A 57,671-nucleotide genomic window follows, 5' to 3' on the forward strand; every position below is an offset into this window, starting at 1 on the left:
CATCTTCCGTCTATCCGCAGAAAGATCGAGACGCTCTACGACGTCGGACTCTCTTATATCCGGCTCGGGCAGCCATCCACGACGCTGTCAGGCGGCGAGGCACAGCGCATCAAGCTTGCTACTGAGCTTAGCAGACGCAGTACGGGAAGGACGATCTACATTCTTGACGAACCGACTACCGGACTGCACTTTGCCGATGTACACAAGCTGATCGAGATTCTGCAGCGCTTGGCGGACGGCGGCAATACTGTGGTTGTGATTGAGCACAACCTGGATGTTATCAAGACTGCTGATTATATCATCGATATGGGACCGGAGGGCGGCGACGGCGGCGGCACCGTCATCGCGCGCGGCACGCCGGAGGAGGTGGCGCAGGTCGCTGAGTCCTATACCGGGCAGTATGTGAAGAAATATTTATGATGTCAGCTATTTATATGTCAGCGATACGCGTCCGGCATTGACCGGAGCAGCGCGCAGATGCGCAGCACAGAATGATCCGCGGGCATCATCACACTGCGCGTTTCGCGCGCAGTGAAAAGGCTGTGCCTCTCGGCACAGCCTTTTCAGGAAAGAGAAAAAATTAAATATTTTGAGGGAGTACTTCGCAGCGTGTGGGGGCTGCGAAGTGTGAGTTATGAAATATATTAGCTGTTTGCTAATATGCTGATAGTATATCTAATAAATGTGTTCAAAATATGTTCTCCATCTAAAGAAAATGTGAAATTCCTAAAAAGGGCTTTAAAAAATTTTAAGGGTGTTTTATACTTACTTCAGACAGGATAAAGGGGGATAAAAGATGAACATTTCAGATATCGGAATAGATCTTGGAACGGCCAGTATTCTGGTTTATGTAAGGGGAAAAGGCGTTGTTTTAAAAGAACCGTCTGTGGTTGCTTTTGACAGAGATATGAATAAAATAAAAGCGATCGGTGAGGAAGCGCGTATGATGCTGAGCAGGAGCACCGGAAATATTGTAGCGATCCGTCCGCTGAAAAACGGCATCATCTCGGATTATGCTGTGACGGAGCAGGTGCTGAAATATTTTATCCAGAAGGCGAGCGGAAAGCTTTCTTTTAAAAAGCCGCGCATCAGCATCAATTTGCCGGGCACCGTTACTGAGGTCGAGCGCAAAGCAATTGAGGACGCCACCTATCAGGCGGGCGCGCGGGAGGTTGCGCTTGTGCCGGAGCCGATCGCGGCTGCGATCGGTGCGGAGATCGATATTTCCAGACCGTGCGGAAAAATGGTTGTGGATATCGGCGCCGGTACCTGTGATGCAGCAGTTCTCTCACTGGACGGAATCGTGGTAGATACTACGCTGAAGGTGGCAGGAGACGATTTTGACAATGCGATTGTTCACTATGCGCGCACAGCGCATAATCTGATCATCGGAGAGCGGCTTGCAGAAGACATTAAGATCCATGTGGGTACGGCAGTAGAGCGTGCGCAGCAGAAAATAATGGAAGTAAAAGGACGTGATCTGACAACCGGTCTTCCCAAGACCGTACGCGTCAGTTCGGAGGATATCCGCCTGGCACTGCAGGAGCCGCTTGCGCAGATCACAGAGGCGGTACACAGCGTGCTGGAGAAAACGCCGCCGGAGCTTGCGGCGGACATTGTGGAGCGCGGTATTGTGCTGACAGGCGGCGGCTGTCTGCTGGATGGCATGGAGGAGCTGATCGAGGAAAAGACCGGCATCAATACCGTCACAGCGGAAGATCCGATCTCGGCGGTGGCGATCGGGGTTGGACGCTATCCGGAGATCATCTCCGGACGCGCGCGCAGAGAGGATTGAGGAACGCCGGAAGGCGGCATTCAGAATGACGGACAGGACATGCCGGGGAGCGCTCCTCAGACACTGGACAGCAGGTGCGCCGGAAAAAACAGAGGAAGTGAATGGAACAAAGGAATGGAAAAGGTTTCAGGATATGTGGATCATATCATATACCGCAATGAGGACAATGGCTATACGGTGCTGGTCCTGATCTGCGAGGGAGAGGAGATAACCTGTGTCGGGACGCTGCAGTTTGCCAGCGAGGGGGAGCTGATCGAGGCGGAAGGCAGCTATACGGAGCACAGTACCTATGGCAGGCAGTTTCAGATAGCCTCTTATGAATATAAAACGCCGGAGGACGAGCTTTCCATTGAGCGTTACCTTGGCTCGGGAGCGGTGAAGGGTGTCGGGATGGCACTCGCCGCGCGGATCGTGCGCCGTTTTAAGGGCGATACCTTCCGCATCATTGAGGAGGAACCGGAGCGGCTCGCGGAGATCAAGGGCATCAGCGAGCGCAAGGCGCGGGAAATCGCACAGCAGATGGAGGAAAAGCGCGATATGCGTAAGGCGATGCTTTTTCTGCAGCAGTACGGTATTTCCACGACGCTTGCCATGAAAATCTACAATCAGTACGGGGCGTCGCTTTATCAGATCGTGCGGGAAAACCCCTATAAGCTGGCGGATGACATAAACGGCGTCGGCTTTCGGGTTGCCGATGAAATCGCATCCAGAGTGGGTATTCATACCGACTCTGATTTTCGTATAAAAAGCGGGATTTTGTATGTGCTGGCGCAGGCGATGACGGAGGGTCACGTTTATCTGCCGCAGCCGGAGCTGATGCGCCGCGCTTCGGAGCTTCTTGGCGTCTCCCTGGAGACGATGGAGCACTTTCTGCCCGACCTTGCGATCGAGCGGAAGATCATTATAAAAGAGGTACTGACCGGAAATACGGACAGAAGCGGGGAAGAGGAACGGGTTCCGGGAATCTACAGCGCTTCTAATTATTATCTGGAGCTGAATACAGCGAAGATGCTGCATGACCTGAATATTTCTGCGGAAATTTCCGAGGAAGCTGTCCAGCGGCGTCTGGCGCAGATCGAGCAGGAAACCGGAACGAGGCTGGAGGAGCTGCAAAAGGAAGCGGCGGCAGCTGCAGTGAGCCACGGGCTGCTCGTGATCACGGGTGGACCGGGTACCGGAAAAACGACGACGATCAACGCATTGATTCACTATTTTGCCTCCGAGGGACTGCAGATCCTGCTGGCAGCGCCGACCGGAAGAGCGGCAAAGCGCATGACGGAAGCGACCGGCTGCGAAGCGCAGACGATCCACCGGCTGCTGGAGGTTTCGGGCGCGATGGAAGAGTCCTCGGCTCCTATTCATTTTGAGCGGAATATGCAGAATCCGCTGGAGGCGGATGTCATCATCATCGACGAGATGTCGATGGTGGATATTTTTCTGATGCACGCGCTGCTTAGTGCAGTCACGCCGGGTACGCGGCTGATCATGGTGGGTGACGTCAATCAGCTTCCTTCGGTGGGACCAGGTTGTGTTCTGAAGGATATTATCGAATCGGAGCGCTTTCCGGTCGTGCGGCTGACGAAAATCTTCCGCCAGGCGAGCGAGAGCGATATCGTAGTGAACGCGCACAAGATCAACAGCGGAGAGCATGTTGTGCTTGACAATAAAAGCCGGGATTTTTTCTTCTTAAAGCGCGATGAGGCGAATATCATTATCCGTGTGGTACTGGCGCTTGTGCAGCAGAAGCTTCCGAAATACGTGGAGGCGAAGCCTTATGATATCCAGGTGCTCACGCCGATGCGCAAGGGGCTGCTCGGCGTGGAACGGCTGAACACGATCCTGCAGCAGTACCTCAATCCGCCCGCGCCCGATAAGCGGGAGCGGGAGCACGCCGGCGGCATTTTCCGCGAGGGCGACAAGGTGATGCAGATCAAAAACAATTACCAGGCGGAGTGGGAGGTTCGCGGAAAATACGGCATCGCGGTAGAAAAGGGTGTCGGCATTTTTAACGGCGACATGGGCATTGTCCGGGAGATCAATACATACGCGGAGCAGCTGACGGTGGAGTTCGATGAGGGACGTTTTGTGGATTACTCCTTTAAGCAGTTAGAGGAGCTGGAGCTTGCGTATGCTATCACCATCCACAAGTCGCAGGGAAGCGAGTATCCTGCGGTTGTGATCCCGCTGCTCGCCGGACCGCGGATGCTGATGAACCGCAACCTTCTGTATACGGCGGTGACAAGGGCGCGCAAATGCGTGACGCTGGTCGGCTCTGCCGATGTGTTCTATCAGATGATCGACAACCGTTTCGAACAGAAGCGCTATTCGACGCTTAAGGAGCGCATCTGCGAGTGGAACGAAATGTAGCGCCTGAACGCTATACAGATTATTTTCCTGCCGGGAGAGGATCTGTAAACAGGATGATAAATGAAAATACGGAAAACGACAGACATGTTGCTGTGCCGGATAGATGACCGGGAATTTTTCGAGACGTGGAAACGGGCTGGCAGGCGTGCCGGAGCTGCGGCACTCGATCTGCTCCTGCCGCGCCGATGCGCCATCTGCGGGACGCTGTCAGCAGGCATCTGCGGGGAGTGCAGAAAAAAGCTGCCCTATATCCGGGGAGACGTCTGCTTCTGCTGCGGGCGGCCGCTGGCGGATCCGGATGCGGAATATTGTCCGGCGTGCCGCGCCAAGAAGCATGCTTATACGCAGGGGCGTGCGCTTTATCTTTATACCGATGCGGTGAGAGAATCGCTTCATGCGGTGAAATATCATAACAAGCGGGAATATCTGGAATATTACGCCCGGGAAATGGCGGAACATCTGGCGGAAGCATGGAAAACATGGCAGCCTCAGGTGATGATCCCGATTCCCATGCATCCGTCTGCGTGCAGAAAGCGCGGCTACAATCAGGCGGAGATCCTGGCAAAGGAGCTTGGCAGAATTCTGGGGATTCCGGTGCGGTGCGACGTGCTGAAAAAGGTGCGGAAAACCGCCAGCCAGAAGGAACTGGATTACCGTGCGAGGCAAAGTAATCTGAAGGGAGCGTTTGCAGTAGCGGAGAAATATATGCACAGCAGCAGGCGGGAGGGCGGCCTGCAGGAAATCCCGCGCGGGTCGGAGCGTTGCCTTCCCTGGGAGCGAGTCCTTCTTGTGGATGACATCTACACAACAGGCAGCACGGTGCATGAGGCGGCTGTAGTGCTGAAGAATGCCGGTATAAAATGTGTATATTTTGTGACAATCTGTGCAGTCCCGGAAAATTCCTGAAAACAGGTTGCGTTAGGGTGTTTGCAAAGAAGGTTTTTCATGTTATACTAGAAACACACGCAAAAATGAGGGGCTGGTATGATATGCCGGATGAAAAACGGATTTATTTAATGACAAAGCTCGCGCTCTTTGAGGAGCAGCATAAAGAACAGCTGGAAGGCGTGCAGGGGTATTTTCGGGGAGATTATATCGGGCGCCATATGATAAAGAACGGGCTGCGTATTACGCTGGCATTCCTGCTTGGACTGGCGGGATGGGGATTATATAATGCGGAGACTTTGATCGTAGATATCACACAGATCGATGTGAAGGCGCTCGGTGCGCGGATCTTATTCCTTTATGCCGTAGTGCTGAGCGTTTTTCTGGTGCTCACCTATGCGATCCAGACGCTGCGCTATGCGCGGGCCAAACAGGATCTTTATCAGTATCGGGAGCTTCTGAAGCAGCTTGAAAAAGCGTACCGTGAGGATGATGAGGCGAAGAGCGATGCGCGCAGGAGGAGAACAGTATGAGATTTTTGCTTACCGTGCGGGAGGCGCTCGGCAGGTTTTATGGAAAATACGATACGGCGATCCGGCTGCTTTTTAAATTTGCAGCAGCCTTTCTGATTTTTCTGTCGATCCGCAATGTGCTCGGACAGACGGCGGCGATCAATCATCCGCTGATCCTGCTGATCCTGGCGGCAGGCTGTATGCTATTGCCGTCAAATACCATCATTCTGGTGGCTGCGGGACTGATTCTGGTACATTTTTACGGGATTTCCCTGGAGGCAGCGCTTGTCGGAGGAGGTATCCTGATCATTGGGCTGCTTGTTTATTTCAGCCTGGCGCCGCAGTCGGCATGGCCGCTTCTTCTGACGGGGCTTGCGCTTGGGCTGAAAATGGGCTGCGTGCCGGCAGTGCTGTTCGGGCTGCTCGGCGGATCGCTTGGCGCGGTTGGCGCAGCATTTGGGGCGCTCTCTTATTACCTGATACAGATCGTGGAAAAAAACGGGGCAAATCTGCAGTCAACTGCTGCTGAGGCGGCGGAGGCAATGGTACAGAAGGCGGCGCAGTTGATTCAGGCAGTGATCAATGAGCGAGAGATGCTGGTGATGGCGGCGGCTCTGGCGGTGGCGCTCCTGGTGGTATATCTTATCCGTATCCAGGCAATAAAATATGCATGGATGGTGGCGTCAGCGGCAGGATGTGCGGCATATCTGGCAGTGCGTGCCGTTGGGGCGGCGGTTTTTGGCGTGCCGCTGGACGCGCTGCAGATATTTGCGGAGATCCTGGTATCGCTGTTCGCCGGATGGATGGCGCAGATAATGCTGTTTCATCTGGATTACAAAAAGACACAGACCGTTCGTTTTGAGGACGATGAATATTATTACTATGTAAAAGCCGTGCCGAAAAAGAAGCTTCACAGAAAGAAGAGAAAACGCAGGGCAGAAGGGAGATAAACGGTGGATACGATCAAGGTGTGGATCAGCAATCATTTCCCATGGCTGAAGGCGCCTGCTATTACAATAGGGATCATTGATATTATAGAGATCATCATCCTTTCCTTTTTAGTATACAGCGTGCTGGTATGGATTAAGCGGAGCAGAGCATGGACGCTTCTGAAGGGAATGCTTCTGGTCGGTTTCTTTATTGCGCTGGCGTATCTGTTCAATATGGATACGCTCACATTTATCATTGAGAAAGGACTGAACATTATCTTCATGGCGGCGCTTGTCATTTTTCAGCCGGAGCTGCGCAGGGTGCTGGAACAGCTGGGGGAAAAGGAATTTTTTTCCAATATTATTCCGGCGGGCACAGTGAAGGAAGTGGTACAGCGCTGCAGTGACCGCACGGTCAATGAAATTGTGCGGGCGTCGCTGGAGATGGCGAAGGTGAAAACCGGCGCGCTGATGGTGATCGAGGAGAACGAAACGCTTGCAGAGTATGAGCGCACGGGCATTGCGATCGACGCTGTAGTGTCCAGCCAGCTTCTGATTAATATTTTTGAACATAATACGCCGCTGCACGACGGAGCAGTTATCATAAAAGGCGATAAGATCGTTTCCGCGACCTGTTATCTGCCGCTGTCGGACAGCCAGAATCTTGGTAAGGAGCTGGGAACGCGGCACCGCGCCGGCGTTGGCGTCAGCGAAGTGACGGATTCCCTCACGATTATCGTATCAGAGGAGACCGGTAAAATCTCCATCGCAAAGAAGGGTGTGCTTACCAGAAACGTGACCGAAGAGATTCTGCGTGCGCAGCTCATTACGCTGCAGAATAAATCGGTAAATTCCCGGAAGCTGATCAGCGGTGGAAAGTTTATTTTCGGGCGCAGAGAAAAGACGGAAGCGGAGAAAGGAAGCAAATAGCATGAGATATAAACTGACGCATAATCTGGGGCTGAAGCTGCTTTCGGTCCTGGCTGCCTGTCTCATCTGGCTGGTCGTCATGGACAGCAACGATCCGGAAAAGCAGCAGGTGTACCGGAATGTCCCGGTAACGATCAAAAACCAGGACACGATTACAAACGCAAATAAAACCTACACGGTGGTTGGCGGTGCAGATAAAGTGAGTGTTTATGTGACGGCACGGCGGTCGGTGCGCACAAGGCTGAGCGCTTCAAGCTTTACCGTTCGTGCGGATCTTGAGAACTATAATGAAGCAATCGGTTCGGTTCCGCTGGAGGTCACATGCTCTGATCCGTCGGTATCACAGGAGGATATGCGTATCCAGCCGGCTTCCATGAAGATTAAGATGGAGGATAAGATAGAAGAAACCTTTGGAATCGTAGCGACAACTTCGGGCAATGCGGCGAAAGGCTTTGAGGTGGGCAGCACAACGGTGCTGACAGGAGATACCATCAAAATTGCCGGACCGGAGTCTCTGATCAGCATTATCGGAAAGGTGACGGTTCCGGTGGATGTCACTTACATGTCGGAGGACAGTGTTCAGCAGCTCCCCATCCGCATTGAGGATAAAAATGGCGCGGAGCTGACAGACAGTCAGTGGAGTAACCTGGAGCTGAAAAATATGGACGGCATTGTTCTGAAGGATAATCTTGCGGAGGTGGGTGTCGAGATCTGGCGGATTTACGGGGAGATTGCACTGCAGGCGGAGCTGACCGGGGAACCGGCGTCAGGTTATGAGGTGACGGACGTTACGATTTCTCCGCGTACAGTAAATCTGACAGCGTCGGCGGCTGCGATTGAAAAGCTGGGAAACAGTCTGACGTTGCAGGATACCTTTGACATTTCCGGCGTGTCAGAAAATATAGAGTTTACGGCAGATCTGAGCAACACGCTGAGCCAGTATGAGGATGTGCGGCTGGAGGCGGATGCTTCCCCGGCTGTGACGGTAACGGTGACGATTGACGAGGTGGGGAGCAAAACGATCGAATTTCCGGTATCTGAGCTGACGCTGAACAATGCGCCTGCCGGAAAGAGACTGATCTTTTCTCCGACAGATAAGCTTGCGATCAATATCCGCTCTACGGAGGAGCATCTGGGCGAGATTGATGTGGAGGATATTAAGGCCGAGATCGATCTTTCGGGATGTCAGGCGAATGGCAGCTATACTCTGCCGGTAACGGTGGAGGTGCCGGAGGGCTGTGAGCTGGGCGCCGAGGTATCTATTGTGGTAAATGTAGAAGAGGAAGAACAGGAAGCGGAAGTAGAGCTTCAGACGGAGGAATAGCTTATGGTAAGCCAGACGTTTGTGATCAGAAATCATGCAGGACTGCATCTGAAGCCGGCGGCAATGCTGTGTACGGAGGCGATCCGATATAAATCGGCCATCACACTGTCCTTTGCAGACACGCAGGTCAATGCCAAGAGCGTGCTCAGTGTGCTCAGCGCGTGCGTGAAGTGCAACGACAGCATTACGATCTCCTGCGACGGACCGGACGAGGGCGAGGCTCTGGAGAACCTTGGCAGGCTGATCATGGATGGTTTGGGAGAATAGAAGAAGAGCTTCTACAGCTAAAGATGGGAAATAAAAAACGGGAGGAAGAGCGGATGCTCTTCCTCCTTGCTTCATATTTATTCGTATTTATTATGGATTTACCCAGATATCGGTCGGATCCTTTCCGACTGTTCCTGCTTTCATTTTCTGGACAGTGGGTTTTCCGAGCGGCATTGCTTCCTTGTCGGAAATAACTACCTTTGTGCCGATTGGACAATTATAGTAGATCCACCTTGCATCGGCAACGCAAAGCCGGATGCATCCGTGGGAGGCTGCCTGACCGAGCTTGTTGAAATCGCTTGCCGCTACGTTGTACTGGTTGCGGGACGTTCCGTTCATTGGTACCGAGTGGAAGAGGTAGTCGCTGAAGTACGTCCCCGGCGGGCAAATGTGGCTGCAATACTGTCCCATTGACGGTCCGTTCAGCGTCCACCATTTGTAGTGCGTCCGGATATAGAAGGTACCGGTCGGGGTGGCGTTGTTCAGACCAACAGAGCATGCCATAGCCTTTACCGGGGTATTGCCGTCGTAGATGGTGACTACATTATTTTTCCTGTTTACACGGATCGTCATATTTCCGCTTGGCGTGTAGGTGACATAGCCTTTTGTGCCGAAGTTGTAGGACTTGCCGTTGATAGTCTTCTTGCCGAAAACCTGCGCTCCCTTGTTTTTCGGATCGTAGTAGTAGCGCTTTGTGCCGACAACGACCCAGCCGGTCTGCTGCACGCCGGAATAGTTGAAATAATAATATTTTCCGTCGATCTTATATCTGCCGTTCGTGCAGGCGCGCCCTTTATTTTTCTGATTGAAATAGTAGCGCTGCCCCTTGTACGTTCTCCAGCCGTATACCATTTTGGCGGTCTTGATATGGAAGCAGTAGTAATAATCGCCGATCTTCTGTATGCCGGAGACGCGGTGCGCGTTTTTATCGAAATAGTAGGTGGCGCCGTCGATGGTGTATGCAGCGCCGTGATACGCTCTGCCTCTTCCATTAAAATAGTAGTAATATTTGCCAATGTGTTTCCAGGTGCGCTTGACGGCACGGCCGCTCGCGGTACTGACCTGACCTTTGGCATTTACCTTGACAGGGGTAAAATAATAGTATTTTTTGTTGTACTGCTGCAGTCCGGTCCGCAGATAACCTTTGCTGGTGCCGTAATAGGTCTGCCCCTTCCAGGTGCCGAAACCGGTGAGGAGACGACCGTCCGCCTGACTGAGATAAAGCTTCTTCGTGCTTTTCACATAGGTGAGCCGATTCTTTACCAGCCGTCCTTTGGAGTCAAACAGGAACAGACCGGTCTTACCGTCCTTTTTCAAAGAGCGTGGACCGCCCGTTACCTTTACTCCCTTGCTGTTGTAATAATAGGTGTATCCGCCGGTAGTTACCCATTTGTTTTTGGGGGTCGCAGCCGAAGCCGCCGCCGACAGGGCGAACACCATACAAAACAGCAGAAACAGGGATACAAAGAACTGTTTCTTTTTCATGTTGTATTCACTCCCTCATAAATAATTGTAACATTTGTGTTAACTAAATTTTAACATATTCAAGTGTTGTTAGCAAGCGGAAAAACAGGAACAATTCTTAAAAAAATCTTTAGATAAACTCCTGTAAAATTCTTGTGCTTGATAAAATGGGACATTTCCTGTACAATAGGAACAATAAACAGGTAAAGGAAACTATGAATATGAAGATAGAAATCGGTGTCTGCCTGCTGGCAATTCTGCTGCTGCTTTTTCTGTACTGGTGTTTCGGAAGAGTCTTATTTCTTGCCGTGAAGGGAGAGGCAAATGCGGGAATGACCCTGCTGGCGGGGGTTTTTGTTTATCACAGTCTCTTTCAGCTGGAGGCGCTGCCGCTGATCCTTTGCAAGCAGCATTTGTCGCTGCTTTCCCTGCTCTGGGGCATTACAACGGGGGCAGTGCTTGTGTGCTGGCTTCTCCTGGAACGAAAGAGGGGAAGATTTGCACACGGAGATGGCCGGCCGGGCGCGGCATATCAGAGGCGTGAATGTGCGGGCAGGAGGGGTATATATTTTCTGATATACGCCGCGATGATCCTGGCAGTTGCCGTGCAGATGTATTACATTATAACAAATGATTATCTGGGCTGGGATACGGCTGCTTATGTGGGGACGATCGGAAACAGTGTCACCACGGATACTATGTACAGATACGTTGGGGAAAACGGGAAAAAGGCGTATTTTCTGGATTTCCGATATGCGCTGTCGTCTTTTTATATGCATGCAGCGGTATGGTGCAGGCTTCTGCAGGTGCGCGTGATCTATTATGCAAAGATCGTCCAGGGCGGACTGCTGGCAGTGCTGGCTAATATGGTAATTTTTGAGATCGGGCGTTTCTTGTTTTCGGGAGAGCGCTACCGGCAGCGCCTGACCGAAAGACAGGTGCCTGCCTGTGCGGCAGGAATGGTGATCGCGGCGGTGATCTTAAACTTTTTTTATCAGAGCATTTTTACGACGTCGGAATTTTTGCTAAACCGCGCACTGGAGGCGAAGGCGTACTGCGCGAATCTTCTCCTGCCGTTCCTGTTTCTGCTCTGTCTGATGCTCTGGCGGGACAGCGGCAAAAAGGAGACGAAGCTGATGTTGTTTATCACGGCGCTTGGGAGTGTTCCCGTATCCATGAGTGCGCTGGTGACGGCGCCGGCTCTGATCACGGTAATGATGGTTCCGGTGCTGATACGCGAAAAAAAATGGCGGCAGGCGGGCTTTTATCTGTCCTGCATGATCCCGAATGCGGTTTACCTTGTGGTTTATCTGTTATATAATATGAAAATAATCAGAATAGGAATATAATATATGGACGGAGTGACAAATGTTATTGAGGTATTTCGCAGGTACAACGGTGAAACATGGTTTTTCCCGTTATTTCTTGCGGTAATCGCATGGCTGCTTGTGCGGGCGGACAAAAGAAACCGGCGCAGTGCGCTGCTGACGATCGCGGCGGCATGCCTGTTTGTCTTTAATCAGGCAGTCTTTTTGCTGGCGGGAAAGGCGATAGGAACGGAAACCTATTACCGTTTTCTGTGGATGATACCAGTGATACCAATGCTGGGCTATGCGGCCGTAGATATTATTATCATGCAGAAAAACATGATCCGCAAAATTGCGGCGGCAGCAGTTGTGATGGCGGTGATCGCGCTGGCGGGAGTCCCCTATATAGGAAGCGGCAGCTTTGTAAAACTCGGACAGGTGAGCTATATAAACAGGGAATCGGCGGATATCTGTGAGATTATCAGTGAAGATAAAGAGAAAAAGCGGCCGAAGGTAGCGTGTGATTCCGATCTGGTCCGCTCCCTGCGTCTGCAGGATCCGACCATCTGTAATGTAATTTCGCGTACGACTTATCGGTTTGACGGCGAGCTGGAGCTGAACACGAATTCGCGTATCGTACAGCATCGTATGCTGACCCTGGTGGAGGGCGGAAAGCTGAAAATCTCCACACACATCCTGCAGAGGACGCTTGCGCGGTCAAAAGCGGATTATCTCGTTATTAAAACAGAATATAATACGGATGAGCGGCTCCTGGCAGCAGGCTGCTGGATAGTCGGACGGACGGATTCTTTCACGGTTTACAGAGTGAAGTGATTGCCAGTTACTGTTCACGTTGTTCACAGTAACATTCGCAAATCCATTTAAAATTCGCTCCGCGAATGGGATTTGCTCACACCTGTATCACTTTCTTACGGACTTTGCCCACAGGACTAGCTGCGCGTCGCAGTGAATGCAAAGTCCTGACCTGAACAGTAACGATTGCCAGCTGTTTGAAGTTGTATTTTGCAGAAAAATGTTGTAGAATGTGACTTGATGTAAAAATAAGCAGACGAAAAAGGAAAATAGAGGGAGTCGATATGGGAAAAAGAGAACATTATAAGAGAATCATTATGTTTTTAGCCTCCGTATTGATACTTGCGCTGGAAACCGCGATTTTTGCGGTTGTCTGGTTTAAATGCTTCGCGAGAACGGAGACGATCGGCAGGGGGTTTGTGCGCGGCAATTATGTTATCATCGGACAGTATGCGCTGATGCTGTATCTGTTTTTCCGTATTTACGGAGGCTTTAAGGTCGGATATCTGCGTGTGTTTGAGGTTTTGTTTTCACAGATCCTGTCGATTGTGTGCGTAAACATCATCACATACCTGCAGATGGCGCTGATCGGACGCTGGAAATTTGGAACAAATGTGGTTCCGTTCTTCTATATGACCGCGATCGATCTGGTGATCGTCGTCATATGGGTGGTTGGAATGCGCTGGGTGTACGCACGGATCTATCCGCCGCGCAGGATGCTGCTGGTATACGGCAAGCGAAATCCGTGCGATCTGGTAAAGAAGATCTCCTCGCGCGAGGATAAATATAATATCTGCGAGCAGGTTCACCTGTCCCGCGGAGAAGAATATATAAAAAAGAAGATTGATGAATACCCGGCGGTGATCCTGGCGGATATGCCTTCTCATGAACGAAACGTGCTGCTCAAATATTGCTTTGAGAAGGACATTCGCTGCTACAGCATTCCGAAGCTGTCAGATATCCTGCTGAGAAATTCAGACGATATCCATCTGTTTGACACTACCCTGCTGCTGTCCCGCAACCGCAGACTGACGGCGGAGCAGCTTTTTGTAAAGCGCGCCATGGATATTGTATTTTCACTGATCGGACTGGTTCTGGCGTCACCGGTTATGCTGATCATTGCGGCGCTTATCAAGGCTTATGACGGCGGTCCGGTGTTCTATAAGCAGCCGCGGCTGACCAGAGATAAAAAGGTGTTTTATATTCTGAAATTCCGCAGCATGAAGGTGGAGTCGGAGGTATCCGGCGCCCGGCTCGCCTGCAAGGAAGACGATCGTATCACGCCGGTGGGAAGAGTCATCCGCAACATTCATTTTGATGAGCTTCCGCAGATCTTCAATATATTAAAGGGTGATATGTCGCTTGTGGGACCGCGCCCGGAGCGCCCGGAGATCGCGGAGCAGTACCGGAGGGAGATACCGGAATTTGATTATCGTCTGAAGGTGAAGGCTGGTCTTACCGGTTATGCGCAGGTCTATGGAAAATACAATACGACGCCGTATGACAAGCTGAAGCTTGACCTCACCTATATTGAGACGTACTCAGTACTGCAGGATATCAAGCTTCTGATGCTTACCTTCAAGATCCTTTTTCAGAAGGAAAACACGGAGGGGGTAGAGCCGTGGCAGGTGACGGCAGCGACGAAGGAAAATGAAAAGGAAAACGATAACGAAAAATTTTAATTACCAGCAGGACAATGGAGGCGTATTATGGACGGACCGCTTGTTTCTGTCGTGATACCGGCATACAATTGTGCCGGTACGATCCGGCAGGCAGTGGAATCGGCGCTCGCACAGGACGTTGATTTGGAAATCATAGTGATCGATGATTGCTCAAAGGACGGACTGGCGCGTGTGATGGCCGACTACGCGCAAAGTCCTGTGGTTTTTTATGTGAAGAATGAAAAAAACTGCGGGGCAGCGGGGAGCAGAAACCGCGGCGTTTCGCTTGCGCGCGGGAAATATACGGCGTTTCTGGACGCGGATGACTGGTGGGAAGCGGGCAAACTGAAAAAGCAGCTCGCCAGAATGCAGGAGAGCGGCTGCGTGCTGTGCGGGACAGCACGGGAGCTTGTGCGTCCGGACGGCACGCGGACCGGAAAGGTGATCCCGGTAAAAGAGCGCATCAGCTACCGGAATCTTCTTGGGCAAAACAGTATTAACTGCTCCTCCGTGCTGGCGCTTACGGAGGTCCTGCGCGAATTTCCGATGGAGCATGAGGAAGCGCATGAGGATTATCTGACATGGCTGCGCATCCTGCAGAAGTATCAGACGGCGTGCGCGGTAAACGAGCCGCTGCTGAAATACCGTCTCAGTAATACAGGAAAATCCGGCAGCAAGGCGAAATCGGCAAGGATGACCTTCCAGGTGTACCGCCTTCTGGGGTTCGGATTTTTAAAATCCGCAGCGTGCTTTGTCAGCTACGCGCTGCACGGGATTTTGAAATATGCGGGTTTCTGGGTAGATTCTTTGCGGCGGATGTGATAATATGATACCAGGAGAAAATCGGATGAAGGATTTTTTGAAAATTGTCTATTCTTATGCGCTGATGGTGTTTCTTTTTCCGCTGCGGCTGTTTCCTGTGAAAAAAGACAGGCTTGTGTTTGCGGGGCTGACCGGCGGGGATGCTTACGAATATAGCTGCAATCCGAAGTATATCTGCGAGCACATCCGCAGGGAATACCCGGGAAGGTTTGCGCTTTACTGGGTTGTGGCGGATCCGAAGCGCTATCAGGGAAAAGAGGGTGCGGACATCACATTTCTGAAGCATTACAGTCTGCGTTCCTTCTATTATTTAATGACGGCGAAGGTGATCGTGACGAGCGGATCCTACGCGCCGTGGTTTCCGTTTCGGAAACAGCAGTATCTGATCAACACCTGGCACGGCGGCGGCGCTTATAAGCGTCTGAAGGATAACTACGAGGATGCAAACAGGCTGCAGCGTAAAAAGCTGGCATTCTGCGCGGAGAATATCAGTTTGTTTCTGTCCACCTGCAAACGGGCGACGGACTATCTTTTTCGCGGGGCGTTTCATTACCAGGGCGAGATCCTGGAGTGCGGGATGCCGCGCAACGATAGTCTGGTGACGGGAGATACAGAAGGGCCTGCAGCAAGGGTGCGGGCATATTACGGTATTCCGCAGGAAGATAAGCTGGTGCTCTATGCGCCTACCTACCGCACGCCCTCGCAGAGGATCGTGCTGGACGGAGACGCTCTTCTGAAAACACTGGAGCGGGACGGCACGAAATGGCACATATTGTTCCGCGCTCATCGCTATCAGAACGGCGGGGCGTCCATCTGCGTGACAGGAAGCGGCATTCTGCAGGCGGGCGATTACCCGGATATGCAGGAACTTTTGTGTGCGTCGGATATGATGATCACAGATTACTCTTCAGCCGTATGGGATTATTCTTTCCTATACCGGCCCTGTTTTTTGTTTGTGCCGGATCTGAAAGAGTATCTGGAAAAAACGGGATTCTATACGGATATTCATCAGTGGCCGTTCGCGAGGGCGAAGAATCAGAAGGAACTGGAGAGCGAGATTATAAATTATGATGCGGAGGCCGCCAGAGAAGATATCCGGCGGCATCACCGCGAGATGGGAAGCTGCGAGAGCGGACATGCATGTGAGTGTGTGACGGAGCGCATACTGGAAGTATGTAAATGAAAAAGGAGACAAAACGGACGATGGGAAGCAATGTATATGGCGTAGTGCTTGCGGGCGGGATCGGCAGCCGCATGGGCAATATTGAAAAGCCGAAGCAGTTTATGGAGATCGGCGGAAAGCCGATTATCGTTCATACGATCGAGAAATTTGTGGTAAATCCTACCTTTGAGCGGATTATTGTGCTTTCACCGCGGCAGTGGATGAATTACACGCAGGACGTCATTCGCAGGTATATCCCGATGAGCAGCCGGATAGATGTGATCCAGGGCGGGGAGACGCGCAATGAGACGATCATGAACTCTATCCGTCATATTGAGAAAAATTATGGGCTGGATGAGGATACGGTGATCGTTACGCACGATTCCGTGCGGCCGTTTGTCACGCACCGGATCCTGGAAGATAATATCCGCTATGCAAAGGAGATGGGCGCCTGCGATACAGTGATCCCGGCGACGGATACGATCGTGGAAAGTGCGGATAATAAACAGATCACCAGTATCCCGAACCGCTCGAAAATGTATCAGGGGCAGACGCCGCAGAGCTTTCGCGCGAAAAAGCTGCGGGATGTTTATATGGCGCTGACGGAGGAGGAAAAGGCAATTCTTACGGACGCCTGCAAGATCCTGGTCCTGAAGGGAGAGCCGGTGTACCTGGTAGAGGGGGAAGTATTCAACATCAAGATCACGTATCCGCATGATCTGCGCGTGGCGGAGTCTTTGTTAGGAGGAAACTGATATGCTAAATACTGTTTATCAGCTAAAGGCTGCCAGACAGTTTGAGGTCGTATTTAAAAATATTGAGCTGGACGACCGGCATGTGCTGGTGCGCCCGACGCATCTGTCCATCTGTCACGCCGACCAGCGCTACTATCAGGGAACGCGCCCGGAGGCGGTGCTGCGCGCAAAGCTGCCGATGGCGCTGATCCACGAGGGGATCGGAAGGGTGGTCTACGACCCGACCGGCAGCTTTCGGATCGGGGATGAGGTGGTCATGATCCCGAACCATCCGTGTGAGACAGATCCGGTGATCGCGGAGAATTATCTGCGGTCGACGAAATTCTGCGGAAGCAGTAAGGACGGCTTTATGCAGGAGTATGTCTCTCTGCTGCCGGACCGAGTGGTATTGCTCCCGGAGGGGATCGACAAGATCACCGCGGCATTCACGGAGATCGTGACGGTGAGCTATCATGCCGTCCGGCGCTTTCTGCGCTTTTCGCATGAGAGACGCGATACGATCGGCGTCTGGGGGGATGGCAATCTTGGCTACATCACATCACTTCTGCTGAAAAAAATGCTGCCGGGATCAAAGGTGTATATTTTCGGCGTCAATCGCAATAAACTGAGCGATTTTTCCTTTGCGGACGACACCTTTCTTGTCTCACAGATACCGGAAGGACTGCAGGTAGATCATGCATTTGAGTGTGTGGGAAGCAGCGCCTCCGCGAAGGCGATCGACCAGATCATCGACCGCATCCGTCCGGAGGGGACGGTCAGCCTGCTGGGAGTCAGCGAGGATCCGGTGCCGATTAACACCAGAATGGTTCTGGAGAAGGGGCTGCGTTTCTTTGGGAACAGCCGCAGCGGCAGAGCGGATTATGAGGGGCTGATGAAGCTCTATGAAGAGAATCCGGACATTCCGTTTTATCTGGAGAACATCGTCGGCACACAGATGAAGGTGAACAGCATTCAGGATATTGTGAAAGCATTTGAGGCGGACATCCACAAGATGATCGGAAAAACGATTATGATCTGGAACGAATAGAGGACTTTCTATGAAGAAAATACTGATCCGGGCGCATATGTCGCCCTTTGATAACTGGGACGCGCAAAGCGTGCTGCGGGATGATAAGATCGGCACAAATGCCGGTAATATGATTTTTATTAACAGTATTATGCGTGCACTGATGACGGAGGATGTGCAGATCGACGTTTTTAATACCAGACGCGATCTGACGGATGAAAATGTCAGGCGCATCAATGCGGAGTACAGCTGTGTAATATTTCCGTTTGCAAATGCCTTTCGGCCTTCCTTTCAGTGGGAGCTCCAGACCATCACGAAGTTTATCAAAAAACTGAAGGTTCCCTGTATTGTGATCGGCGTGGGCATTTCGGCGACCTTTGCAAATCCGTTAAAAGAAAAAAATTCCTTTGATGAGACGGTGAAGGAATTTGTCAAAGCGATTCTCGATAAATCGGCGGTGGTTGGAACGCGCGGGGAGGAAACCTCGGCATATCTGACACGTCTTGGTTTTCGGGAGGGGAAGCATCACCGGGTGATCGGCTGTCCGTCGATGTTCTGGAACGGTGATAAGCTGCCGGAAATCAGGAAGAAGGAGCTTAACGGAAAATCGTCGGTGAGCGTAAACTGGAAGATCGACCTTCCGGAGCCGATTCACGCATTTATGCGCAGCAATGTAAAGCAGTTTGAGGATTTCACTTATGTGCCTCAGATCACGGACGAGATCAGACTGATGTATTACGGAACGCCGTTCCCGGAAGGAAAATATAAAAAGATCACTGAAGGGTACCCGGCGCAGTCGTGTCATCCCTGGTACATGCAGGACAAGGCGCGCGCCTTTGTGAACGTCCAGTCGTGGGTCGGATATCTGCGCGAAAAGGATTTTTCGTTCGGCAGCCGTATTCACGGAAACATTGCGGCGCTGCTTGCCGGAACGCCGGCTTATGTGATCGTGTCGGATTACCGTATCTCGGAGCTGGTGCGCTATCACAATATCCCGCATATCAATTATCAGGATTTAAAAGAAGAGGACAATATATTTACGCTTTATGACAAAGCGGATTATACGCGCCTGTATGACGGTCACAGGGAGCGTTTTGAGAATTACAGGGGCTTTTTGGAGGAAAACGGACTTGCACATACGTTTGACATGGGAGCGGACGAGACACGCCCCTACGACAGAAAGTTGCAGGAGCTGTCTCTGCAGCCGGCGCTGCAGCCCTTTTTCTCTGTCCCTGCACAGGAGCAGGCGCGCAGGCTTTCGGAGGCGTGGCAGGACAGAGAAATGCTAAGAAAGCAGTATGAAGAGGTGAAATCACTGGAAATGCTGCTGAAGCTCCGGCGGATGGATACGTATGTGAAATGGATTTTAAAGAAACTAGGCAGAAATAAGTAGAGGAATCGTTATGAAGTTGGTAAAGAAGGTTGTGCATGGCATTAGCTGGCGGGTGGCTGTGTTTTTCAGAAGATTGCTGGCGCGTTGCTATAATACTGCGACACAGAAGATATTGTACCCGCTCAGTTACCGGAAGTACAGCAGGGAAGCGGTGCAGAAAGATAAGATCGTGTTCCTGGAAATCCGTATGATGGAGCTGACAGACAATTTTCAGCGTATTTACGACGCGCTCCAGAGAGAGGGAAAGTATCGGTTTACGGTGTGCTGCATAGGCAGTGAGCTGGCGTCCCGCGGCCAGCAATGTAAAAACAGTCTTGCAGCGCTGAAGGAGATCGCCACCGCCAGATATGTATTCATTAATGACTCATCCTCTCTGATCAGCTGCATTCCGCTGCGGCCGGAGACAAAGGTCATCCAGACCTGGCATGCCTGCGGGGCATTCAAACGCTTTGGATTCAGCACGGCGCAGAAGCAGTTCGGCGGCTCCTATAAGCAGCTGATGCGCTTCCCTCTTCACAAAAATTTTTCGCTGGTGACGGTCAGCAGCCCGGAGGTGATCTGGGCGTATGCCGAGGCCTTTCACATGGAAGACCGCAAGGAGGATATTGTGGCGACAGGTATTAGCCGCACCGATGTGTTTTACGATCAGGCGGCGATCGCAGCGGCTTACGAAAAAATTCATCGTCTGGTTCCTGCGAGCAGGGATAAAAAAGTCATTCTCTATGCGCCGACCTACCGCGGGCGTGTGGCAAAGGCGTATTCCCCGGAAGAAATGGATCTGGAGCAGATGCATGAGGCACTTGGGGAGGAATATGTGCTGGTATTCAAGCATCACCCATTTGTGAAGAACCGTCCGGTTGTGCCGGAGAGCTTAAAGGACTTTGCAATCGATCTGACTGCGGATATGACGATCGAGGAGCTGCTGATGGTGAGCGACGTATGCATATCCGACTATTCCTCGCTGGTGTTTGAGTACTCTCTTTTTGAGCGCCCGATGCTGTTCTTCGCATATGATCTGGAGGAATATTACGATTGGCGCGGGTTCTACTACGATTACGCAGAGATGACGCCCGGTCCGACTTGCAAAACGACAGAAGAAATGATAGACTATATAAAAAATCTGGATACCAGATTTGACAGGCAGAAAGTGGTTGACTTTAAAAATAAATTTATGAGCGCGTGTGACGGACATGCGACAGAGCGGATCTTGGAATTACTATAGATGAAAATGGGAAGAAGCTTCCGGTTAGTATACAAAAATAAAAATGGAGAGAAAGAATATGGGTTTGGACAAAAAATTAACAGTTGTTATCAGCTTGATATCGGAAGGTTCGTTGCAGAACACGTTGGAAAGCATTTTTCGGAAGAATCCGGAAATTGCCAGTCAAACAGAAGCGATAATCTTGGATTTTGTTAATTCTGAAGAAAGCAGATGTGAGTGCCGTAAAGCTTTAGAAAACTTTTCAGATTGCGAAGTTATTTTAAAGGAGGCAAATAGACATCGGGCAGTACATTATAATGAGGAAGCACTGTCTGCGAAAGGAAAAAATATTGCGTTTATTAGTGCAGGAGAAATGTATACGGATGGGGCTGTTCAAAAAGCAGTAAAAATGTTTGAAGAAAAACAGGTGGATGTTGTCAGCGTGCGTCCGGTTTTTATCGATATGCAAGGCAATACCATAAATTATGCGATTGCTCCGCAAAAAACAAAACGAATGAATGTTTTTAATGAAACGAAAAATATGCAGTTTCAGTTGAAGGGTTATTTTTTTAAGAGGGATATCTTTCAGACGATTCAGTTTCAAGAGGATATGGGGATAGAATTTCCATATATTTTTTTGATGAAGCTGTTTTTGAAAAAACCAGAGTATTTTTTCCTGGCAAATGATTGTTTGAAATATTATATTGGTGAGGAAGATGACTTCTCAACAAATCTTTATCAGTATCAGATGGAATGGTATAGCTGGTCTGTGAGACATGTGCTGACTCCTTTTGTGCGGGATTACGGTGGAGAAACATATGAACAGAGACGTTTTGTGATGGCATGTGTGTTGTATTTGATGTATGCAAAATTTCATTGCAATTCAAACGACAGAAACAAGAATATGCTTGATCGGGAACAGCTCTCAGAGTTTTTAAAAAACTGTCAAGAGCTGTTAATGTATATTGATGAAGACATTATTTTACAGAAAATAACAATTGGAACCTATAACATTCCAAGATCCCTAAAGTTCTTCTTTATAAGGCTGAAAACAGAAAAACTTGGCGTACCATATCGTATCATTGATATGGGGTCGGACTTTGCCGTTAAAATCAACAGACCTGAAAAATTGGGTGGGGTTATAAACGAGTTTGAAAAACTTAGTACGATAAAAAAGATTAGTAGAGAGACAGTTTTAGTACATGCGATCAATCTGAGAAACTCCTGTTTAGAAATAGATGCGGTAACAACGCTTTCTGATTTCTTAGATGCAGATCAGATTCAGATTTTTGCTGAAATTGATGGGCAAAGAATTGACATTACACCGACGCAGGCTTACCCTCTGCTAAAATGCTTTGGTGTAACATATGCACGTAAATTCCCTTTCCATATCAGCATACCATTAGATAAGGAAAAGCGGAAACAACAGATTACATTTTATCTGATAGTAAATGGCAGAAAATGCAAACTGGGTCTTTCCTTTCCAAAGGCGGCAGGGAGACTGTCAAACGCTATCCCGGGACATGGTTATTGGGAATATGCGCCAAACTGTATTTTATACAGGTATCAAGGCTCTTTATGGACTTTGAAAACCACTGCGTTACGGAAGCTGGTGCGTGAGCTGAAGCTTTGCCGGGAAATTATGAAAAAATGTGTTGATAAGAAGACAGCACATGATGCGGTAAAACTGAGAGTTTTGTACCATTTGGCAAAACCATTTTATAAAAACAAAAGAATTTGGCTGACATTTGATAAGATTTATAAGGCAGGAGATAATGGAGAATATATGTACCATTATCTGCATGAACACCAGAAAAACATCAAAATCTTTTATGTTATTCAAAAAGACAGCCCGGATTATGAAAGGATGAAAGCAAACGGAGAAAATATACTGATTCATGAATCACTGAAGTGTCAATTAATGGCGCTTTTGTCAGAAACTGTTTTGGCCACGCATGCTACTATTATTTCGTATTGTGGGCTGCCTAAGAAAATACAGCCTTATATAAGAGATCTTTTCAATGCAGAGCTGGTATGTATTCAGCATGGACTGACTATTCAGAAGATTGCTCAATATCAGGGAAGAACATTTGACAACACAAACTTTTATTGCTGCGCTTCAAAATATGAAGTTCAGAATATTATGCACCCGATATATGATTATCGCAAAAGTGATATTTCGCTTGTGGGAATGGCAAGGTATGACGGTCTGAAAAATAATGACCAGAAGCAGATTCTGATAACACCAACGTGGCGGCGAGACGTTGTAAACAGCGGAATTGCGTATGTAAAAAAGACCCATAATACGCACTTTAAAGATAGCGAGTATTATCGCATTTACAATGGCTTAATTAATGACGCAAAGCTGATTTCCTGCGCAAAAGAGTGTGGGTATCGGATTATTTATCTTCTGCATCCGGCAATGAGCGCGCAATCGGTAGATTATGAACGAAATGATTATGTTCAGATCGTGGAGGCAACCGGGAATATGAGCTATGAAAAAATACTAACAGAATCCAGTCTCATGGTTACAGATTATTCGGGTGTACAGTTTGATTTTGCGTATATGAGAAAGCCGATTCTTTATTATCATCCAGATACGCTTCCGCCGCATTATGAAGCAGGGGGATTGATTTATGAGACAATGGGGTTTGGCCCTATATGTCAAAATCATGAGGAAATCGTGGAGAATCTTTGCGAATACATGAAAAATCAATGTAAGATGAAGGAAATGTATGTAAAACGTGCGGACGACTTTTTTGCATATGATGATTTTGAAAATTGTCATAGAATATATGAGGCAGTAGAAAACTATATGGATGAAACTAAAAGGGGAAAAATGAATGGATACTGCTAAGAAAAGAGATTATTTTTTTGATAATGCCAAGTTTTTGCTGATAATGTTGGTAGTGCTGGCACATGGTATTTCTCAATTAAAAAGCTACTCAAGAATAGCAACTATGCTATGGTATATAATAAACACCTTTCATATGCCAACCTTTATTTTTATATCGGGGTATTTTGCAAAAAGCTACGTGAAAGATGACAGATTTAATATACAAAAGCCTTTTACGTATTTGATGTTATATGTTTTTTCGCAGATAGCAGTGACGGCTTTTGAAGTCCTGGTATTGAAAGAGAAGATAGACTACAGTTTTTTTAAAGCAAGAAGTTCACTTTGGTTTTTACAAGGTCTTGTAGCGTGGCATATTTTGTTGCCGTATTATGCAAAATTGAAAAGAGGGTTTGTAATTCCTTTTGCATTTTTGTGCGGTCTGTTGGTGGGATACGATAGAGCGGCAGACGGGACATTTGCGCTGCAGCGTGTAATGGTTCATTTTCCGTTTTTCCTATTGGGTTATTACAGCACAAAAGAGAATATTGAAAAGTTATTGAATAAAAAAGGAATCAAGCTTGCGGCAGCATTGGTGTTTATTGGATTCGCAATGATTGCGTACAAGTACGCAAAAATGATTCCGGGCAGGATTCTTGAATGCAGCTATAATTATTTTGCGATTGATAACATTGGAATTTCTTCCGTTTATTTATACTGGATCGCAAGGGCGCTGTTTTACGTGTCTGCTATATTGCTTGGAGGAGCATTTCTTGTATGGGTGCCCAGAAAACAAACATTTTTTACAAAATTTGGAAGCAGAACACTTCAGGTATATATTCTGCATCGCTTCTGGTATTTGGCCTGGCTGAAATATGAGTGGTGGAGAATGTTTACTTCTGATATAGGAAAAATTGTGCTGGTGATATTGCTCGTTGCATTTACATTTTTGCTGTCTTTAAAAATCTTTGAATATCCGTTTAAGTGGGTGATGGGAATAAAAATTGCTCCTATTTTGAAGAAAGAAAAATAAAAAACAGGGTAAGGCTTTTCGAAGACCTTACCCTGTATATTATGATGAAACCTTTCGAAGTTGGAAACTGTCAACCATACGTTTGAACATTTCACTCAAATCTACAGTCGCGTTCCAGCCGAGACTGCGGAGTTTTGAACTGTCCAATGCGATGATCATTTCTGGATTGTAGCCATATGAGGATATTTCGCTCGGAGTATCAAAGCACACAGAAATTCCGCTGTCTGGGAAAATATCACATACCAACTGAGCCATTTCACGAATGGAGCACTTTGTATTTTCGTTTGTCACATTATAAGCCTGTCCGGGAATTCCGCGTAAAAGGATATAAAACAGAGCAGCAATAGCGTCTTTGGTATAGCAATAGGTACGTACCGTGTTGCCTGCCGTATGAAGCGTGATATTTTTGTGCTCTATCGCACAGCGTGCAAATTCCGCAAATACTCTTCCGTCGTTGTAGTCGACTCCTGCACCAAAGGTTTGAGAAAGCCGTGCAATTTTAACAGGAATGTCATATTCAGAGGCGTATGAAACACAAAGACATTCCACCATACGTTTTCCCTCGGAATAACTGCTTCTTACTTGAAGAGGATCAATATACCCATAGGAATCTTCTTTAATGGAACCGGCATCTTTGTCAGGGATGCCATATACCTCCAGTGAGGAAAGATAAAGAAAACCTTTTACATGTTTATTTCTTGCAAAGTCGAGGATGTTTTTGGTACCGTCGATAGCTGTTGTAATGGTTTCCACGGGCCTTTCAACAAAAAATTTAGAACTGGTAGCACTGGCGCCGTGTATAATGTAATCGACTTCTTTGTCATAGCGGATGGTATCGTTAACGTCGCCGATAACTAACTGGAAATTACGATGTTCAAGTAAATTGCCAAAAAGCTTTTCTGCTTTTTTTATATCGCGTGCGAAAGCTAAAATTGTTATATTTGTGCCGACAAGCCGATTCGCACAGGCAAGCATTTTAACGATCTGCGAACCTATCAGACCTGTAGAACCTGTGATAAAAACAGTGGAATTTTTCAAATCATCTAATGGCAGAATCCGAACCAGTTCTTCAAGATCCTGCTGCAAAACAGAATCAACCGGGCTTTCTAAGACAGAAGTAGTCATGATATAATCTCCTTATTTTAATTTTGACTGTTTTTTCAGAGCTTCATTAATGCGGGCTTTGTTTCTTCCGGTCAGACCGAGTCCAAAAGCCTGTTCATTTTCCTGGTATTGTAAAAGCGCACGGAACATATATACATCTTCTGGAGTAGTAACCTTAATATTTCCCCGATTTCCAGAAATCATATGTGCCTCAATACCCTGACTTTTAATGATGGTGCATGCGTCTACCATATTTTCATAGCGTGTCGGTCGTGCGCGTACAGTGTCATGTGCTGCAATGATATCCTTTAAATAAAAGCTTTGCGGAGCCTGCGCTGCATACGTACTTTTGCGGTAGGGTACAGAATCAACGGATGTACCGTCTTCACTGATTAAAATGGTTTCAAAACAGGGAGTGGAAGTAATTGCATTTCCAAATTCTTTCACGCCGCTGATGTTGGCAGAAATAGTATCATAGGAGACAAAAGGACGCACACCATCGTGAATTAGTACGATGGAGTCGGGAGCATTTTCTGATTCGGCTTTTTTTAACGCGTTGTAAATGGTATCCTGTGCGGTTTCGCCGCCCGGAAGAATACAACGTACCTTGCTGATGTGATATTCTTCAACAAGCTCTTCCATATAATCGATATAGTCCTCTAATACGGCAAGATAAATTCGGTCAATGTCTTCATGATATTCGAAAAGCTGTAGTGTGTGTATAATGACAGGCTTTCCGTTTATTTCCAAAAATTGTTTCGGGACACCGGTACCCATACGGATGCCGCTTCCGCCTGCAAATATGATGGCAATATTCATAAGTAGCCCTCCTGAAGTATTGTGTGAATAACTTTAGTTTATTCTAGCATAATGCGCAGAAAAATACAATTTTAAACAAAGGTAAAAATCTTACGAGTGTAAATTCTTTTTTGCATTTCAGAGTATCCTTCCGTCTTTCTTTGTTCAGTCCAGCCCGTATTCTTTCAAAAGTTCTTGATAATAAACTGGATCGGAGGCAATACGTTCCAGATCAGCGATACGTCCATCCTGCACCAGGAGAAGAGCAAGCTGGGTAGCAACTTTTTGTGCATCAGCAGAGCCTTTGGAATAGCCTTCAGCGGAGCCTTTGGAATAGCCTTCAGCAGAACCTCTGGAATAGCCTTCAGCAGAGCCTTTGCTGTAACCCTCCGCAATACCTTCATTTCTGGAGCAGCTCATATCCATAAAATAGCGTTCTCTGCTTTCTGCCTGCTGTTGGATTTTTTCTTTTTCGGAAAGTATCTTAAGATGACTGGCAGCTTCCCGGATAGCGTTGTTGTTTTCAGCGATCATGCGGATATCCTCCCATGTTTTTGCTCTGAAGAGGCATGCCCAGTGATAAAGCTCTGAGACACGCTCATTTTCCGTTGCGTTTTCTAACTGATTTAAGTTTAACATGCGCAGAAAAAATATTTACTGAAAATATGATGATGGCGTGTGGTTGTGATGTTCAGTCCAGCCCATATTCTTTCAAAAGTTCCTGATAATAAACTGGATCGGAGGCAATACGTTCCAGATCAGCGATACGTCCATCCTGTACCAGGCACAGAGAAAGCTGGGTGGCAGCTTTTTGTGCATCTGCAGAGCCTTTGGAATAGCCTTCAGCAGAGCCTTTGCTGTAACCCTCCGCAATACCTTCATTTCTGGAGCAGCTCATATCCATAAAATAGCGTTCTCTGCTTTCTGCCTGCTGTTGGATTTTTTCTTTTTCGGAAAGTATCTTAAGATGACTGGCAGCTTCCCGGATAGCGTTGTTGTTTTCAGCGATCATGCGGATATCCTCCCATGTTTTTGCTCTGAAGAGGCATGCCCAGTGATAAAGCTCTGAGACACGCTCATTTTCCGTTGCGTTTTCTAACTGATTTAAGTTTAACATACGCAGAGAAAAATTTCTACTGAAAATATGGGGATGGCGTGTGTTTGTGAGCAGGTATTCACTGTAAAAATCGTCCATATCAGAGAAGGGCGGATCGGACAGGATACCGATATGGATGGCAGGAAGAAGCTGGCTGTAATCCTGTCCGCTCTTTATGTTGCAGAAAAGGCGGCAGAGATAGAAAAGCGCGCGGTTGCACCAGTTATCGAGATGCCCCATCTGCATCTCCAGGTTGATCAAACGGTTGTTGTTCAGTTTTACACGCACATCCATGATACAGGTCTTATCGTCAATGGATTCTCCGAGTATGATCGGATTTGTGATGACACATTCTATAATTTCTTCATAGGGAATCGGAAGCAGGGCGGACAGCAGAAGTTTGAGCGTTTCATTACTCTCCTGCAGCACTGCGCGGAACATATAATCGTTGGTCAGGCCGTATCGGATCGGACCGGATGCATGATTTAGATAGTCGAATTTATTTGTCATAGGGATACTCCTTTATGCAGATGAAAAGTAACAGGAAACTGTGGTTGAAGCGTATTAAAAATCTTAGTACGAAAATAGTATCATAAAAATAATAAAAAGTCAATATATAAAAAATAATTATCATAAGATATATAGAAATATGGGAGAACATGAAAAATGAAGATATAGGGACAGTGCGTGCCTGTAAGCGGCCGAAATTAGGAATTGCCGGATAAGGTACATAGACATCGAAATAATTTTCTGAAAATTCTATCCACTTGCGCTTGCAATGAGTAAAATTCAATTAAATAGTTAATCTTCTTTTGGCTGAAAAGCTGAATGATGACTTGTTGACGGTTTCGGTGGTCCGGGAGGGAAAGCCGGAAGGACTGTTTCGGAGCCTGGTGCAATACGGATTTATTTACGGTTGAAAAGAGGTTTGAAGGCGTATATTATGTGAATGGACTTCATCTCCCGGCACAGATCGTTGTGACAAAGGAGCTTGACCATAAAAGGCACAGGAGTTTAAGGGTTCTTTCAGAGGATGCGCTGGAAGAAGACGCCAGGGTGTTTATATAGGATGCCCGTAAGCTTACCGATCAGGGCGATTTTATTAATGTGGATGCGATCCTGCAGGTGAGTGTGTCGGTAAATTATGATCTGTATAATGAATTGAAAAGGAGTTTCCAGAGATGTGTGAAACGATGAAAACATTAATGAAAGATGAAATGATGGAAGTACAGAGAGAGGGAGAAGTGGTAGGAGAAGCAAGAGGCGAGATGAAAAAGGCGAAGGAAACCGCCTACAAGCTTGCTATCATGAACTTTCCGGTAGAAAAGATAGCAAAGGTTGTAAAAGGCGCTTCGGAGATGGTGAGAAGAGGGCTCTCCGAGAAACCGTCTGCGGCAAGGTAAGAAATAAATGGTAGAAATGTAGATGCCCCCTGTGGTTTGGATCACTGAGAGACTGACGATTTGGCCACAGGAGGTATTTTTATGTTCATAGGTTAGCATTAACTATTTGATAGTATCCACACGAATCGGCATTCTTTGCGAGGTAAGTAGGTAATCATCAGGCAAATTGGCGGATCAGGGAAGAAATTCCAGCATTATGACATTTGATAGTTAGTCCAGCCCATATTCTTTCAAAAGTCTCTGATAATAAACTGGATCAGAGGCAATACGTTCCAGATCAGCGATACGTCTATCCTGCACCAGGAGAAGAGCAAGCTGGGTAGCAGCTTTTTGCGCATCTGCAGAGCCTTTGGAATAGCCTTCAGCGGAACCTTTGGAATAGCCTTCAGCGGAACCTTTGGAATAGCCTTCAGCAGAACCTCTGGAATAGCCTTCAGCAGAGCCTTTGCTGTAACCCTCCGCAATACCTTCATTTCTGGAGCAGCTCATATCCATAAAATAGCGTTCTCTGCTTTCTGCCTGCTGTTGGATTTTTTCTTTTTCGGAAAGTATCTTAAGATGACTGGCAGCTTCCCGGATAGCGTTGTTGTTTTCAGCGATCATGCGGATATCCTCCCATGTTTTTGCTCTGAAGAGGCATGCCCAGTGATAAAGCTCTGAGACACGCTCATTTTCCGTTGCGTTTTCTAACTGATTTAAGTTTAACATACGCAGAGAAAAATTTCTACTGAAAATATGGGGATGGCGTGTGTTTGTGAGCAGGTATTCACTGTAAAAATCGTCCATATCAGAGAAGGGCGGATCGGACAGGATACCGATATGGATGGCAGGAAGAAGCTGGCTGTAATCCTGTCCGCTCTTTATGTTGCAGAAAAGGCGGCAGAGATAGAAAAGCGCGCGGTTGCACCAGTTATCGAGATGCCCCATCTGCATCTCCAGGTTGATCAAACGGTTGTTGTTCAGTTTTACACGCACATCCATGATACAGGTCTTATCGTCAATGGATTCTCCGAGTATGATCGGATTTGTGATGACACATTCTATAATTTCTTCATAGGGAATCGGAAGCAGGGCGGACAGCAGAAGTTTGAGCGTTTCATTACTCTCCTGCAGCACTGCGCGGAACATATAATCGTTGGTCAGGCCGTATCGGATCGGACCGGATGCATGATTTAGATAGTCGAATTTATTTGTCATAGGGATACTCCTTTATGCAGATGAAAAGTAACAGGAAACTGTGGTTGAAGCGTATTAAAAATCTTAGTACGAAAATAGTATCATAAAAATAATAAAAAGTCAATATATAAAAAATAATTATCATAAGATATATAGAAACATGGGAGAACATGAAAAATGAAGATATAGGGGACAGTGCGTGCCTGTAAGCGGCCGAAATTGGGAATTGCCAGACGGCCGAAATTGGGAATTGCCAGACGTTGACATCTTATTTGATTAATATTATAATACGCGTATGACCGTTTTCCGGGACAAACGCCCGGAATATGATGAATAGGCGGAGGAACTCTGGTTATGAAAAAAGTAATTGCAGGATTTTTGAAATACCGTTTCCTGCTCATGGAATTAGTAAAAAAGGGGATTAAATTAAAATACAGGCGTTCCTATCTTGGAATTATATGGACGCTGATCGAGCCGCTTCTGACGATGATCGTGCTTACGATTGTATTTGGTACGCTGCTTGGAAACAAGTCGGAGACGTTTCCGGTATATATTCTGACCGGCAGGCTGTTATATTCTATGTTTTCGGATTCCACGAAGGCGGCGATGCGTTCGATACGTTCAAACAGTGCAATGATCAAAAAGGTTTATGTTCCAAAGTACCTGTATCCGCTTTCCAGCGTGATCTTCAACTATGTGATATTTCTGCTGTCGCTGGTAGTTTTGTTTATCGTTGCGCTGGTAGTTGGAGTTTATCCGACATGGTACCTTCTTCAGGCGGTAGTGCCGCTGCTGAACCTGTTCCTGCTATCTCTGGGGATCGGCATGATTTTAGGCACATTTTCTGTGTTCTTCCGGGATCTGGAGTATATCTGGAATGTTGCGCTTATGCTGATTATGTATATGTGTGCGATTTTCTATTATCCGGAGAGACTGCTTGAGTCGGGATACAGCTTCATATTGAAGTATAATCCGCTGTACTGTATTATTGATAACTTCCGTTCGGCTGTATTTGGTTCCCCGATGAATACCGGATATTTGCTGTATTCCTTTGGGTTTGCTATTGCCGCTCTGGTGATTGGCTTTGGGGTATTTTATAAAAAACAGGACAGATTTGTTCTGCATATCTAGGAGAAAAGATGAGTAATACTGCGATAAAGGTTAATGATGTCAGCATCCGTTTTAATCTCAGCAGTGAGAAAACGGATAACTTAAAGGAATATGTGATCAAGCTTCTGAAAAAAGAGATTAAATATGATGAATTTTGGGCGCTGCGGGATATTTCGTTTGAACTGAAAAAGGGAGAGCGCCTTGGAATCCTGGGATTGAACGGTGCTGGAAAAAGTACGCTCCTGAAGATTATTGCCGGGGTATATAAGCCGACGGTGGGTACCGTGGAGAAGCATGGAAAGATTGCGCCGATGCTGGAGCTTGGCGCCGGATTTGATATGCAGTATACCGGGGCGGAGAATATATTTTTGTATGGTTCGGTTCTGGGATTTTCGCGTGAATTTCTGGAAGAGAAATATGATGAAATAGTAGAATTTTCGGAGCTGAATAAATTTATTGATGTTCCGCTGAAAAACTATTCTTCCGGTATGCGCGCAAGGCTCGGGTTTTCGATTGCCACAGTTGTAGAACCGGATATTTTGATCCTGGACGAGGTTTTATCCGTAGGAGATGCAAAATTCCGTAAGAAGAGTGAAAGAAGAGTCATGGAAATGTTTGATAAGGGCGTAACGGTTCTGTTTGTATCGCATTCGCTGGAGCAGGTTCAGCGCCTGTGTGATAAGGCGATGATACTGGAGCATGGACAGATGATCGCTTACGGAGATACGGCAAAGGTGTCAAAAATCTACGAGAAGAAAACCAGATAGAAGTGAGGAGATAGTATGGGAGTTTCACCAGAGACGCATTACGAAAATGCGAAAAATGAATTGGAAATCCTGGATGTGCTGATTCAATACCGGGATATTGCAGAGACATACCGTACTGCGGCTTCGGAGATGAAAGCGGCCGGGGACTATAAGGATGCCCCGGCATTAGCAAAAGAATATCTGCGAAAAGCGGAAGAGACGGAGCAAAATGGCAAAGAGCAGTTATATGTAAAGGCATGCGATCGGATGCAGCAGGCGCATTCCTCGATAGACCGGAAGCTGGCGATCGATTTGTTTGAGCGGATCAGTGGATATAAGGATGCCGACGCGCTTGCAGAGCAATGCCGGCAGAAGAACAAGAAGAGCAGTCAAAAATCCGGCATTAAAAATATGCTGGTTATTGCCGGATTGGGGATTTTGATTATTTGTGCTGCCGCATTTCTTTTTTCGCCGCAGCGAAAATATAACCAGGCGCTTGCTCTGATGGAGCAGGAGGACTTTTCCGCAGCGCAGGAGATATTGGATGGCCTGGAAGGATATCGTGACAGTGAGGAAAAAGTTTCGCTGTGCAAAGAAAAAATAGCTGAGCGTAAGCGGGCGGAGGGATTGAAGAATCTATCGAAGGCAAAGGTTGGTGCGGAGGCTGTTTTTGGACCATATACCTGGAAGGTCCTGGAGAAGGATGATGAGGCGATGATCCTGATCGCGGCTCACTCCGGGAAGGTCAAAGAGCTTACAGAGGTTGCCTACCATGAAAACGATGAAGATGTGACATGGGAGAACTGTTCGCTGCGGCCATGGCTGAACGGCACATTTCTGGAGGACTTTACGGAGGAAGAAAAGGCCAGGATCCTGCTGACAGATGTAAAGAATGAGGGAAGCAATCCATACGGAATTGACGGAGGGGCGGATACGCAGGATTATGTGTATCTTTTGAGTGCAGAAGAGGCGCAGAAATACGCGGAGGAGATAGCTTCGATAAATCTGAACTGGCTGCTGCGGACGCCGGGCAATGCAAAGGACACGGTTGCCTATGTAAGCTCGGATCATGCGGTAATGGAATATGGGTGTCCGGTAGATTGGGACAAGTTTGACATCTGCCCGGTGATCAGGGTATCGGTAAAATAAGGGATGTTAAATATCGGATGTCGGAATACTTTGAAGTTATAGTCGAAACGGCTGGAATCAGCAATATTATATTGCTGATTCCAGCCGTTTAAATGGATATGCTCCCATGTTCTGGCTTTGATAAGATTTAAAAAAATTATTTAATTGTTTTAGCAATAGTCTCAATTACTTTGGGCGCTTCTTTTACAATCACTTCCCCCGCTTTTTTGATAAGATTCGATATACCACCACGAAAGGACGGGCTGTTTGTTATACGGTTAAGGTCATTAATATTCATATGTTTCCTCCTCGATTATTTTTTTATTTTAGATATTAAACACTTTAATTTTGCATACAGCAGCAAAACACGGATGAGCCGGCACTGGGAGCGGTTCCCTGGTGTTTCTATTTTGGAAAGAAGCTGTTTTGTTTCCCGGGAGCTCTGCGATATCTCGCTGAATCTTCTAAGGTAGCAAAGAGCAGTGAATTTATAGTACAACAGAGGCGGAACCAATACTGTTCTTTCCGATGGGATCATGGAATGCTCGATAGCTTTAAGACCTTCATTGCAATATTGATCCACCTTTTTGTAGTGCTCAGTTTTTTCTCCTTTTTCCACCGCATTTTCTGACATTTGCCAGTGCAGCTTTGCAAGCAAAGTGTAGTTCAGGGAAACCAGTACATGATTTTTCAGTTTAAGCTGGTTTAAAACGATATCTAATGATTTGTGAAGCTGCCGGGCGGCTTCTTTGGCGCACTCCTGACCGGTACAGCTGCTATAGTACCAACCGAGACCATTTGACGCAAAGGCAATATCGGGATGAGGCGTTTTGCCGTATAATTCCGTAAGTAAAGCTGCTGCCTCTTCAAGCGATCTTAAAGTATCTTCGTTACTCTCAGACAGCTCGATCTGAAGGCGTCCAAGATTGACTTTTGCATGTGCATAAGCAGGTACTTTTGTCAGAGATGATTCCGTAATATCTCGATACTGCTTCTCTGCGGCAGTATAATCTCCTTTTTGATACAGGATATGTCCTTTGATGTTGCCAAGCTCCATCTGATACTCAAGTATTTCTTCTTCTGATAACCCCTCCTTTTTCATATTTTCGAGCTGTGCGGCTGCTTCTTTTGCTGCCTGCTCACACATGGCTGCAATTTCAAGATCTTCATACAGGTATGCTTCTGTCAGCCGGAAATGGAAATAGCGTATGGGAAAACAAGCTTTTAGCATTGCGGCGGGAGGTTTTATGCTGTCCAACATCTGCCGGACATACGGATAATCCCTTTTTGTTTCGTATAAAGATGCAAGAGCCAGAGAAGCGGATAGATGAAGCTCCTCACTGTAAGCGCTGTTATCTGCAACCTGTTTCAGATATTGCTGCGCAGTATTAAGATTACCGATGCGAAGGTGATATTCGCCGCATATGACATACAGAGAGCCTGTGGTCTCTGCGTTGGTAAAACGAATATCACTGAAATTTGAGAGAAGCCAGTGAGTATGCATAATGGCGTCTCTGTGCTGAAAAAGGGCATATGAGCCGGGAACAACGGACAATAATTCATCCTGCAGCATCCTGGACAGTTTTTTCAGGTAGGTATGTTTGGCATCCCGGGGAAATACCCGGCTTATGTTACTCTGAGTCATCTGGTTTATTGACATAGAGGAACTATATTCTTTATCGACCAGAGAAAAGCTGCGGATAATCCTCATTCCGTCATTAAAGCGCTCGCGTGTAAATCCGGTCAACTGCATCAAATATGGCGCCTGGATATAGTCGGGATTCAGGATAGAACACCAGTACAGCAGGCAAAGCGCATCTTTATATTGCTGATCTACTTTGGCGTGTTCCTGCAGATGGAGATAGATTTTTTGAAACACGTCCCATATTCCGTTTTTTTTTCCGCCTGAACAATTTCATGGAAATAGTGCTCAATATCTTCGCCTGTTTCCGTGATATAAGAAACAGCCTGATTCAGCTGCAGCGGATTCCCGCCGCAATAATGATTTAATTGAGACAAAATATCTATATCCAATTTACTCTGCAGATCAGGATTCCTGTTTATAAAAAGATGATATGCTTCTGTATCCGAGAGACCGCGGAGACTGATAACATGCATACCGGCTTTGAACAGATTGCTGCGGCGGGTGGTGATCAGATAGCGTCCCGATTCCGGAAGCGATGCAATGTAATCAAAAATCTCATCATCTGCTGCATTATCGAAAACGACAAGATAATGGCTCCTTTGACGGAGTGCCTCAGAAAACAGAGCACGGTAATCTCTTGGTATAATTCGGACGGTATCAGAAAACAGGCTGCCGTTCCATTTTAGGAAATCATAGAGACTCTGCTGAAAATTTTCTTCGGTGGTACAGTTCAGGAAAATGATATCCTCCTGTGCAGCCTCGCGGCAATGACGGAGAGCAAGGTGAGTCTTGCCGATCCCGTTTGCTCCGCTGAGTATGACAAATGGAGATCTGGAAAATGCATCCGTAATTTGCTGTAATTCCGAATCGCGTCCAATGGTTCCGATGAGCTGTGTAAAAATTCCTTCCGGCAAATAAGAGTGGCAAAAGCGGACCCCGGCAAGTTCTGCCAGCTCATGCAGGATCTGATAAAACCCGGAATAGTCATTGCCTTTTACGGTATACCAGATTGGTTTTACGCCAAGCTTCCATACCCTTTTCTGCTCAGCGATAAACAGGGCTTCATCAGTGGGGGCTTCCAGTATGGCATAATGGCAGATGTTAGGCTCACGTTTAAATAAATTTTCTAAAAGACCAACAACTTTATCTGATCTCAGGCTTGCGCCAATAAACAGCAGCATCTTATATTTAAGGAAAACAGAAAATAATTCCATGAAAGAATCGTCTGTGTCCCTGTACAGGGCATCATATTGCTCCTGTGTCAGTACCCAGGAATCTTTTTTATCTATATCACCGTGAATCTTCCAGAGACATGGCGCTGACTGTACCATGCGGTCCTGGATAAAGCCGACTTCTTTTGACAGACCTACTGTGAGCGCGGTGCCGCTTCTTCGGTATAGCCATTCCAGTACCTGATCCAGATTTGTTGTAATTATGGGACCGTGGAAAAGACGCGGTAACTCAAAAACTGCCGGATTTAATTTGTCCGGAGAGATTTTCCGGCTGTCAAAAATAGTTTGTGTCTTATCAAAAAAAGCCCTTCCATATTCCTCCTGGAGAAATTGAAGAACTGCCTCATAATTGCAGACCGGCTTTCCGAGCTGCTCCTGTACATAAGCACAAGTCTTTTCGTCGCCCGGTTCAATCAGGCATTCAATATATTTTGGCCATGTAGGAAATATGGCAGCAGAAATGCCGGCACCGAAAAAAGGGATGACCTGCTCCCTGCGAATTTTTTGTGCAAGATCTCGTAAATTTTCTTTATTATTGTAATTAAAATCCATCTGTTTCCTCTGACACGTTTTTAGTATAAACTAACTGTGGGCATTGAATTTCTTTACATTTTATATTTATTATAAAGCGTACTGTTACAAAATGCCTACCAAATAAGGTAGCAGCGGCATAAAAGTATTTTAAGTCTATAAAAGTTTAATAAAGGCTAAAGTATGGAAATATATGCCAATTATCCGTAAGATAAAAGAAAATTTTTACAAAGGAGAGGTGCATTATGAAAGATAAGATCGAAGATCTGCTCTATAGTGTGGGAGCATTCCAGCATTATAAAGGATATTCTTATTTTGTGCAGGCGGTAGATCTGGCAGCGAAAGAGCCGGATCGTCTGACAGATGTATGCAAGGAAATCTACGCGCCCATTGCAGAGAAAAATCATACGACTGTTTCAAATGTAAATAAAAATATCCGTACGCTTCGCGACCGTTTCTGGGAAAACGGAGGCAAAGAACGGCTTATTGAATGGACAGGCTGCGCTGCATGGGAAGAGCAAAAGCCGTATCCGAAGGAATTTATCGGAATTATGGTCCGTCTTTTGGAAGACGAGGCGAAAACGGATTGAGCAGGAGAATGACAATACGGGGAAAAAGAAGCTAGCGGCAGAGTTGTGGTGATAAATACAATTTTGCCGCTTTTCTTTACGCAAATTCCGCTGCTCACCTTTTAAATAGATTTCTTATTCGTTAAAACAATAGTATCATATGATATTTAAAATGTCAAGTAATTGATAAAAATATTTCAAAACAAAAAGTTACGATTCATATCAAGCCTGCAAAGCTGAAATAATATCTGGCGACATAACGCTGTGTGAAAATATTTTTTTGTGTGGAAAACCGTCATATCCTGTGGTATAATGCTTTCGAAATAGTTTATGGAAAACACAGAAGGGAAGTGCTGGCTATGAAAATGCTGTCTGTTGTTTTGCCGGCATACAACGAAGAAAAAATGATCGTCCGGGCTGCGCAGGAGGTAGGAAAGGTGCTGGAGAACGCCCGGATTTCTTATGAGCTGGTATTTGTGGACGATGGTTCGAAGGATGCGACCTGGAGACAGATCGAGGAGACTGCGAAAGAAAACCCGCATATCACGGGGGTTCATTTTTCGCGGAATTTTGGAAAAGAGGCGGCGATGTTTGCCGGGCTTGCCAACGCAAAGGGAGACTGCTGCGTTGTGATGGACTGCGACCTTCAGCATCCGCCGGAAACATTGGTGGAGATGTACCGTCTCTGGGAGCAGGGCTACGAGGTCGTGGAGGGCGTGAAGCGGACACGCGGAAAAGAGAGCGCGCTGCACAGGGCGAGCGCGGGAATGTTTTATAAGATTATCTCCAAGGCAGTGGGGATCGATATGTCACGCGCGTCAGATTTTAAGCTGATGGACCGGCGGGCAGTGGACGCGATCCTGGAGATGCCGGAGCGCAATGCATTTTTCCGGGCATTGTCCTCCTGGGTTGGTTTTCGTTCGGCTTCGGTGGAGTTTGATGTACAGGAGCGCACGGAAGGGGAGTCAAAGTGGTCAACCGGGGCGCTGATCAGGTATGCTGTTACGAATATTGTGGCATTTTCTTCCGCACCCATGCAGTTTGTTACCTTTGCCGGAATCGGGGTATTTCTACTCGGTATCATACTGGGGATACAGACCCTGGTGAAGTATTTCATGGGACATGCAGTGGAAGGCTTTACGACGGTGATCCTTCTTATTTTATTTATAGGAAGCATTATTATGATAAGCCTTGGTATTATTGGATACTATATATCCAAGATTTATGAGGAAGTAAAGGGCAGACCGCGCTATTTGATTTCCAGGAAAATTGATAGCCGGATAGAAAAGTAAGACGGATATGTTTGGAGGAAGAAACATGAAAGTTTTTGTGACAGGCGTCGGCGGACAGCTTGGTCATGATGTGATGAATGAGCTGGCGAAGCGCGGACATGCAGGTATCGGAAGCGATATCACACCGCAGTACAGCGGAATTGCAGATGGCAGCGCGGTGACGAAGATGCCGTATGAGCAGCTTGATATTACTGATGCGGCGGCAGTGGAGACGGCGCTTGCCGGGGCGGCACCGGATGCGGTGGTGCACTGCGCGGCATGGACGGCGGTCGATCTGGCGGAGGACGACGACAAGGTTGAGAAGGTGCGGCTGGTAAATGCGGCGGGGACGGCAAATATTGCCCGCGTGTGCAGGAAGCTGGACTGCAAAATGCTGTATCTTTCCACGGATTATGTGTTCGACGGACAGGGGACAAAGCCCTGGGAGCCGGACTGCAGGGATTACAGGCCGCTGAATGTTTACGGGCAGACGAAGCTTGAAGGCGAGCTTGCTGTGGCGGAGCAGCTACAGAAGTATTTTATTGTCCGCATCGCCTGGGTATTTGGAGTGAATGGAAAGAATTTTATCCGCACGATGCTGAATCTCGGCAAAAAATGCGATACGATCCGTGTGGTGAACGACCAGATCGGCACGCCGACCTATACCTTTGATCTTGCAAGGCTGCTGGTGGATATGATCGAGACGGAGAAATACGGCTATTATCATGCGACAAATGAGGGCGGTTATATCAGCTGGTATGATTTTACGAAGGAAATTTTCCGCCAGGCGGAGGCGATGGGACACGATGAGTACAGCGAGGAGCGAGTGAAGGTGTGCCCGGTGACGACAGAGGAATACGGCGTGTCAAAGGCGAAGCGCCCGTTCAATTCCCGGCTGGATAAGAGCAAGCTAAAAGAAAATGGCTTTACGCCGCTTCCTTCCTGGCAGGACGCCCTGCAGCGCTATCTGCAGGCAATCGAGATATGATGAGTCGGGGAGAAATGCGTTAGTACGAAAAAGGCGCAGGGGACGCAGAGAAGAACAGGAAGCATTAAAAACGGAGGAAAATCATGAGAACGTATCTTGTTACCGGGGGCGCAGGCTTTATCGGTTCCAATTATATTCATTATATGTTTAAGAAATATGACAACGAAATCCGCATTATCAACGTAGACTGCCTGACATACGCGGGCAATCTGGAGAATCTGCGTGATGTGGAGAAGCGTGAAAATTATACGTTTGTAAAGGCGGATATCACGGACAGCGCGGCGATCACAAAGATTTTCGAGGAAAATGATATCGACCGCGTGGTACATTTTGCGGCGGAGAGCCATGTCGACCGCAGCATTAAAAATCCGGAGGTGTTTGTGCGCACAAATGTGCTCGGCACGCTGGTGATGCTGAACGCGGCGAAGGCGGCATGGGAGCTGCCGGACGGAAGCTTCAGGCCAGACAAGAAGTTCCTGCATGTTTCCACGGATGAGGTGTACGGTTCTCTGGAGAACGAAGGGGAATATTTCTATGAGACAACGCCCTACGATCCGCACAGCCCCTACTCTGCGAGCAAGGCATCTTCAGATATGCTGGTGAAATCCTACATGGATACGTACAAATTCCCGGCAAACATCACAAATTGCAGCAACAATTATGGACCGTATCAGTTTCCGGAGAAGCTGATCCCGCTGATCATCAACAATGCGCTGCAGGGAAAGAAGCTTCCTGTTTATGGAGACGGCAAAAATGTGCGCGACTGGCTGTACGTGGAGGATCACGCAAAGGGGATCGACATGGTGCAGGAGAAGGGGCGCCTTTTTGAGACGTACAATATCGGCGGTCACAATGAAAAACAGAATATCGAGATCATCCATATTATTTTGGATACATTGCAGGAGATGCTGCCGGAGGGCGATCCGCGCAAAGCGCTTGTGAGCGAGGATCTGATCACTTATGTCACCGACCGCAAGGGGCATGACCGCCGCTATGCGATCGCGCCGGACAAGATCCGCAGCGAGCTTGGCTGGGAACCGGAGACGATGTTTGAGGATGGCATTCGCCGGACGATCCAGTGGTTCTTTGAAAACGAAGAGTGGATGAAGAATGTTACCAGCGGAGACTACCAGAAATATTATGACGAGATGTACTCGAACGCAAATCCGTAAGTGAGAGGGCGTTCGGGGAGTACCGGGAGGGAGTAAAATATGAAGGGAATTATTCTTGCGGGCGGCAGCGGCACGCGCCTTTATCCGCTCACAAAAGCAATTTCAAAACAGATCATGCCGGTTTACGATAAGCCGATGATTTACTATCCGCTGTCCACGCTGATGCTTGCGGGCATCCGGGAGATTCTGATCATCTCCACACCGCGGGATATCAAAGTGTTTGAAGAGCTGTTCGGGACAGGCGAGCAGCTGGGACTTTCGTTCAGCTACGCCATCCAGGAGGAGCCGCGCGGGCTGGCGGACGCCTTTATAATAGGAAGAGAGTTCATCGGAAATGACCGGGTGGCGCTCGTTCTTGGCGATAACATTTTCTATGGTCAGAGCTTTTCGCGTGTGCTGCAGACGGTAGCGGCGCGCGAGACGGGAGCGACCATTTTCGGCTATTATGTGCGCGATCCGCGGGCGTACGGTGTGGTAGAGTTTGATGAAAGCGGAAAAGCACTTTCTATCGAGGAAAAGCCGGAGCATCCGAAGAGCAATTATGCGGTTCCGGGGCTTTATTTCTATGATAATGACGTGGTGGAGATCGCGAAGAATGTAAAACCGAGCGCGCGCGGAGAGCTCGAGATCACCAGCGTGAACAACGAATATCTTCGCCGCGGTACTTTGCAGGTGGAGACGCTCGGACGGGGGTTCGCGTGGCTGGATACCGGAAACCACGATTCTCTGCTTGATGCCGCGGATTTTGTGGCGGCGTTTCAGAAGCGGCAGGGGTTATACATTTCCTGCATTGAGGAGATTGCTTTCAAGAGGGGCTTTATCTCAAAAGAGCAGCTTTTAAAGCTGGCGGAGCCGCTTTTGAAAACACCTTACGGACAGTATCTGATGGAAGTGGCGCAGGGCCTGTAGCCGGAATGTCACCTTTGGGGATGAAAGAGATGGGCTTTGGGAATCAGAAAGCCTGGCGGTATGAATGTATATGCAGAAACACAGGATTAAGGAATAGGACAATGGGCAAGATAACAGTAGAAACATGTGAGATAGAAGGCTTAAAGGTCATCACACCGACGGTTTTCGGGGATGAGCGCGGCTATTTTATGGAAACCTATAATTACAACGACTATAAGGCAGCCGGCATTGATATGGAATTTGTGCAGGATAATCAGTCCGCCTCGAAGAAGGGCGTTCTGCGCGGACTGCATTTTCAGATCAATTTTCCGCAGGACAAGCTGGTGCGGGTGGTTTCCGGCGAGGTGTTTGACGTGGCGGTCGATCTGCGTCCGGGGTCTGCAACCTATGGAAAATGGCACGGCGAGCTTCTTTCCGCCGAAAATAAAAAGCAATTTTTCATACCGAAAAATTTTGCGCACGGCTTTCTGGTGCTTTCGGATTATGCGGAGTTTGCTTATAAATGTACAGACTTTTACCACCCGAACGACGAGGGCGGTCTTATGTGGAACGATCCCGACATCGGCGTTGCCTGGCCGATACCGGAGGGGATGGAGCTGACGATTTCGGAAAAAGACTGGAAGTGGGGCGGCATCCGGGAATACACCAAAGCACGGGAGTGATATATTGAAGAAACAGGAATTGCTGATAAAGGAAATCTATCAGAGCCGCAGGCTGATTGCTTCTCTTGCGAAGAATGACTTTAAGAAACGGTATGCAGGCTCCTATCTTGGCACGATTTGGGCGTTTATCCAGCCGCTTGTCACGGTCTGCGTCTACTGGTTTGTGTTTGGGCTGGCGCTTCGCAACGGAGCGGAACGCAGCGTGCCGTTTGTACTCTGGCTGATGGCGGGGCTGGTGCCGTGGTTCTTTTTCCAGGAAGGGCTGATGGGCGGCACGAACGCACTGCTGGAATATAATTATCTGGTGAAAAAAGTAGTGTTTAACATTCGGATACTGCCGTTGGTGAAGGTGCTGTCGGCAGTGTTTGTGCATGTATTTTTTATACTGGTGGTAATTGTCATTTACCTCCTTATGGGTTATCCGCCGACATGGTACACTTTGCAGATCGCATATTACAGCTTCAGCCTGTTTATGCTGGTGCTCGGACTCACTTATTTTACCAGTTCGGTGGTGGTGTTTTTCCGTGACCTCGGTCAGATCATCAACATCGCGCTGCAGGTCGGAATCTGGGCAACGCCGATCATGTGGGCGTTTGAGGACCTTGGGCTTGACGGAATTATTGTGAAGCTGTTTAAGCTGAATCCGCTTTTCTATATCGTACAGGGCTTCCGGGATTCTCTGATCGATCATGTCGGCTTCTGGCAGCATCCGCTGCTGACGGTTTATTTCTGGCTGTTTACGCTGGCGGTATTTTATTTCGGGTTAAAGCTGTTCAGGAAACTTCAGGTGCATTTCGCAGATGTGCTGTAAATGCAGGAAAAAGAAAGCTCCCGTTTCACCGGAAAAAGACGGCGGATACCGGGAAAGGCGCAGTATGTCAGGGAAGCGTGACTGTGAGGAAAATGAATTCTGCGGCGATGCGAAGAACGCGGAAAGGGAAAGGCGAATGAGCGAATTTGCGATTCAGGTGAAAAATCTGACGAAGATTTACAAACTATACAATAAGCCCTCCGACCGTCTGAAGGAAGTGCTTGGCTTTAAGGTTGACGCACAGGATCACTATGCGCTGCGGGACGTCTCCTTTGATGTGAAGCGTGGCGAGACTGTGGGCATTATCGGGACGAACGGTTCCGGGAAATCGACGATACTGAAAATTATTACCGGCGTGCTGAATTCCACGCAGGGTGAGGTGGCGGTGGACGGCAGGATTTCCGCGCTTCTGGAGCTTGGAGCGGGGTTCAATATGGAGTATTCCGGTATTGAAAACATTTATCTGAACGGCACCATGATGGGCTTTTCAAAGGAAGAGATAGACGCGAAGCTTTCGGATATTCTGGAATTTGCGGATATCGGCGACTTTGTCCATCAGCCGGTGAAATCATATTCCAGCGGTATGTTTGTACGGCTGGCGTTTGCCGTTGCGATCAATATCGACCCGGAAATCCTGATCGTGGATGAGGCGCTTTCCGTGGGCGATGTGTTTTTTCAGGCGAAGTGTTACCGGAAATTCGAGGAATTTAAGGAGCAGGGACGAACCATCTTGTTTGTCAGCCACGATCTGAGCAGCATCGGGAAATATTGCGACCGCGTGGTGCTTTTAAATAAAGGGACAAAGCTTGCCGAGGGCGGCGCCAAGGAGATGGTGAATCTCTACCGGCGTGTGCTGGTGAACCAGGTGGAGGATACCGCGCAGGGCGGATCCGGGCAGGAGAAGCAGCTTCCGGGGAAAAAGCAGAAGGAATATCTGCATCTGAATCCGAAGGTGCTGGAATATGGAAACGGCATTGCCTCCATTGTGGATTTCTGCATCTACGATCACGAGGGCAGGGCGAGCGGCACCATCGAGAAGGGCGAGGAATTCCAGGTGATGATGAAGGTGCAGTACCAGGGGGACGTTTCGGAGCCGGTTTACGCGTTTACCATCAAGGATCTGAAGGGAACTGAGCTGACCGGCACAAACACGATGTATGAAAAGATACCGGTGAAGCCGCAGAAAAGCGGCGATGAGCAGACCATCACATTTACGCAGAAAATGCCGCTGGAGGCGGGGGAATATATGCTGTGCCTGGGATGCACGGGATATCACCAGGGGGAATTTACCGTTTTCCACCGGCTATACGACGTGTGTAATCTGACGGTGATCACGGACAAGAAGGCGGTCGGCTATTTTGATCTGTTTTCGGAGGTTACGGTGACGGGCGGAAAGTAGAAAACGAAACCAACACATTTGCGGGGGATTTTTATGGCAGAGTTTAATTTAACATATTATAAGGACGAGGATCGGTATTCGGACGGCAACATTGAGGAGGTCATGCTGGATATGGCAAAGCGGGGGATTTCCTACGAGGAGCTTCCGCGGGAGGACGTCAGCTTTCCGATCATCTATCATTTTTCCGCGATGCGCGAGAACATTCTGAACTGGTATCCGTTTAAGGAGGATGCGAGCATTCTGGATATCGGGGCGGGCTGCGGCGCGATCACCGGGCTTCTTTGCCGCCGGGCAAAAAAGGTGGTGGTTGCCGAGCTGTCGAAGCGGCGGGCATCGATTAATTATGAGCGCAACAAACAATATGAGAATCTCTGTATCATGGTGGGCAATTTAAACGATATGGAGTTTACCGAAAAGTTTGACTACGTTGTGCTGAACGGCGTTTTAGAATATGCGATGAGCTTTACGGAGGGCGACACGCCGTATGAGACGTTTCTGGAGAATATGGGGCGGTTCTTAAAGGAGGACGGCCGTTTTCTGATCGCGATTGAAAACCGGCTGGGACTGAAATATTTTGCGGGCGCGCCGGAGGATCACACCGACCGCTATTTCCTGGGGCTTGAGAATTATCCGGGCGTGGACAGCGTGCGCACGTTCAGCAAAAAGGAATTAAAGGAGCTTCTGGAAAGAAGCGGCTTCCCCTGCACGAAATTTTACTATCCGTACCCGGATTATAAATTCCCAAAGGAAATTTTTACCGATGAAACACTGGCGGCAAACGGCTTTGGCAAACCGTACCGCTCGCTCGATGGGAAGCGCATCCCGCTGTTTAACGAGAGTGAAGCGGCACATTCCCTGGCGGCGGAGGGAGTTGCCGATATTTTTTCCAATTCGTTTCTGGTGGAAGCCGGACGCGTGGAGAAAAAGACGGCGGAGGAAATTCTGTATGTGAAGAGCAGCAGCGAGCGCAGAAAGGAATTTCAGATTCTGACGAAAATTGTCCGCAGGGACGGCGAGAGAAAAATCCGCAAGGAGCCGCTGTGCGCGGAAGCGCAGCCGCATGTGCGCCGGATGATCGAAAACGGGGCGGTACGTTACGGCACGGACTACGAGAATCTGCCCGCGAAGGAGGCGGACGGTGCGCTGGAGTACGCGTTTGTCGAGGGGCGGACGATGTTTGACCAGATACAGGCGCTTGCGGACCGCGGCGACACGGAAGGAATTGTGCGCCTTCTGCGCGAATTCCGGGAAACCTGCTTTGCAAATCAGTTTGAAACGGAGGAATATGCGGACGGGAAGTTTTTGGAGCTGTTCGGAAGCGCCGGAAAAGCGGGCAGATGCGCCTGCGTGCGCCCGGCGAACCTCGATCTTATCTGTGATAATGTTTATCTGGAAAAGGACCGGAGGCTGGTGATCGACTACGAGTGGATTTTCGATACGGCAGTTCCGACGGACTTTATTATGTGGCGTCTGCTGAATGATCTGTACACGAAGCTCCCGCAGCTTCATAAGCTTTTTGCAAAAAAGACGCTGATGGATATTTTCGGCATCAGCCGGGAGGATGAGGATATCTACCGGAAATGGTCACTTTATTTTGTGTACCGCTATGTTGGTGCAGACCCGCTTGATAAATATGCGAAGCCGGAGATCGATTTTTCGCTGGAGAGGGTCTACCAGTATTACCATAAGGAAAGCCCGGTGGAGTGTAAGCTTTACTATGATACCGGAAAGGGTTTCAATGAGGAGGAAATCCTGCCGCAGACGCTGACCTTAAAAAACAATCGTTTCCGCATTGCCTTTGATTTAAAGCAGATTAAGAACATCAAAAAATTGCGGTGGGATCCGATGGAAGAACGCTGCTGGTGCATCATCGACCGCGTGCAGAGCAATTGCGCGGTGCGCCTTGTACCGCTTGGCAATTTCAGGCAGGAGGATAACTGCGTGATCTTCCCGCAGGACGATCCCAACTTTGCGGTGGAGGTCTTTGACGCCGGCGAGGTGGAGACGCTGATCATCGAGGGAAGATGCGCCCGTCTGACGGGAGCAGAGATGCCGGAGCAGGTGCGTGCCGTTCCGGAAAAGGCGCCCGCGCGTCTGGCAAAGAAGCTGTCTGCAAAGCGCAGACCGGCAGGGCAGAAGGCGCCTGCGCTGCGTATGCCCAAAATCCAGCCGGACGGCATCAGAAATCAGCTGAAGAAGGTGAAACGGGCAGCCTATAAGATTCCGGGACTGTGCAAGGTGTCCGGTCATGTGGACATGTTTTCGTTTGAGAAGCATGTGCTTTGCATGGGCGGCTGGGTGTTCGACCACCGCTACAAGATGCGCAACCCGCGGATCGTGTATTACGATCAGCACAAAAAGGCTGCGGAGCGCTCTTTCCATATGGTATACCGCTACGATGTTGCCGCTGCCCTGCAGAATCCCGACGCGTCCATGAGCGGCTTTGAGGCGAAGATCCGCATCTTTTCACCGCGCGACATCCGCGTGTTTATGGAGTACGACACGCCGGACGGCACCAAGCGCTATCCGATCGGCGTCGTGAAGGGAAGCAAGTCGCTGCCTGCTGACAGCGAGGTGGAGATCTCGGAGATCGTGGAGGCGGAGCAGCTCGGTGATCTGCAGTTCCTGAAAGAGAAAAAGCTGACGGATACCTTTGAGATCCCGCGAAAGGTAAAAGAGACGACGGTGGACATCATCATTCCGGTCTACAACGGCTATGATTATCTGGACACGCTGTTTGCGAGCCTGCGGCGTACAGAAATGCCCTACCGTCTGCTGATCGTGAACGACTGCAGCCCGGATGAGCGCGTGCTGCCGTATCTGAAGGATTACGTAAACGGGCACCCGGAGGCGGTGCTGCTCAATAATGAAAAAAATGTTGGATTTGTCCGTTCCGTAAACCGCGCGTTAAAGCGCGCGGAGCATCATGTGGTGCTGCTGAACACGGACGTGGAGGTACCGGCGTACTGGCTGGAGCGTCTGATGCTGCCGATCATCTGCGACAAAAAGGTGGCGACGACGACGCCGTTCACCAACAGCGGAACCATCTGCAGCTTCCCGAAGTTCTGTGAGAACAATGACCTGTTTGAAAACATGCCGCTCTGGATGATCGACCAGGCGTTTGCGCAGATCGTCCCGTCCTATCCGGTGATGCCGACGGGCGTTGGCTTCTGCATGGGCATGAATTTAAATGTTATTAAGAAGATCGGGTTCCTCGACGCAAAGACCTTCGGCAAGGGCTATGGTGAGGAAAACGACTGGTGCCGCCGGGCGGCGGACGCCGGTTATCACAATGTGCAGGCGGATAATCTGTTTGTGTACCACAAACACGGCGGAAGCTTCCTCTCGGAGGAAAAGAAAGCGCTGCTTGAGAAAAACTCACAGGCGCTGCTCGCAAAGCACCCGGATTACAACCAGGTGGTGTCCTCCTACTGCTGTAAGGATCCGATGTCGAAAACGCGCCGTCTTGCGATGCTGAAGCTTTTGAATTTAAATATCGACGCAAAGGCGATCGTCGCCTTCGACCATAATCTCGGCGGCGGGGCGACCGCGTATCTGGAGACGAAGCGCAAGGAGGCGCTGCAGAGCGGCTGCCGCTTTATCATCGTGCGCTTTACCGGTATGTACCTGGTGGAGTACAGCTATAAGCAGTATCAGATCCAGTTTGTCTCGGAGAATCTGAAGGATGTCTGGGCGGTGATCGGCAGAGTGGACGAAATCTGGATCAACGAGCTGGTGACGGTGCCGAAGCTCTACGATCTGATGGAGGAGCTGCTGCGCCGGAAGGAGATGAACGGCGCCAAAATGCGGATGCTGTTCCACGATTATTATGCGATCTGCCCGGCAATTAACCTGGTGGATGAAAACGGAGCGTACTGCGGAGCTGCCGGTGCGGGGCGCTGCAACGAGTGCCTTGCCCGGCATGAGCAGAACGCTTATCTGGAATACGAAAGCGCGGAAAAATGGCGCGCAAACTGGGAGCGGTTTCTGAAAGGCTGCGAGGAGGTGCGGGTATTTTCCGGCGCTTCCCAAAAGCTTTTAGAGAAGGTATATCCGACGCTCGACAACATCCGGCTGGTTCCGCACAAGCCGCACGTTATGCCGCCGCTTCATAAGACGGGAAAGACCGGGAAAACCTTAAATATCGGTTTTGTTGGCGCGATGGACTACAAGAAGGGGCTGCAGGTGGTGCAGCGCCTGGCTGCGGAGATCAAAAAGCAGAAATGCGATATCCGCCTCTGTCTGATCGGCTACACCGGCGATGAGGGTGAAAATAAGATTTTTAAAGAAACCGGAAAATACCGGCGCGAGCAGCTTCCGCGTCTGGTGCTGGAGAATGATATCGACCTGTTCTTCATTCCGGCCGTGTGGCCGGAGACCTTTTCCTACACGACGTCGGAGATCATGGCGATGAACATGCCGCTGGCAGTATTCGATATCGGCGCGCCGGCGGAGCGCGTGAAGGACTATGCGCGCGGGGCGGTGCTTCCGCTTGGTGCGTCTCCGGCGGAAATCCTGGAGAGCTTAAAGGCGCTTGCAAAGCGGTGCGGCATTTTTGAGCAGCCGGTGAAGCGCAGAAAGGTACTGTTCCTGATGGAGCTGGAGTCCTATGCGACGCGTTACCGGATCGAGCATTTCCGCGAGCAGCTTGCCGTCGCCGGGTATGCGTCCGACTGCCTGGAGCTTGAGAAGGATCTGAAGGTCGACCTGAAGGGCTATTCCAGCGTGGTGCTGTACCGTCTGACGGATATAGCGTTTACGGAAAAGCTGGCAGCGCAGGCGAGAGCGCTTTCGGTGCCGGTGTATTACGATATCGACGATCTGGTGTTTGATTATGATAAAATTTCTTATCTGGAATTTTTAAAGGGAAGAGATTATCAGAATTTCCGCCAGATGACGCAGCAGGTTCACCGCTGCATGGAGCTGAGCGACGGCTTTATCACCTCCACGGAGACGCTGGCGGAGGAATTGCGTGCGGAATTCCCGGAAAAGCCGGTCACGGTGCGGAGGAATGTGTGCAGCATGGAGATGCAGATCTTATCCGCGGAGGCTTACGAGAACCGCACGGAAGAGGGAGAAATCGTCCGCATCGGTTATTTCAGCGGCTCGCACACGCATGACAGGGATTTTGCCGTGGTGGAGGAGCTGCTGGTGGAAATTATGCAGAAATATCCGAACGTGCATCTGGTGATGGGCGGTGTGTTCGACACGGTGCGCTTTGACAGCTACCAGGAGCGCATCACAAAGCTGCCGTTTATGGACTGGCAGAAACTGCCGGAAGCGATCGCGAACACTGACATCAATCTGATGCCGCTGGAGGATACGCGCTTCCATGCGTGCAAGTCGGAAAATAAATGGATGGAGGCGGCGCTGGTGCATGTGCCGAGCATCCTGAGCGCAAATGAGGAAATGCGCCGCGTCATCAAAGACGGCGAGGACGGCATTCTCTGTGCGGATGAGCAGCAGTGGCGCGAGGGGCTTACCCGCCTGATCGAGGATGGGGAGCTTCGCAGAACCATCGCGGAAAACGCGCACCGCACGGTGCTGGAGCGCTACACGACGGACGGCACCGGCAGGGCGGCGATAAAGCTGGTGCTGGGGTATCAGCAGCATATGGACAGATCTGAGAAGAACGACTGATCATGAAGGTACGAAATAGTTAGGAGTAATTTATGACGGAGACGGGAGCAAGCAAAAAGACGATCGCGCTGCTGGCGGCGGCGCTGCTGATATCCTGCGTGTTTATTTTCTGGCGGTTTATATTCGGGGATTATGTGCTCGCCTATACGGATGTGGGCGTGGACACGTACGACCAGTATCTGATGCATTACCAGACCATCATCAATCATCTGCGCGAGGGCAGCTTTTCCCTCTGGGATTTCAACAACGGCTACGGGATCAATATGTTTTCTTTAAATATGTTTGATCCGTTTCTGATGCTGCTCTACGCCTGCGGAGTGATATTCGGACCGGAGATGATCTATCAGCTTCTGGTCTACGTGCAGATTCTGCGCATCGTGCTTGCCGGGCTGGCGGTTTACGGATTTCTGTCCTGCTTTGCGCTGTCAGAGCGCAGCAAACTGATTGCTTCTTATATATATGCCCTCTGCGGTTACATGGTCGTCTGGGGGCAGCATTACCAGTTCGGGACGCTCATGGTGCTGCTGCCGCTGCTCCTGCTGGCGGCGGAGAAGGCGCTTGCAAAGCCGCGCTGGTATTTTGGGGTTACACTTTTGTGCGGCGTGTGCGCGATCAATGCGCTGTATTTCAGCTATATGCAGTTTATTGTGCTGGGCGTTTATTTTTTGTTCCGGATCTCCTGGAACGGAAGGCTTTTTTGCAAACAGGGATTTTTAAAGCTTGCGAAGGGTTACGGCTCCATGCTTCTTGGAATCGGTATCGGGCTTGTGAACCTGCTTCCGAGCGGCAGCGCGATCGTGAACGTTTCCGGCCGCGTGACGGCAAAGCCTCTGACGGAAAAGCTTCTGGACGCCGTCGGCTTTTATGGGCTGAATTTTTATAAGACGCTGTTCAAAAAATTCTTCTCGGGCAATCTGGAGGGGATCACAGACTACAGCGGCTACGCAAATTATTATGAGGCTCCAAACGTCTTTTTCTCGGCGCTGTTTATCATCGCGGCGGTCTGCTTTGCCTGGATGATCCTGCGCGGGCTTCTTTACAGCAAAAAGCAGAGGGTGCTGATTTTACTGGCGATGCTCGCCTGTGGTTTCACCATCGCCCTGCCGATGGGCGGGCTGATCTTTAACGGCTTTGCCTACCCGTTTTCGCGGCACACCTTTGTATGTATGCCGTTTTTCGCTTTGCTGACAGCGGCGTTCCTTGAAGAGGTTCTGGAAAAAAGAAGGCTCTGCGTGCCGCTGTTTGCGCTGACGTCAGCGGCGGTGCTCATCCAGTATCTGCGCGTACACGTGCCGGGCGGAGAGTACCTGCCGAGGGTATTGACCATCGCGGCAGCCGGGATTGTGCTCTGCCTGTTTCTGGCAGCGCGTGTGAAAAAAGAAAGCGTGCAGCAGGCGGCGGTGGGAGGTCTCTTCCTCTGTGTTGCCGCAACGATGTGCACGGATGCCTGGTATTCTTACAATGAGCGGGCGATCGTGGAGAAAGCGCCAAGCGAATATTTTGATGAGATGTACGCTGAGGATATCTCTGATGCGCTCACCTGGCTGGCGGAGACGGACGACTCCTTCTACCGTGTGGAGAAGGATTACACGATCGGCAGCCGCATTTCCAGCCTGAATGCGCTGGCGCAGAATTATATGCCGGTCAGCACCTACAATTCCTCGCTGAATGTCAATCTGCGGGAATTTGTGGAGAAGCTGTGGCCGAACCTGAACATCACCGATAACGCCCATTTTAACTACGCGAATGCGGTGTACGACGGCGCACAGGCATCGCTTAGTCATGTAAAATATATTTTGTCGAAGAACGACGCGCTGGACGTGGACGGCTATGAGTTGCTGCGGCAGTTTGGCGATATTTACGTTTACCGCAATTCCGGCACGGAGGAGCTTGGAAAATTTTATACGAAAGCGGTGAGCAGCGCTGATTTTGAGGAATGCGCCGACAGCCTTGATCGCGAAAAGCTGCTGACGCAGGCGGTCATCTGTGACACGGCAGATGATCTGACGGAGACGGACGGCGCTCTGCTTGCAAAGTGCGCACAGCGGGAGCTGCCGCTGGAGGTTACAGCGGAAAAGACGGAGCAGGGCGTAAAGGTAACGCTTCCGGCGCACGGGGATACCGTCCGGCTGGAGCTCGACATTCAATTTACGAACGGGATTTCCTACGTGTACATTCAGTACGGCGCGTACGATACCATGGTGCGGGCGGAAAACAAAACGATGCATGTAGAGCTGAATATCCCGGAGAGCGTCGATACAGTGGAGATCACCTATCCGCTGCCGTTTGACGAATTTGTCACGCTGGAAAATCTGGCAGTATATGAGACGGAAAACTATGATTTTTCCGCACTCAGCGAGGGCATTTCCTTTTCGGCGCCAGGGAAGGACAGCGTGGTGAACGGCACGGCGAACGTGACGGAAAAAGGCATCCTGCTTTTGCCGATTCCCTATGAGGACGGCTGGACTGCTCTGGTGGACGGCGAGGAAACGGAAATACAGCGGGTGGATTATGGCTTCTGCGGCGTTGTGCTGGAGCCGGGAGAGCATGAGATCACAATGACCTATCACTGCCCGGGATTTGCTGCGGGCGCGGCGGGAAGCCTTTTCTTCCTGGCGCTGACGGCGGCAATCTGGATGGGTCTTGGTTTATACGCGAAAAGGAAAGCAGGGAAAGATGGAAGCACTCAAAAAGCTGAAATGGTATAATGTCAAAAAAGGACTGCGCTATCTGAAGCACTTCGGCGTAAAGGAATTTCTGATCCGTCTGCAGGAGCGCATGGAGCCGGAGGAGGTTCCCTACGGTCCCTGGTATGAGGCGTATCGCCCGACGGAGAGCGCTCTGGCGGCGCAGCGCAGAAAAAAATTTAAAAATTCGTGGAAATTCAGCATTGCGGTTCCGGCATATGAGACGCCGGAGACGTTTTTGCGGGAGATGATAAAATCTGTGCAGGGCCAGACCTACGATAACTGGGAGCTTTGCATTGTGAATGCCAGCCCGGAAAATGACGTGATGCGGCGCGTGCTTGCGGAGTATTCTCAAAAAGACGCCCGCATCCGTGTGAAGGAGCTTGCGGAAAATAAGGGCATCGCCGGAAATACAAACGAGGCGCTCGCTATGGCGTCCGGCGATTTTGTGGGCCTGCTGGATCATGACGATCTGCTGGCGCCGAACGCACTCTTTGAGGCGGCGAAGGCGCTGGAGCAGGAGCCGTCGATCGACGTGCTCTACACGGATGAGGACAAGGTGGACACTGACGGGAAAAAGCATTTTAAGCCGAACCTGAAGCCGGATTTCAACCTCGACCTTTTGCGCTCTAATAATTATATCTGCCACTTTTTTATGGTGAGAAGAACGCTTGCGGAGCAGGCGGGAGGATTTTCGGGTGAATATGACGGCGCGCAGGATTATGATTTTATCCTGCGCTGTACGGATATGGCGAAAAACATCCATCATATTCCGGAGATCCTTTACCACTGGCGGACGCACGAGGCGTCCACTGCGGACAATCCGATCAGCAAGCTGTATGCCTACGAAGCAGGAAAGCGCGCGATCGAGGCGCACCTTACGCGGCGGGGGCAGGCAGGAGAAGTTTCGCTGAAAAAGGATCTTGGCTTTTATCGCGTGAAGTATCCGGTGCAGGGAAATCCGCTGGTATCCGTCATCATCCCTAACAAGGATGAGGCGGAATCCCTGAAGCTCTGCATCGAATCTCTCCGAAGGACAGTCTCCTGGGGAAATTATGAGATCATCATTGTGGAGAATAACAGCACGGGCCCGGAGATTTTTTCGTACTACAGGGAGCTTGCGAAGGATGCGCGCATCCGGATCGTTCGCTGGAAATCTGCATTTAATTATTCCGCGATCAACAACTATGGTGTAAAATATGCAAAGGGAGAATACCTTTTGTTTCTGAATAACGATATCGAGGCACTGGAGGAGGGCTGGTTTACGGAAATGCTCGGCGTCTGCCAGCGTCCGGAGGTGGGGGCTGTCGGCGCGAAGCTGCTGTACCCGGACGGCACCATCCAGCACGCTGGCACGGTCATCGGCATCGGCGGTATTGCCGGGCATATGTTTGTGAACATGCCGGGCGGGCGCAGCGGCTATCTGCACAAGGCGTCGCTTATGCTGGATTACAGCGCGGTGACGGCAGCCTGCATGATGATGAAGCGCAGCCTGTTTGAGCAGCTTGGCGGCTTCGAGGAGCGGCTTTCGGTGGCGTTCAACGACGTCGATCTCTGTCTGCGGGCGAACGAGGCAGGGAATCTGGTGGTCTACGATCCTTACGCCTGCTTGCGCCACTACGAGTCGAAGAGCCGCGGGGCAGAGGATTCGCCGGAAAAGGTGCGGCGATTCCAGGAGGAAATCGAATTTATGCGCACCCGCTGGGAAAAGCTTTTAAAGGCGGGCGACCCGTATTACAATAAAAATCTGTCGCTGTCCAAGTGGAATTATTCCCTGCGGGCGGACAGGAAAAGGGGGAGGAATACAAATGATTGATTTTAACAGAGCGCCGTTTACCGGAAAGGAAACCGAGTATATGGAGCAGGCGATCAAGAGCGGAAAGATGTGCGGCGACGGCCCGTTTACGAAGAAATGTGCAAAATGGATCTGCGATACGTACCACGTTAATCACACCCTGCTGACGACCTCCTGCACACATGCGCTGGAAATGTCGGCGTACCTTGCGGATATTCAGCCGGGCGATGAGGTGATCATGCCGTCCTACACCTTCTGCTCGACGGCGGACGCCTTTGTGCTGCGCGGAGCGAAGATCGTGTTTGTCGACATCCGTCCGGATACCATGAATATCGACGAGCGGCTGATCGAGGCGGCAATTACTGAAAAAACGAGGGCGATCGTGCCCGTTCATTACGCCGGGGTTGCCTGCGCGATGGATGAGATCCTGGCGATCGCGAAAAAGCATGACCTGAAGGTGGTGGAGGACGCCGCCCAGGGCATGAACGCTTATTATAAGGGGAAACCGCTCGGTACCATCGGGGATTTCGGCTGCTACAGCTTCCACGAGACGAAAAATTACACGATGGGAGAGGGCGGCGCGCTGCTTTTCCAGGATGAGAGATACCAGGAAAAGGCGGAGATCCTGCGCGAGAAGGGCACCGACCGCAGCAAATTTTTCCGCGGTCAGGTAGACAAGTACACCTGGGTGGATTTCGGCTCATCCTACCTTCCGAGCGACTTAAACGCGGCCTACCTTTACGCGCAGCTTGAGATTGCCGATGAGATCAACAGCAAGCGCCTGCAGATTTACAATTATTACCATGAGGCGCTGGCGCCGCTGGAGGAAAAAGGGGTGCTTACGCGTCCGTTTGTGCCCGATTATGCAACGCACAATGCACATATGTATTATGTGAAGCTCGCTGACCTGGAGGCGCGGACCCGCTTTATCAGTTATCTGCGCGAGCACGGTATCTGGGCGGTGTTCCACTATGTACCGCTGCACTCGGCGGCTGCCGGGCGGAAATTCGGGCGCTTTTCCGGAGAGGACGTGTACACCACGAAAGAAAGCGAGCGTCTCGTGCGTCTGCCGATGTACTATAATCTGGAGATGGAGCAGGTGGAGTACATTGCGGACACAATTCTGAAATATCAGAACTGGTAGGAGAGAAAGATGGATGTATCTGTCATAATTCCCAATTACAATGGGAAAGAATATATAAGAGATTGTCTCGACAGCCTGCTTGCGCAGGGGAGCGGCAAGCTTCCCGTGATCGTGGTGGACAATGCCTCGACGGACGGAAGCCGGGAGATCATCGAGAGGGAGTACCCGATGGTCAGATTGATTTTGCTAAAGAAAAACTATGGATTTTCCAGGGCGGTCAACGAGGGCATCCGGGCGGCGGATACGGAGTTTGTGATCCTGCTCAACAATGACACGCGGGTGGCTGCCGGATTTGCGGCGGAGCTTCTGCACGCGATCCGAAAGGATGAAAAAATCTTTTCCTGCCAGGCACAGATGCGGCAGATGGACCGGCCGGAGCTTATCGACAACGCCGGAGATTTCTACTGCGCGCTCGGCTGGGCGGTCACGCGCGGGAAGGGACAGAAATGTGACCGTTATGCGGGGGAGGACCGGATCTTTTCCTCCTGCGCGGGTGCGGCGATCTACCGGAAGCATATTTTTGAGGAGATCGGCTATTTTGACGAGAAGCATTTTGCCTACCTGGAGGATGTCGATGTCTGCTACCGCGCCAAAATCGCCGGGTATGAAAACCGCTACGCGCCGCGCTCGGTCGTCTATCATAAAGGAAGCGCCTCCACAGGCTCGCGCTACAACCGCTTTAAGGTGGGAAGCGCGGCGAGGAACAATCTGTATCTTATTTATAAAAATATGCCGCTCTGGCAGATCTGGCTCAATCTGCCGCTGCTTTTGTCAGGGACGCTCGTCAAGCTTTTGTTTTTCACGGCGAAGGGGATGGGCGGCACCTATCTGAAAGGGCTGTGGCAGGGCATCCTGCTGGCGCGTGAGGGCGAAAAAGTGCCGTATCTGGCGGAGAATTTTGACAATTGCTGGCGGATACAGCTCGAACTGTGGAGAAATTTAAGGAAAATAAAAATGTAAACGTAATAATTTTACAATCGACAGTTGCAATTTTGAAGTCAGCAGTGTATGATTATAAAAGTATGGATAGCATAAGGGGTGAACCAGATTGATTAAAGACAATCAAAAGTATTTTAATCGACTGCATGTTCTGATAGATGCCCTGATTGTGATCGGCAGTTATCTGCTGGCATGGTTCCTTCAGATAAAGATACTGACTGCGCCGGGTACCGGTGTGTATTCCGACGAAGTCTATATGTTGGTTTTGCTTCCGCTGGTTCCGGGAATGCTGCTTTTGTACTCCGCATTCAACCTGTATACACCCAAGAGAGTGCAGGGGAGACGGCTGGAATACGGCAATGTCATAAAAGCCAATCTGCTCGGGCTTCTGATTTTCCTGGCGATGACGATGGCTGTCAAGAAAATCGACTTCTCGCGCGGCGTTGTATTCACGTTTTTTGCGCTGAATGTCACGGCGGATATCATAGCGCGCGTGATCATACGCGGTCTGCTGCGGGATATGCGCAGAAGAGGCATGAATCTGAAGCATATCCTTCTGGTCGGATACGGACAGGCTGCCAGGGAATACATCGACCGTATTCTGGAAAATCCGCAGTGGGGTTATCGGGTGCTTGGCATTCTCGACGATAATTCCGAGCGCTCGACCGTTTACCGGGGGATCCGTATTATCGGAAGGACAGAAGAGCTTGTGGAGCTCATGAAGGTAAATACACTCGATGAAATCGCGATCACACTGGGGCTGAGCGAGTATTACAAGCTGGAGCGTATTGTTGCGCAGTGTGAAAAATCAGGTGTGCATACAAAGTTTATACCGGATTATGGAAATATTATTCCAACGAAGCCCTATACGGAGGATCTGATGGGGCTTCCGGTTATTAATATCCGTTATGTGCCTCTGTCCAACACGTTCAACGCGATCGTAAAGAGGACGGTGGACATTGTCGGATCGCTTGTATGTCTTGTTTTATTTTCACCGGTTATGCTGGTGACGGCTGTTCTGATCAAGCTGACGTCTCCGGGCCCGCTGATCTTTAAGCAGGAGCGCGTCGGGCTGCATAATCAGCCGTTTATTATGTATAAATTCCGCTCGATGGAAGTGCAGAAGGCAAATGCGGAGCAAAAAGGATGGACGACGCGCCACGATCCGCGTGTGACCGGGATCGGAAAATTTATCCGAAGAACGAGTATTGACGAGTTTCCGCAGCTTATCAATGTGCTGAAGGGCGAGATGAGCCT

The 57,671-nt window shown here is 49.2% G+C and carries 47 protein-coding genes (2 of these 47 only partly in view); 38 read left to right on the forward strand and 9 right to left on the reverse strand.

The annotated features are described in order from the left end of the window. The 9 genes from uvrA to ACLU9Q_RS13920 all read left to right on the forward strand — a co-directional run. A protein-coding gene (uvrA, locus tag ACLU9Q_RS13880) for an excinuclease ABC subunit UvrA (RefSeq protein ID WP_302592498.1) crosses the window boundary here: on the forward strand, positions 1-420 show its final stretch. Its footprint begins 2,418 nt before the window's first position; the window shows 420 of its 2,838 coding nt (coding positions 2,419-2,838); the start codon falls outside the window, past its left edge; the stop codon is at positions 418-420. Between the two features lie 376 nt (positions 421-796). Then, positions 797-1,795 (forward strand): rod shape-determining protein, encoded by a 999-nt coding sequence (locus ACLU9Q_RS13885; protein WP_302592497.1) that lies wholly within the window; start codon positions 797-799, stop codon positions 1,793-1,795. A 114-nt stretch (positions 1,796-1,909) separates the two neighbouring features. Beyond that, on the forward strand, positions 1,910-4,162 hold the full coding sequence (locus tag ACLU9Q_RS13890; protein ID WP_302592496.1) for an ATP-dependent RecD-like DNA helicase: 2,253 nt from the start codon (positions 1,910-1,912) through the stop codon (positions 4,160-4,162). 60 nt (positions 4,163-4,222) lie between these two features. Beyond that, a complete protein-coding gene (locus ACLU9Q_RS13895; protein WP_302226091.1) occupies positions 4,223-5,068 on the forward strand; it encodes a ComF family protein in 846 nt (281 codons plus the stop codon). Positions 5,069-5,151: 83 nt separating this feature from the next. Continuing rightward, complete coding sequence (locus ACLU9Q_RS13900) at positions 5,152-5,580, forward strand: hypothetical protein (protein WP_298515105.1); 429 nt, start codon at positions 5,152-5,154, stop codon at positions 5,578-5,580. Then, the gene (locus ACLU9Q_RS13905; protein ID WP_296907820.1) at positions 5,577-6,509 is read left to right on the forward strand and encodes a hypothetical protein; all 933 of its coding nucleotides are present in this window, start codon (positions 5,577-5,579) and stop codon (positions 6,507-6,509) included. Before ACLU9Q_RS13900 ends, ACLU9Q_RS13905 begins: the two co-directional genes overlap by 4 nt. Before the next feature lie 12 nt (positions 6,510-6,521). Next, a complete protein-coding gene (gene cdaA, locus ACLU9Q_RS13910; protein ID WP_412625512.1) occupies positions 6,522-7,418 on the forward strand; it encodes a diadenylate cyclase CdaA in 897 nt (298 codons plus the stop codon). A gap of 1 nt (position 7,419) precedes the next feature. Then, positions 7,420-8,742: a YbbR-like domain-containing protein gene (locus ACLU9Q_RS13915; RefSeq protein ID WP_412625487.1), complete on the forward strand. Its 1,323-nt coding sequence runs from the start codon at positions 7,420-7,422 to the stop codon at positions 8,740-8,742. A gap of 3 nt (positions 8,743-8,745) precedes the next feature. After that, positions 8,746-9,009 carry an HPr family phosphocarrier protein gene (locus tag ACLU9Q_RS13920; protein WP_296840488.1) on the forward strand — a complete coding sequence of 88 codons (264 nt, stop codon included), beginning with the start codon at positions 8,746-8,748 and terminating at the stop codon, positions 9,007-9,009. A gap of 90 nt (positions 9,010-9,099) precedes the next feature. Here the strand turns inward: ACLU9Q_RS13920 and ACLU9Q_RS13925 are convergent, their stop codons facing one another. Further along, entirely contained in the window at positions 9,100-10,494 is a 1,395-nt protein-coding gene (locus ACLU9Q_RS13925) for a L,D-transpeptidase family protein (protein WP_296840485.1), read from the reverse strand. A gap of 200 nt (positions 10,495-10,694) precedes the next feature. On the opposite strand from ACLU9Q_RS13925, the gene ACLU9Q_RS13930 reads away from it, so the two are divergent. The 11 genes from ACLU9Q_RS13930 (at position 10,695) to ACLU9Q_RS13980 (ending at position 24,459) form a co-directional block, all read left to right on the forward strand. Then, a complete protein-coding gene (locus ACLU9Q_RS13930; RefSeq protein ID WP_302226085.1) occupies positions 10,695-11,822 on the forward strand; it encodes a DUF6077 domain-containing protein in 1,128 nt (375 codons plus the stop codon). 3 nt (positions 11,823-11,825) lie between these two features. Continuing rightward, positions 11,826-12,614 carry a hypothetical protein gene (locus ACLU9Q_RS13935; protein WP_296835436.1) on the forward strand — a complete coding sequence of 263 codons (789 nt, stop codon included), beginning with the start codon at positions 11,826-11,828 and terminating at the stop codon, positions 12,612-12,614. A gap of 263 nt (positions 12,615-12,877) precedes the next feature. Further along, positions 12,878-14,275: a sugar transferase gene (locus tag ACLU9Q_RS13940; protein WP_412625488.1), complete on the forward strand. Its 1,398-nt coding sequence runs from the start codon at positions 12,878-12,880 to the stop codon at positions 14,273-14,275. 27 nt (positions 14,276-14,302) lie between these two features. Next, positions 14,303-15,076 (forward strand): glycosyltransferase family 2 protein, encoded by a 774-nt coding sequence (locus ACLU9Q_RS13945; protein ID WP_412625489.1) that lies wholly within the window; start codon positions 14,303-14,305, stop codon positions 15,074-15,076. Positions 15,077-15,101: 25 nt separating this feature from the next. Further along, entirely contained in the window at positions 15,102-16,259 is a 1,158-nt protein-coding gene (locus ACLU9Q_RS13950) for a CDP-glycerol glycerophosphotransferase family protein (protein ID WP_412625490.1), read from the forward strand. Continuing rightward, positions 16,256-16,993 (forward strand): 2-C-methyl-D-erythritol 4-phosphate cytidylyltransferase, encoded by a 738-nt coding sequence (locus tag ACLU9Q_RS13955; protein WP_412625491.1) that lies wholly within the window; start codon positions 16,256-16,258, stop codon positions 16,991-16,993. The genes ACLU9Q_RS13950 and ACLU9Q_RS13955 overlap by 4 nt, the downstream gene beginning before the upstream one ends. A 1-nt stretch (position 16,994) precedes the next feature. Then, positions 16,995-18,020 carry an alcohol dehydrogenase catalytic domain-containing protein gene (locus ACLU9Q_RS13960; RefSeq protein WP_296835425.1) on the forward strand — a complete coding sequence of 342 codons (1,026 nt, stop codon included), beginning with the start codon at positions 16,995-16,997 and terminating at the stop codon, positions 18,018-18,020. Positions 18,021-18,030: 10 nt separating this feature from the next. After that, positions 18,031-19,392 carry a polysaccharide pyruvyl transferase family protein gene (locus ACLU9Q_RS13965; protein ID WP_296928523.1) on the forward strand — a complete coding sequence of 454 codons (1,362 nt, stop codon included), beginning with the start codon at positions 18,031-18,033 and terminating at the stop codon, positions 19,390-19,392. Between the two features lie 10 nt (positions 19,393-19,402). Beyond that, positions 19,403-20,614: a CDP-glycerol glycerophosphotransferase family protein gene (locus ACLU9Q_RS13970; protein WP_296928525.1), complete on the forward strand. Its 1,212-nt coding sequence runs from the start codon at positions 19,403-19,405 to the stop codon at positions 20,612-20,614. A 58-nt stretch (positions 20,615-20,672) separates the two neighbouring features. Continuing rightward, positions 20,673-23,450, forward strand: coding sequence for a CDP-glycerol glycerophosphotransferase family protein (locus tag ACLU9Q_RS13975; protein WP_296928527.1), 2,778 nt, complete (start codon positions 20,673-20,675; stop codon positions 23,448-23,450). Next, positions 23,437-24,459 carry an acyltransferase family protein gene (locus tag ACLU9Q_RS13980; protein WP_296928528.1) on the forward strand — a complete coding sequence of 341 codons (1,023 nt, stop codon included), beginning with the start codon at positions 23,437-23,439 and terminating at the stop codon, positions 24,457-24,459. Before ACLU9Q_RS13975 ends, ACLU9Q_RS13980 begins: the two co-directional genes overlap by 14 nt. A 39-nt stretch (positions 24,460-24,498) precedes the next feature. Here the strand turns inward: ACLU9Q_RS13980 and ACLU9Q_RS13985 are convergent, their stop codons facing one another. The 4 genes from ACLU9Q_RS13985 to ACLU9Q_RS14000 all read right to left on the reverse strand — a co-directional run bounded on the left by ACLU9Q_RS13985 (position 24,499) and on the right by ACLU9Q_RS14000 (position 27,967). Then, positions 24,499-25,584 (reverse strand): NAD-dependent epimerase/dehydratase family protein, encoded by a 1,086-nt coding sequence (locus tag ACLU9Q_RS13985; RefSeq protein WP_296928530.1) that lies wholly within the window; start codon positions 25,582-25,584, stop codon positions 24,499-24,501. Between the two features lie 12 nt (positions 25,585-25,596). Continuing rightward, positions 25,597-26,382 carry an IspD/TarI family cytidylyltransferase gene (locus tag ACLU9Q_RS13990; protein ID WP_296928532.1) on the reverse strand — a complete coding sequence of 262 codons (786 nt, stop codon included), beginning with the start codon at positions 26,380-26,382 and terminating at the stop codon, positions 25,597-25,599. Between the two features lie 144 nt (positions 26,383-26,526). Further along, complete coding sequence (locus ACLU9Q_RS13995; protein ID WP_412625493.1) at positions 26,527-27,000, reverse strand: hypothetical protein; 474 nt, start codon at positions 26,998-27,000, stop codon at positions 26,527-26,529. A 52-nt stretch (positions 27,001-27,052) separates the two neighbouring features. Continuing rightward, the gene (locus ACLU9Q_RS14000; protein ID WP_412625495.1) at positions 27,053-27,967 is read right to left on the reverse strand and encodes an Rpn family recombination-promoting nuclease/putative transposase; all 915 of its coding nucleotides are present in this window, start codon (positions 27,965-27,967) and stop codon (positions 27,053-27,055) included. A 671-nt stretch (positions 27,968-28,638) separates the two neighbouring features. Between ACLU9Q_RS14000 and ACLU9Q_RS14005 the strand changes: the two genes are divergently transcribed. Beyond that, positions 28,639-28,860 carry a hypothetical protein gene (locus ACLU9Q_RS14005; RefSeq protein WP_412625497.1) on the forward strand — a complete coding sequence of 74 codons (222 nt, stop codon included), beginning with the start codon at positions 28,639-28,641 and terminating at the stop codon, positions 28,858-28,860. A gap of 210 nt (positions 28,861-29,070) precedes the next feature. On the opposite strand, the gene ACLU9Q_RS14010 is transcribed toward ACLU9Q_RS14005, so the two are convergent. After that, on the reverse strand, positions 29,071-30,057 hold the full coding sequence (locus tag ACLU9Q_RS14010) for an Rpn family recombination-promoting nuclease/putative transposase (RefSeq protein WP_412625498.1): 987 nt from the start codon (positions 30,055-30,057) through the stop codon (positions 29,071-29,073). A 333-nt stretch (positions 30,058-30,390) separates the two neighbouring features. Between ACLU9Q_RS14010 and ACLU9Q_RS14015 the strand changes: the two genes are divergently transcribed. Genes ACLU9Q_RS14015 through ACLU9Q_RS14025 form a run of 3 tightly spaced genes read left to right on the forward strand, consistent with a single transcriptional unit; the run spans position 30,391 to position 33,041 of the window. Continuing rightward, positions 30,391-31,167 (forward strand): ABC transporter permease, encoded by a 777-nt coding sequence (locus ACLU9Q_RS14015; protein WP_296835402.1) that lies wholly within the window; start codon positions 30,391-30,393, stop codon positions 31,165-31,167. A gap of 8 nt (positions 31,168-31,175) precedes the next feature. After that, positions 31,176-31,913, forward strand: coding sequence for an ABC transporter ATP-binding protein (locus tag ACLU9Q_RS14020; RefSeq protein ID WP_296835401.1), 738 nt, complete (start codon positions 31,176-31,178; stop codon positions 31,911-31,913). Between the two features lie 15 nt (positions 31,914-31,928). Continuing rightward, positions 31,929-33,041 (forward strand): DUF6273 domain-containing protein, encoded by a 1,113-nt coding sequence (locus ACLU9Q_RS14025; RefSeq protein WP_296835399.1) that lies wholly within the window; start codon positions 31,929-31,931, stop codon positions 33,039-33,041. Between the two features lie 136 nt (positions 33,042-33,177). Here ACLU9Q_RS14025 and ACLU9Q_RS14030 read toward each other — a convergent pair whose 3' ends face one another. Genes ACLU9Q_RS14030 through ACLU9Q_RS14040 form a run of 3 tightly spaced genes read right to left on the reverse strand, consistent with a single transcriptional unit; the run spans position 33,178 to position 36,449 of the window. Beyond that, complete coding sequence (locus ACLU9Q_RS14030; RefSeq protein WP_296906282.1) at positions 33,178-33,318, reverse strand: hypothetical protein; 141 nt, start codon at positions 33,316-33,318, stop codon at positions 33,178-33,180. Positions 33,319-33,333: 15 nt separating this feature from the next. Then, positions 33,334-34,899, reverse strand: coding sequence for a tetratricopeptide repeat protein (locus ACLU9Q_RS14035; protein ID WP_296906285.1), 1,566 nt, complete (start codon positions 34,897-34,899; stop codon positions 33,334-33,336). Then, positions 34,854-36,449, reverse strand: a complete 1,596-nt coding sequence (locus ACLU9Q_RS14040; RefSeq protein ID WP_296906287.1) for an SIR2 family protein — start codon at positions 36,447-36,449, stop codon at positions 34,854-34,856. Before ACLU9Q_RS14040 ends, ACLU9Q_RS14035 begins: the two co-directional genes overlap by 46 nt. A gap of 224 nt (positions 36,450-36,673) precedes the next feature. Here ACLU9Q_RS14040 and ACLU9Q_RS14045 point away from each other — a divergent pair, with 224 nt between their 5' ends. The 14 genes from ACLU9Q_RS14045 to ACLU9Q_RS14110 all read left to right on the forward strand — a co-directional run. Continuing rightward, positions 36,674-37,018 carry a sporulation initiation factor Spo0A C-terminal domain-containing protein gene (locus ACLU9Q_RS14045; protein ID WP_296841229.1) on the forward strand — a complete coding sequence of 115 codons (345 nt, stop codon included), beginning with the start codon at positions 36,674-36,676 and terminating at the stop codon, positions 37,016-37,018. Positions 37,019-37,356: 338 nt separating this feature from the next. Next, positions 37,357-38,289: a glycosyltransferase family 2 protein gene (locus tag ACLU9Q_RS14050; protein WP_296841227.1), complete on the forward strand. Its 933-nt coding sequence runs from the start codon at positions 37,357-37,359 to the stop codon at positions 38,287-38,289. A gap of 25 nt (positions 38,290-38,314) precedes the next feature. Continuing rightward, a complete protein-coding gene (rfbD, locus tag ACLU9Q_RS14055; RefSeq protein ID WP_302592365.1) occupies positions 38,315-39,256 on the forward strand; it encodes a dTDP-4-dehydrorhamnose reductase in 942 nt (313 codons plus the stop codon). 83 nt (positions 39,257-39,339) lie between these two features. Further along, complete coding sequence (rfbB, locus tag ACLU9Q_RS14060; protein WP_296834566.1) at positions 39,340-40,428, forward strand: dTDP-glucose 4,6-dehydratase; 1,089 nt, start codon at positions 39,340-39,342, stop codon at positions 40,426-40,428. 39 nt (positions 40,429-40,467) lie between these two features. Continuing rightward, complete coding sequence (rfbA, locus tag ACLU9Q_RS14065) at positions 40,468-41,337, forward strand: glucose-1-phosphate thymidylyltransferase RfbA (RefSeq protein WP_296834564.1); 870 nt, start codon at positions 40,468-40,470, stop codon at positions 41,335-41,337. A 101-nt stretch (positions 41,338-41,438) separates the two neighbouring features. Then, positions 41,439-41,999, forward strand: a complete 561-nt coding sequence (gene rfbC / locus ACLU9Q_RS14070; protein ID WP_296834561.1) for a dTDP-4-dehydrorhamnose 3,5-epimerase — start codon at positions 41,439-41,441, stop codon at positions 41,997-41,999. A 4-nt stretch (positions 42,000-42,003) separates the two neighbouring features. Beyond that, positions 42,004-42,810, forward strand: a complete 807-nt coding sequence (locus tag ACLU9Q_RS14075) for an ABC transporter permease (RefSeq protein WP_296834559.1) — start codon at positions 42,004-42,006, stop codon at positions 42,808-42,810. Positions 42,811-42,946: 136 nt separating this feature from the next. Further along, positions 42,947-44,209: an ABC transporter ATP-binding protein gene (locus ACLU9Q_RS14080; RefSeq protein ID WP_296834573.1), complete on the forward strand. Its 1,263-nt coding sequence runs from the start codon at positions 42,947-42,949 to the stop codon at positions 44,207-44,209. 33 nt (positions 44,210-44,242) lie between these two features. Further along, the gene (locus ACLU9Q_RS14085; protein ID WP_412625502.1) at positions 44,243-49,849 is read left to right on the forward strand and encodes a glycosyltransferase; all 5,607 of its coding nucleotides are present in this window, start codon (positions 44,243-44,245) and stop codon (positions 49,847-49,849) included. Positions 49,850-49,881: 32 nt separating this feature from the next. After that, positions 49,882-52,557: a YfhO family protein gene (locus tag ACLU9Q_RS14090; RefSeq protein WP_296834555.1), complete on the forward strand. Its 2,676-nt coding sequence runs from the start codon at positions 49,882-49,884 to the stop codon at positions 52,555-52,557. Next, positions 52,526-54,352: a glycosyltransferase family 2 protein gene (locus ACLU9Q_RS14095; RefSeq protein ID WP_296834553.1), complete on the forward strand. Its 1,827-nt coding sequence runs from the start codon at positions 52,526-52,528 to the stop codon at positions 54,350-54,352. The genes ACLU9Q_RS14090 and ACLU9Q_RS14095 overlap by 32 nt, the downstream gene beginning before the upstream one ends. Continuing rightward, positions 54,345-55,475, forward strand: a complete 1,131-nt coding sequence (gene rffA, locus ACLU9Q_RS14100) for a dTDP-4-amino-4,6-dideoxygalactose transaminase (RefSeq protein WP_296834551.1) — start codon at positions 54,345-54,347, stop codon at positions 55,473-55,475. The genes ACLU9Q_RS14095 and rffA overlap by 8 nt, the downstream gene beginning before the upstream one ends. 9 nt (positions 55,476-55,484) lie before the next feature. Then, positions 55,485-56,435, forward strand: coding sequence for a glycosyltransferase family 2 protein (locus tag ACLU9Q_RS14105; RefSeq protein WP_298514223.1), 951 nt, complete (start codon positions 55,485-55,487; stop codon positions 56,433-56,435). An 88-nt stretch (positions 56,436-56,523) separates the two neighbouring features. Then, on the forward strand, positions 56,524-57,671 hold the 5' portion of the coding sequence (locus tag ACLU9Q_RS14110; RefSeq protein WP_296834547.1) for an undecaprenyl-phosphate glucose phosphotransferase. 253 nt of this gene lie beyond the right edge of the window; the window shows 1,148 of its 1,401 coding nt (coding positions 1-1,148); the start codon lies at positions 56,524-56,526; its stop codon lies beyond the right edge, outside the window.

The sequence above is a fragment of the Marvinbryantia sp. genome (assembly GCF_047017445.1).
Taxonomy (GTDB): Bacteria; Bacillota; Clostridia; order Lachnospirales; family Lachnospiraceae; genus Marvinbryantia.

What these genes read in the sequence shown, in the direction of transcription:
- ACLU9Q_RS13885 (WP_302592497.1), top strand. Translation starts at nt 797, where the DNA reads ATGAACATTTCAGATATCGGAATAGATCTTGGAACGGCCAGTATTCTG.
- ACLU9Q_RS13890 (WP_302592496.1), top strand. Translation starts at nt 1,910, where the DNA reads ATGGAAAAGGTTTCAGGATATGTGGATCATATCATATACCGCAATGAG.
- ACLU9Q_RS13895 (WP_302226091.1), top strand. Translation starts at nt 4,223, where the DNA reads ATGAAAATACGGAAAACGACAGACATGTTGCTGTGCCGGATAGATGAC.
- ACLU9Q_RS13900 (WP_298515105.1), top strand. Translation starts at nt 5,152, where the DNA reads ATGCCGGATGAAAAACGGATTTATTTAATGACAAAGCTCGCGCTCTTT.
- ACLU9Q_RS13905 (WP_296907820.1), top strand. Translation starts at nt 5,577, where the DNA reads ATGAGATTTTTGCTTACCGTGCGGGAGGCGCTCGGCAGGTTTTATGGA.
- ACLU9Q_RS13915 (WP_412625487.1), top strand. Translation starts at nt 7,420, where the DNA reads ATGAGATATAAACTGACGCATAATCTGGGGCTGAAGCTGCTTTCGGTC.
- ACLU9Q_RS13920 (WP_296840488.1), top strand. Translation starts at nt 8,746, where the DNA reads ATGGTAAGCCAGACGTTTGTGATCAGAAATCATGCAGGACTGCATCTG.
- ACLU9Q_RS13925 (WP_296840485.1), bottom strand. Translation starts at nt 10,494, where the DNA reads ATGAAAAAGAAACAGTTCTTTGTATCCCTGTTTCTGCTGTTTTGTATG.
- ACLU9Q_RS13930 (WP_302226085.1), top strand. Translation starts at nt 10,695, where the DNA reads ATGAAGATAGAAATCGGTGTCTGCCTGCTGGCAATTCTGCTGCTGCTT.
- ACLU9Q_RS13935 (WP_296835436.1), top strand. Translation starts at nt 11,826, where the DNA reads ATGGACGGAGTGACAAATGTTATTGAGGTATTTCGCAGGTACAACGGT.
- ACLU9Q_RS13940 (WP_412625488.1), top strand. Translation starts at nt 12,878, where the DNA reads ATGGGAAAAAGAGAACATTATAAGAGAATCATTATGTTTTTAGCCTCC.
- ACLU9Q_RS13945 (WP_412625489.1), top strand. Translation starts at nt 14,303, where the DNA reads ATGGACGGACCGCTTGTTTCTGTCGTGATACCGGCATACAATTGTGCC.
- ACLU9Q_RS13950 (WP_412625490.1), top strand. Translation starts at nt 15,102, where the DNA reads ATGAAGGATTTTTTGAAAATTGTCTATTCTTATGCGCTGATGGTGTTT.
- ACLU9Q_RS13955 (WP_412625491.1), top strand. Translation starts at nt 16,256, where the DNA reads ATGAAAAAGGAGACAAAACGGACGATGGGAAGCAATGTATATGGCGTA.
- ACLU9Q_RS13960 (WP_296835425.1), top strand. Translation starts at nt 16,995, where the DNA reads ATGCTAAATACTGTTTATCAGCTAAAGGCTGCCAGACAGTTTGAGGTC.
- ACLU9Q_RS13965 (WP_296928523.1), top strand. Translation starts at nt 18,031, where the DNA reads ATGAAGAAAATACTGATCCGGGCGCATATGTCGCCCTTTGATAACTGG.
- ACLU9Q_RS13970 (WP_296928525.1), top strand. Translation starts at nt 19,403, where the DNA reads ATGAAGTTGGTAAAGAAGGTTGTGCATGGCATTAGCTGGCGGGTGGCT.
- ACLU9Q_RS13975 (WP_296928527.1), top strand. Translation starts at nt 20,673, where the DNA reads ATGGGTTTGGACAAAAAATTAACAGTTGTTATCAGCTTGATATCGGAA.
- ACLU9Q_RS13980 (WP_296928528.1), top strand. Translation starts at nt 23,437, where the DNA reads ATGGATACTGCTAAGAAAAGAGATTATTTTTTTGATAATGCCAAGTTT.
- ACLU9Q_RS13985 (WP_296928530.1), bottom strand. Translation starts at nt 25,584, where the DNA reads ATGACTACTTCTGTCTTAGAAAGCCCGGTTGATTCTGTTTTGCAGCAG.
- ACLU9Q_RS13990 (WP_296928532.1), bottom strand. Translation starts at nt 26,382, where the DNA reads ATGAATATTGCCATCATATTTGCAGGCGGAAGCGGCATCCGTATGGGT.
- ACLU9Q_RS13995 (WP_412625493.1), bottom strand. Translation starts at nt 27,000, where the DNA reads ATGTTAAACTTAAATCAGTTAGAAAACGCAACGGAAAATGAGCGTGTC.
- ACLU9Q_RS14000 (WP_412625495.1), bottom strand. Translation starts at nt 27,967, where the DNA reads ATGACAAATAAATTCGACTATCTAAATCATGCATCCGGTCCGATCCGA.
- ACLU9Q_RS14005 (WP_412625497.1), top strand. Translation starts at nt 28,639, where the DNA reads ATGTGTGAAACGATGAAAACATTAATGAAAGATGAAATGATGGAAGTA.
- ACLU9Q_RS14010 (WP_412625498.1), bottom strand. Translation starts at nt 30,057, where the DNA reads ATGACAAATAAATTCGACTATCTAAATCATGCATCCGGTCCGATCCGA.
- ACLU9Q_RS14015 (WP_296835402.1), top strand. Translation starts at nt 30,391, where the DNA reads ATGAAAAAAGTAATTGCAGGATTTTTGAAATACCGTTTCCTGCTCATG.
- ACLU9Q_RS14020 (WP_296835401.1), top strand. Translation starts at nt 31,176, where the DNA reads ATGAGTAATACTGCGATAAAGGTTAATGATGTCAGCATCCGTTTTAAT.
- ACLU9Q_RS14025 (WP_296835399.1), top strand. Translation starts at nt 31,929, where the DNA reads ATGGGAGTTTCACCAGAGACGCATTACGAAAATGCGAAAAATGAATTG.
- ACLU9Q_RS14030 (WP_296906282.1), bottom strand. Translation starts at nt 33,318, where the DNA reads ATGAATATTAATGACCTTAACCGTATAACAAACAGCCCGTCCTTTCGT.
- ACLU9Q_RS14040 (WP_296906287.1), bottom strand. Translation starts at nt 36,449, where the DNA reads ATGGATTTTAATTACAATAATAAAGAAAATTTACGAGATCTTGCACAA.
- ACLU9Q_RS14045 (WP_296841229.1), top strand. Translation starts at nt 36,674, where the DNA reads ATGAAAGATAAGATCGAAGATCTGCTCTATAGTGTGGGAGCATTCCAG.
- ACLU9Q_RS14050 (WP_296841227.1), top strand. Translation starts at nt 37,357, where the DNA reads ATGAAAATGCTGTCTGTTGTTTTGCCGGCATACAACGAAGAAAAAATG.
- rfbD (WP_302592365.1), top strand. Translation starts at nt 38,315, where the DNA reads ATGAAAGTTTTTGTGACAGGCGTCGGCGGACAGCTTGGTCATGATGTG.
- rfbB (WP_296834566.1), top strand. Translation starts at nt 39,340, where the DNA reads ATGAGAACGTATCTTGTTACCGGGGGCGCAGGCTTTATCGGTTCCAAT.
- rfbA (WP_296834564.1), top strand. Translation starts at nt 40,468, where the DNA reads ATGAAGGGAATTATTCTTGCGGGCGGCAGCGGCACGCGCCTTTATCCG.
- rfbC (WP_296834561.1), top strand. Translation starts at nt 41,439, where the DNA reads ATGGGCAAGATAACAGTAGAAACATGTGAGATAGAAGGCTTAAAGGTC.
- ACLU9Q_RS14080 (WP_296834573.1), top strand. Translation starts at nt 42,947, where the DNA reads ATGAGCGAATTTGCGATTCAGGTGAAAAATCTGACGAAGATTTACAAA.
- ACLU9Q_RS14085 (WP_412625502.1), top strand. Translation starts at nt 44,243, where the DNA reads ATGGCAGAGTTTAATTTAACATATTATAAGGACGAGGATCGGTATTCG.
- ACLU9Q_RS14090 (WP_296834555.1), top strand. Translation starts at nt 49,882, where the DNA reads ATGACGGAGACGGGAGCAAGCAAAAAGACGATCGCGCTGCTGGCGGCG.
- ACLU9Q_RS14095 (WP_296834553.1), top strand. Translation starts at nt 52,526, where the DNA reads ATGGAAGCACTCAAAAAGCTGAAATGGTATAATGTCAAAAAAGGACTG.
- rffA (WP_296834551.1), top strand. Translation starts at nt 54,345, where the DNA reads ATGATTGATTTTAACAGAGCGCCGTTTACCGGAAAGGAAACCGAGTAT.
- ACLU9Q_RS14105 (WP_298514223.1), top strand. Translation starts at nt 55,485, where the DNA reads ATGGATGTATCTGTCATAATTCCCAATTACAATGGGAAAGAATATATA.